The organism is Acetomicrobium sp., assembly GCF_059026225.1.
In genome coordinates this window covers 456,392-514,062 of sequence record NZ_JBWQOQ010000007.1, presented here as the reverse complement: position 1 = coordinate 514,062, position 57,671 = coordinate 456,392, and the positions used below count along the sequence as shown (strand labels likewise).

At 44.4% G+C, this 57,671-nt stretch carries 63 protein-coding genes, 1 tRNA gene and 1 pseudogene (2 of these 65 running past the window's edge); 3 read left to right on the top strand and 62 right to left on the bottom strand.

Annotated elements, in window-relative coordinates; genetic code table 11:
- The 15 genes in view from ispF to AC5SXE_RS06935 are tightly spaced (at most 44 nt apart) and all read right to left on the bottom strand, a layout consistent with a single transcriptional unit that may run on beyond the window.
- Positions 1-65 carry the 5' portion of a 2-C-methyl-D-erythritol 2,4-cyclodiphosphate synthase gene (ispF, locus tag AC5SXE_RS07005; RefSeq protein WP_323721514.1) on the bottom strand. 1,126 nt of this gene lie to the left of the window's left edge, so the window shows 65 of its 1,191 coding nt (coding positions 1-65); the start codon lies at positions 63-65; its stop codon lies off the left edge, out of view.
- The gene (locus AC5SXE_RS07000) at positions 65-1,189 is read right to left on the bottom strand and encodes a PIN/TRAM domain-containing protein (protein ID WP_493917019.1); all 1,125 of its coding nucleotides are present in this window, start codon (positions 1,187-1,189) and stop codon (positions 65-67) included. The genes ispF and AC5SXE_RS07000 overlap by 1 nt, the downstream gene beginning before the upstream one ends.
- 17 nt (positions 1,190-1,206) lie before the next feature.
- The gene (gene recR / locus AC5SXE_RS06995; RefSeq protein ID WP_303884362.1) at positions 1,207-1,824 is read right to left on the bottom strand and encodes a recombination mediator RecR; all 618 of its coding nucleotides are present in this window, start codon (positions 1,822-1,824) and stop codon (positions 1,207-1,209) included.
- A 44-nt stretch (positions 1,825-1,868) separates the two neighbouring features.
- Positions 1,869-2,177 (bottom strand): YbaB/EbfC family nucleoid-associated protein, encoded by a 309-nt coding sequence (locus AC5SXE_RS06990; protein WP_303884361.1) that lies wholly within the window; start codon positions 2,175-2,177, stop codon positions 1,869-1,871.
- A 5-nt stretch (positions 2,178-2,182) separates the two neighbouring features.
- Positions 2,183-2,809 carry a V-type ATP synthase subunit D gene (locus tag AC5SXE_RS06985; RefSeq protein WP_493917018.1) on the bottom strand — a complete coding sequence of 209 codons (627 nt, stop codon included), beginning with the start codon at positions 2,807-2,809 and terminating at the stop codon, positions 2,183-2,185.
- Positions 2,787-4,205, bottom strand: a complete 1,419-nt coding sequence (locus tag AC5SXE_RS06980; protein ID WP_493917017.1) for a V-type ATP synthase subunit B — start codon at positions 4,203-4,205, stop codon at positions 2,787-2,789. Before AC5SXE_RS06980 ends, AC5SXE_RS06985 begins: the two co-directional genes overlap by 23 nt.
- Positions 4,206-4,211: 6 nt before the next feature.
- On the bottom strand, positions 4,212-5,972 hold the full coding sequence (locus tag AC5SXE_RS06975) for a V-type ATP synthase subunit A (RefSeq protein ID WP_493917016.1): 1,761 nt from the start codon (positions 5,970-5,972) through the stop codon (positions 4,212-4,214).
- A complete protein-coding gene (locus AC5SXE_RS06970; RefSeq protein ID WP_493917015.1) occupies positions 5,962-6,249 on the bottom strand; it encodes a V-type ATP synthase subunit F in 288 nt (95 codons plus the stop codon). The genes AC5SXE_RS06975 and AC5SXE_RS06970 overlap by 11 nt, the downstream gene beginning before the upstream one ends.
- Positions 6,250-6,268: 19 nt before the next feature.
- Entirely contained in the window at positions 6,269-7,306 is a 1,038-nt protein-coding gene (locus tag AC5SXE_RS06965) for a V-type ATPase subunit (protein ID WP_493917014.1), read from the bottom strand.
- Positions 7,293-7,904, bottom strand: coding sequence for a hypothetical protein (locus AC5SXE_RS06960; RefSeq protein WP_493917013.1), 612 nt, complete (start codon positions 7,902-7,904; stop codon positions 7,293-7,295). Before AC5SXE_RS06960 ends, AC5SXE_RS06965 begins: the two co-directional genes overlap by 14 nt.
- A 20-nt stretch (positions 7,905-7,924) precedes the next feature.
- Entirely contained in the window at positions 7,925-8,143 is a 219-nt protein-coding gene (locus AC5SXE_RS06955; protein ID WP_303884352.1) for an ATPase, read from the bottom strand.
- Positions 8,128-10,047: a V-type ATP synthase subunit I gene (locus AC5SXE_RS06950; RefSeq protein ID WP_493917012.1), complete on the bottom strand. Its 1,920-nt coding sequence runs from the start codon at positions 10,045-10,047 to the stop codon at positions 8,128-8,130. Before AC5SXE_RS06950 ends, AC5SXE_RS06955 begins: the two co-directional genes overlap by 16 nt.
- 28 nt (positions 10,048-10,075) lie before the next feature.
- Positions 10,076-10,429 (bottom strand): hypothetical protein, encoded by a 354-nt coding sequence (locus AC5SXE_RS06945; RefSeq protein ID WP_493917011.1) that lies wholly within the window; start codon positions 10,427-10,429, stop codon positions 10,076-10,078.
- Complete coding sequence (locus tag AC5SXE_RS06940; protein ID WP_493917010.1) at positions 10,422-10,886, bottom strand: CBS domain-containing protein; 465 nt, start codon at positions 10,884-10,886, stop codon at positions 10,422-10,424. The genes AC5SXE_RS06945 and AC5SXE_RS06940 overlap by 8 nt, the downstream gene beginning before the upstream one ends.
- Entirely contained in the window at positions 10,886-12,598 is a 1,713-nt protein-coding gene (locus AC5SXE_RS06935; RefSeq protein ID WP_493917009.1) for a WecB/TagA/CpsF family glycosyltransferase, read from the bottom strand. The genes AC5SXE_RS06940 and AC5SXE_RS06935 overlap by 1 nt, the downstream gene beginning before the upstream one ends.
- Before the next feature lie 163 nt (positions 12,599-12,761).
- Between AC5SXE_RS06935 and AC5SXE_RS06930 the strand changes: the two genes are divergently transcribed.
- Positions 12,762-13,493, top strand: a complete 732-nt coding sequence (locus AC5SXE_RS06930; RefSeq protein WP_493917008.1) for an LmeA family phospholipid-binding protein — start codon at positions 12,762-12,764, stop codon at positions 13,491-13,493.
- Here AC5SXE_RS06930 and serS read toward each other — a convergent pair.
- From serS to AC5SXE_RS06900, 6 genes are read right to left on the bottom strand one after another with little or no spacing between them, the layout of a single operon-like run.
- Positions 13,429-14,709 (bottom strand): serine--tRNA ligase, encoded by a 1,281-nt coding sequence (gene serS, locus AC5SXE_RS06925; protein ID WP_323721500.1) that lies wholly within the window; start codon positions 14,707-14,709, stop codon positions 13,429-13,431. The genes AC5SXE_RS06930 and serS overlap by 65 nt on opposite strands.
- The gene (ribH, locus tag AC5SXE_RS06920; protein WP_323721499.1) at positions 14,702-15,193 is read right to left on the bottom strand and encodes a 6,7-dimethyl-8-ribityllumazine synthase; all 492 of its coding nucleotides are present in this window, start codon (positions 15,191-15,193) and stop codon (positions 14,702-14,704) included. Before ribH ends, serS begins: the two co-directional genes overlap by 8 nt.
- A 50-nt stretch (positions 15,194-15,243) precedes the next feature.
- A complete protein-coding gene (locus AC5SXE_RS06915; protein WP_493917007.1) occupies positions 15,244-16,461 on the bottom strand; it encodes a bifunctional 3,4-dihydroxy-2-butanone-4-phosphate synthase/GTP cyclohydrolase II in 1,218 nt (405 codons plus the stop codon).
- 26 nt (positions 16,462-16,487) lie between these two features.
- Positions 16,488-17,144: a riboflavin synthase gene (locus AC5SXE_RS06910; RefSeq protein ID WP_493917006.1), complete on the bottom strand. Its 657-nt coding sequence runs from the start codon at positions 17,142-17,144 to the stop codon at positions 16,488-16,490.
- Positions 17,144-18,235 carry a bifunctional diaminohydroxyphosphoribosylaminopyrimidine deaminase/5-amino-6-(5-phosphoribosylamino)uracil reductase RibD gene (gene ribD / locus AC5SXE_RS06905; RefSeq protein ID WP_493917005.1) on the bottom strand — a complete coding sequence of 364 codons (1,092 nt, stop codon included), beginning with the start codon at positions 18,233-18,235 and terminating at the stop codon, positions 17,144-17,146. The genes AC5SXE_RS06910 and ribD overlap by 1 nt, the downstream gene beginning before the upstream one ends.
- Positions 18,207-19,691, bottom strand: coding sequence for an excinuclease ABC subunit UvrC (locus AC5SXE_RS06900; RefSeq protein WP_323721496.1), 1,485 nt, complete (start codon positions 19,689-19,691; stop codon positions 18,207-18,209). Before AC5SXE_RS06900 ends, ribD begins: the two co-directional genes overlap by 29 nt.
- 127 nt (positions 19,692-19,818) lie before the next feature.
- Here AC5SXE_RS06900 and cysS point away from each other — a divergent pair, with 127 nt between their 5' ends.
- On the top strand, positions 19,819-21,240 hold the full coding sequence (cysS, locus tag AC5SXE_RS06895) for a cysteine--tRNA ligase (RefSeq protein ID WP_493917004.1): 1,422 nt from the start codon (positions 19,819-19,821) through the stop codon (positions 21,238-21,240).
- A gap of 23 nt (positions 21,241-21,263) precedes the next feature.
- On the opposite strand, the gene AC5SXE_RS06890 is transcribed toward cysS, so the two are convergent.
- From AC5SXE_RS06890 to AC5SXE_RS06880, 3 genes are all read right to left on the bottom strand, one after another.
- Positions 21,264-21,953 (bottom strand): response regulator transcription factor, encoded by a 690-nt coding sequence (locus AC5SXE_RS06890; RefSeq protein WP_323721494.1) that lies wholly within the window; start codon positions 21,951-21,953, stop codon positions 21,264-21,266.
- Between the two features lie 13 nt (positions 21,954-21,966).
- A tRNA-Sec gene (locus tag AC5SXE_RS06885) sits at positions 21,967-22,064 on the bottom strand.
- Between the two features lie 21 nt (positions 22,065-22,085).
- Entirely contained in the window at positions 22,086-22,571 is a 486-nt protein-coding gene (locus AC5SXE_RS06880; RefSeq protein WP_323721493.1) for a sigma-70 family RNA polymerase sigma factor, read from the bottom strand.
- Positions 22,572-22,614: 43 nt separating this feature from the next.
- On the opposite strand from AC5SXE_RS06880, the gene AC5SXE_RS06875 reads away from it, so the two are divergent.
- Positions 22,615-23,451, top strand: a complete 837-nt coding sequence (locus AC5SXE_RS06875; protein ID WP_493917003.1) for a HesA/MoeB/ThiF family protein — start codon at positions 22,615-22,617, stop codon at positions 23,449-23,451.
- Between the two features lie 25 nt (positions 23,452-23,476).
- Here AC5SXE_RS06875 and AC5SXE_RS06870 read toward each other — a convergent pair whose 3' ends face one another.
- From AC5SXE_RS06870 to upp, 38 genes and pseudogenes are all read right to left on the bottom strand, one after another.
- Positions 23,477-24,304, bottom strand: coding sequence for a purine-nucleoside phosphorylase (locus AC5SXE_RS06870; RefSeq protein WP_493917002.1), 828 nt, complete (start codon positions 24,302-24,304; stop codon positions 23,477-23,479).
- A gap of 36 nt (positions 24,305-24,340) precedes the next feature.
- Positions 24,341-25,507: a phosphopentomutase gene (locus AC5SXE_RS06865; RefSeq protein WP_493917001.1), complete on the bottom strand. Its 1,167-nt coding sequence runs from the start codon at positions 25,505-25,507 to the stop codon at positions 24,341-24,343.
- A 22-nt stretch (positions 25,508-25,529) separates the two neighbouring features.
- Complete coding sequence (locus tag AC5SXE_RS06860; protein WP_493917000.1) at positions 25,530-26,420, bottom strand: tyrosine-type recombinase/integrase; 891 nt, start codon at positions 26,418-26,420, stop codon at positions 25,530-25,532.
- Positions 26,421-26,614: 194 nt separating this feature from the next.
- Positions 26,615-27,157, bottom strand: coding sequence for an NUDIX hydrolase (locus tag AC5SXE_RS06855; RefSeq protein WP_493916999.1), 543 nt, complete (start codon positions 27,155-27,157; stop codon positions 26,615-26,617).
- Positions 27,158-27,172: 15 nt separating this feature from the next.
- On the bottom strand, positions 27,173-27,733 hold the full coding sequence (locus AC5SXE_RS06850; RefSeq protein WP_303884328.1) for a 2-oxoacid:ferredoxin oxidoreductase subunit gamma family protein: 561 nt from the start codon (positions 27,731-27,733) through the stop codon (positions 27,173-27,175).
- A gap of 14 nt (positions 27,734-27,747) precedes the next feature.
- Positions 27,748-28,491 (bottom strand): thiamine pyrophosphate-dependent enzyme, encoded by a 744-nt coding sequence (locus AC5SXE_RS06845; RefSeq protein ID WP_323721487.1) that lies wholly within the window; start codon positions 28,489-28,491, stop codon positions 27,748-27,750.
- A gap of 11 nt (positions 28,492-28,502) precedes the next feature.
- On the bottom strand, positions 28,503-29,570 hold the full coding sequence (gene vorB / locus AC5SXE_RS06840) for a 3-methyl-2-oxobutanoate dehydrogenase subunit VorB (RefSeq protein ID WP_493916998.1): 1,068 nt from the start codon (positions 29,568-29,570) through the stop codon (positions 28,503-28,505).
- Positions 29,571-29,589: 19 nt separating this feature from the next.
- Complete coding sequence (locus AC5SXE_RS06835; protein ID WP_303884325.1) at positions 29,590-29,805, bottom strand: 4Fe-4S dicluster domain-containing protein; 216 nt, start codon at positions 29,803-29,805, stop codon at positions 29,590-29,592.
- Positions 29,806-30,528: a hypothetical protein gene (locus AC5SXE_RS06830; RefSeq protein WP_493916997.1), complete on the bottom strand. Its 723-nt coding sequence runs from the start codon at positions 30,526-30,528 to the stop codon at positions 29,806-29,808.
- Complete coding sequence (gene fmt / locus AC5SXE_RS06825; RefSeq protein ID WP_493916996.1) at positions 30,525-31,460, bottom strand: methionyl-tRNA formyltransferase; 936 nt, start codon at positions 31,458-31,460, stop codon at positions 30,525-30,527. Before fmt ends, AC5SXE_RS06830 begins: the two co-directional genes overlap by 4 nt.
- Positions 31,457-31,954: a peptide deformylase gene (gene def, locus AC5SXE_RS06820; RefSeq protein WP_493916995.1), complete on the bottom strand. Its 498-nt coding sequence runs from the start codon at positions 31,952-31,954 to the stop codon at positions 31,457-31,459. The genes fmt and def overlap by 4 nt, the downstream gene beginning before the upstream one ends.
- Positions 31,955-32,070: 116 nt before the next feature.
- Positions 32,071-33,642, bottom strand: a complete 1,572-nt coding sequence (gene rpsA / locus AC5SXE_RS06815; protein WP_493916994.1) for a 30S ribosomal protein S1 — start codon at positions 33,640-33,642, stop codon at positions 32,071-32,073.
- 20 nt (positions 33,643-33,662) lie between these two features.
- Complete coding sequence (ispH, locus tag AC5SXE_RS06810; protein ID WP_493916993.1) at positions 33,663-34,496, bottom strand: 4-hydroxy-3-methylbut-2-enyl diphosphate reductase; 834 nt, start codon at positions 34,494-34,496, stop codon at positions 33,663-33,665.
- 6 nt (positions 34,497-34,502) lie between these two features.
- Positions 34,503-35,459, bottom strand: coding sequence for a tRNA (adenosine(37)-N6)-dimethylallyltransferase MiaA (gene miaA / locus AC5SXE_RS06805; RefSeq protein WP_493916992.1), 957 nt, complete (start codon positions 35,457-35,459; stop codon positions 34,503-34,505).
- Positions 35,460-35,525: 66 nt separating this feature from the next.
- Positions 35,526-35,966 (bottom strand): Holliday junction resolvase RuvX, encoded by a 441-nt coding sequence (gene ruvX, locus AC5SXE_RS06800; RefSeq protein ID WP_493916991.1) that lies wholly within the window; start codon positions 35,964-35,966, stop codon positions 35,526-35,528.
- Positions 35,967-35,969: 3 nt separating this feature from the next.
- Positions 35,970-38,612: an alanine--tRNA ligase gene (gene alaS, locus AC5SXE_RS06795; RefSeq protein ID WP_493916990.1), complete on the bottom strand. Its 2,643-nt coding sequence runs from the start codon at positions 38,610-38,612 to the stop codon at positions 35,970-35,972.
- Between the two features lie 63 nt (positions 38,613-38,675).
- Positions 38,676-40,010, bottom strand: coding sequence for an amidohydrolase (locus tag AC5SXE_RS06790; protein ID WP_493916989.1), 1,335 nt, complete (start codon positions 40,008-40,010; stop codon positions 38,676-38,678).
- Entirely contained in the window at positions 40,007-41,251 is a 1,245-nt protein-coding gene (locus tag AC5SXE_RS06785; RefSeq protein ID WP_493916988.1) for an adenosylhomocysteinase, read from the bottom strand. The genes AC5SXE_RS06790 and AC5SXE_RS06785 overlap by 4 nt, the downstream gene beginning before the upstream one ends.
- A gap of 40 nt (positions 41,252-41,291) precedes the next feature.
- Entirely contained in the window at positions 41,292-42,374 is a 1,083-nt protein-coding gene (gene mtnA, locus AC5SXE_RS06780) for an S-methyl-5-thioribose-1-phosphate isomerase (RefSeq protein WP_493917291.1), read from the bottom strand.
- 31 nt (positions 42,375-42,405) lie between these two features.
- Positions 42,406-43,650 carry an exodeoxyribonuclease VII large subunit gene (xseA, locus tag AC5SXE_RS06775; RefSeq protein WP_323721475.1) on the bottom strand — a complete coding sequence of 415 codons (1,245 nt, stop codon included), beginning with the start codon at positions 43,648-43,650 and terminating at the stop codon, positions 42,406-42,408.
- Complete coding sequence (gene nusB, locus AC5SXE_RS06770) at positions 43,625-44,080, bottom strand: transcription antitermination factor NusB (RefSeq protein ID WP_303884312.1); 456 nt, start codon at positions 44,078-44,080, stop codon at positions 43,625-43,627. Before nusB ends, xseA begins: the two co-directional genes overlap by 26 nt.
- A 17-nt stretch (positions 44,081-44,097) precedes the next feature.
- Positions 44,098-44,574, bottom strand: a complete 477-nt coding sequence (locus AC5SXE_RS06765) for a hypothetical protein (protein ID WP_493916987.1) — start codon at positions 44,572-44,574, stop codon at positions 44,098-44,100.
- Between the two features lie 54 nt (positions 44,575-44,628).
- On the bottom strand, positions 44,629-45,111 hold the full coding sequence (locus AC5SXE_RS06760; RefSeq protein ID WP_303884309.1) for an Asp23/Gls24 family envelope stress response protein: 483 nt from the start codon (positions 45,109-45,111) through the stop codon (positions 44,629-44,631).
- Between the two features lie 2 nt (positions 45,112-45,113).
- Positions 45,114-45,536: a hypothetical protein gene (locus AC5SXE_RS06755; RefSeq protein ID WP_493916986.1), complete on the bottom strand. Its 423-nt coding sequence runs from the start codon at positions 45,534-45,536 to the stop codon at positions 45,114-45,116.
- Between the two features lie 3 nt (positions 45,537-45,539).
- Positions 45,540-46,121 carry an elongation factor P gene (gene efp, locus AC5SXE_RS06750; protein ID WP_303884306.1) on the bottom strand — a complete coding sequence of 194 codons (582 nt, stop codon included), beginning with the start codon at positions 46,119-46,121 and terminating at the stop codon, positions 45,540-45,542.
- 74 nt (positions 46,122-46,195) lie between these two features.
- Positions 46,196-47,242 carry a flavodoxin-dependent (E)-4-hydroxy-3-methylbut-2-enyl-diphosphate synthase gene (gene ispG, locus AC5SXE_RS06745; protein WP_493916985.1) on the bottom strand — a complete coding sequence of 349 codons (1,047 nt, stop codon included), beginning with the start codon at positions 47,240-47,242 and terminating at the stop codon, positions 46,196-46,198.
- Positions 47,243-47,247: 5 nt separating this feature from the next.
- A complete protein-coding gene (rseP, locus tag AC5SXE_RS06740; RefSeq protein WP_493916984.1) occupies positions 47,248-48,285 on the bottom strand; it encodes an RIP metalloprotease RseP in 1,038 nt (345 codons plus the stop codon).
- A gap of 6 nt (positions 48,286-48,291) precedes the next feature.
- Positions 48,292-49,458 carry a 1-deoxy-D-xylulose-5-phosphate reductoisomerase gene (dxr, locus tag AC5SXE_RS06735; protein WP_493916983.1) on the bottom strand — a complete coding sequence of 389 codons (1,167 nt, stop codon included), beginning with the start codon at positions 49,456-49,458 and terminating at the stop codon, positions 48,292-48,294.
- Complete coding sequence (locus tag AC5SXE_RS06730; RefSeq protein ID WP_323721469.1) at positions 49,455-50,258, bottom strand: phosphatidate cytidylyltransferase; 804 nt, start codon at positions 50,256-50,258, stop codon at positions 49,455-49,457. The genes dxr and AC5SXE_RS06730 overlap by 4 nt, the downstream gene beginning before the upstream one ends.
- 5 nt (positions 50,259-50,263) lie before the next feature.
- Positions 50,264-50,989 (bottom strand): undecaprenyl pyrophosphate synthase, encoded by a 726-nt coding sequence (uppS, locus tag AC5SXE_RS06725; RefSeq protein WP_323721468.1) that lies wholly within the window; start codon positions 50,987-50,989, stop codon positions 50,264-50,266.
- Positions 50,956-51,594, bottom strand: coding sequence for a uracil-DNA glycosylase (locus tag AC5SXE_RS06720; RefSeq protein ID WP_493916982.1), 639 nt, complete (start codon positions 51,592-51,594; stop codon positions 50,956-50,958). The genes uppS and AC5SXE_RS06720 overlap by 34 nt, the downstream gene beginning before the upstream one ends.
- Positions 51,587-52,426 carry an Asp23/Gls24 family envelope stress response protein gene (locus AC5SXE_RS06715; RefSeq protein ID WP_493916981.1) on the bottom strand — a complete coding sequence of 280 codons (840 nt, stop codon included), beginning with the start codon at positions 52,424-52,426 and terminating at the stop codon, positions 51,587-51,589. The genes AC5SXE_RS06720 and AC5SXE_RS06715 overlap by 8 nt, the downstream gene beginning before the upstream one ends.
- Complete coding sequence (hisC, locus tag AC5SXE_RS06710; protein WP_493916980.1) at positions 52,410-53,525, bottom strand: histidinol-phosphate transaminase; 1,116 nt, start codon at positions 53,523-53,525, stop codon at positions 52,410-52,412. Before hisC ends, AC5SXE_RS06715 begins: the two co-directional genes overlap by 17 nt.
- A 28-nt stretch (positions 53,526-53,553) precedes the next feature.
- The gene (gene murA, locus AC5SXE_RS06705) at positions 53,554-54,849 is read right to left on the bottom strand and encodes a UDP-N-acetylglucosamine 1-carboxyvinyltransferase (protein WP_493916979.1); all 1,296 of its coding nucleotides are present in this window, start codon (positions 54,847-54,849) and stop codon (positions 53,554-53,556) included.
- Between the two features lie 6 nt (positions 54,850-54,855).
- The gene (locus AC5SXE_RS06700; RefSeq protein ID WP_493916978.1) at positions 54,856-55,275 is read right to left on the bottom strand and encodes a UDP-N-acetylglucosamine 2-epimerase; all 420 of its coding nucleotides are present in this window, start codon (positions 55,273-55,275) and stop codon (positions 54,856-54,858) included.
- Positions 55,187-55,987 (bottom strand): non-hydrolyzing UDP-N-acetylglucosamine 2-epimerase, encoded by an 801-nt coding sequence (gene wecB / locus AC5SXE_RS06695; RefSeq protein WP_493916977.1) that lies wholly within the window; start codon positions 55,985-55,987, stop codon positions 55,187-55,189. Before wecB ends, AC5SXE_RS06700 begins: the two co-directional genes overlap by 89 nt.
- Before the next feature lie 49 nt (positions 55,988-56,036).
- Positions 56,037-56,942, bottom strand: a complete 906-nt coding sequence (locus tag AC5SXE_RS06690; RefSeq protein WP_493916976.1) for a glycosyltransferase family 4 protein — start codon at positions 56,940-56,942, stop codon at positions 56,037-56,039.
- A pseudogene (upp, locus tag AC5SXE_RS06685) lies at positions 56,929-57,671 on the bottom strand (uracil phosphoribosyltransferase); it runs 356 nt beyond the window's last position. The gene AC5SXE_RS06690 and the pseudogene upp overlap by 14 nt, the downstream one beginning before the upstream one ends.

Sequence of the window (57,671 nt, the reverse complement as noted above, 5' to 3'; positions counted from 1 at the left end):
GGGCTTTCCATTCGCGCTCCCTTTCCCCCAGCCAGCAGGATAAAGGAACATTTCTTGAAGGTCATCAATTTGCCTCACGCTTCACTCTGCCAAATATCAACCTCCCCGCTGAGGTTTGCAGCAGGGAAGTTATCACCACTTCGACCCTTTTCCCAATGTACTTCTCTCCATCTTCGACGACCAACATCGTTCCGTCTGTAAGATATGCCACTCCTTGGTTTGGTTCCTTTCCCTCTTTAATTACATCAACCTCCAAGGTTTCTCCCGGTATCAATACAGGCTTTAGGGCATTGGCAAGATCGTTTACGTTCAAGACGTGTAATCCTTGAATGCTTGCTATTTTATTAAGATTATAATCAGTAGTGATTATTTTTGCCTTTAACCTCTTGGCGAGCTCTATTAAACCTTCATCGACCGTGTCTGCCTTCAACTCTTTTAAAGAGTGTTCCAATATCTCAACCTTTACGTTGGGCAGTTTTTGGAGCTCTTCCACCACTTCCATACCTCTTCGTCCTTTCGCCCTTCTGAGAGGATCGGTTGAGTCAGCAATCGCTTGTAACTCCAGCAGTACGAATCCCGGAATACAAATAAAACCTTCTATAAAGCCAACTTTAGCGATATCTAAAATTCTAGCGTCAATAAGTGCGCTTGTATCGAGCAACTTGAAACTTTCTTGCGTGTCCTCTTCGCGCACTTTTTTACCCTTCAGATGAAATTTATCCCGCAGGGTTTCAAAAGAGGACCACATACCTACTATTTCGTCCTTTCTTTTTAAAAAAAGGATTAGGCCAATATATCCCAAGACAATGTTTAACAGAATTGCTAAGTAAAAACCTAAGTTCGGTATAGCCGACAAAGGCATGGCCAATAAATTTGCCACTATTAAGCCTACAATTAAACCTAAAATAGCGACGAACAAATCTTGCCATGAAAAACTCTGTAGGGATTTTTCAAATATCTGACCGATGCGTGCAATCCCTCTGATAAACAAAGGAGCTATTAGGTAGCCAGCGAGGGCAGGAATCGCAATAATGACCCCCCACATCGCAAGATCCCACATTAAGGCATCCTTTGGCCACCAGGAAGTTCCCGATAAATATTGTGCTAATTGATATCCGGCTATTGCGCCTAATATGCTTAAAAGGGTTCTTATTATTATGTTGACAAGTCGTCCCATGCCATCTTGCATATATGTATACCTCCTGTTTATTGTCTGCTTTTACCTCTTTTTAAGCATGTCCTAGCTTCAAATGCGGCGTGTAAGGTCGTTCTGTCAGCGAAGCTCACACTGCCACCAACGGGAAGGCCGTAAGACAATCTGCTTATTGTTACAGGCAAAGATTCCAGTGCCGAAGAGATCAAATTCATCGTCAACTCTCCTTCTACCTTTGGACTAAACGCCAATATTACCTCCTTTATATCGCTTTGCGACACCCTCTCAATCAGGTGCTCAATAACTTGGGTAGGCACTTCTTTCTCATCTAAGGGAGAATACAATACACCGAGTACGAAATAAAGCCCGTTGTATATACCTGCCTGCTCCAGTGTGATGAGGTCTTCTACGGATTCTACGACACATATGGTAGACCTGTCCCTAAAGGGATCATTGCAAATAGAGCAAGGATCTTCGTCGGTAATGTTGCCGCAAAGACTGCATGGAAAAAGGGAAAAACTACACTTATGTATAGCTTCGACTAAGGCCTCAGAAAAACTTTTTGGTTGTTGCAACAAAAACAAAACCATTCTACGGGCGCTCTTCTCCCCTATGCCAGGAAATTTCTCAAGCAAACGTATTAAATCATCTAAAGACTTCGCTAAAGCCAACTATTCCACCTGCTTTATTGATTTTTTACAATTGCACCTTGTTGCTATATGAGCCCGGGCAAACCAAAGCCAGCTCCTAATTTGCTCAATCTTTCGTTCGCCAAATCCTTGCTTTTTCTTTGGGCTTCATTTATGGCTGCCAATATTAAGTCTTCTAGCATTTCGACGTCATCTGAGTTTACCACCTCCGGATCTATCGAGATAGAGATAAAATCCCCCTGTCCGTTGCATTTTACTTTGACTACTCCTCCTCCACTTTCGCCTTCTACAGTTTCATTGGCGAGCTCCTCTTGAATTTTTAGCATTTGTTCCTGCATCTTCTGAGCCTGTCTCATTAGCTTGTCCATTTTCATCTTCACTACCTCCCAGTAGGTCTTTTTTTCTTTAACCAACTCTTTGTGATAAATTGCTCTTGTCTTTCCCTTTCACTTAGATGGAAAGCAATTTGGCGTCTTTCTTCTTCTAGCTTAGGCAAGATAGATTGTTCCATTGTATTAATCCGAAGAAGCGTTTTTCTTAGCTCTCCTTCCAATGCCTTTGATTTTACATGTAAATTTATATACTCCCAAAGTGATTTCCTTGCCTCCGCCAGATCATGTATTAACATGTCTACATGAAGTGAAAAAAGCATGGGATCGTAGAGTTCTGTTGATGAGGGAAAATCCTCGATGGGAAAGAAAGAAGGATATTTACACCCCATCGCTTGATTAAGCCTTCTCGAAACCCTACTTGGAGGTATACTAACCCCCAAAAGCGATATCGACGCTTCTCCATCGTGTAGTCGTGTCAGTGTATATGATGAATATATCTTTGTACAACTTTGTAAGAATGCATTTTTTACATCTTTAAAACGTTTCCTGTCGTTTTCTATTAGTTGCAAGAGGACGTCTCTCTTTTTTTCCAGGATCTCCTTGCCTTGTTCAACAGAATATATGTTTCGTTTAAGTTCTAGAAGTTGATTTCTAGTCGGTGGTCTGCGAATCATGGTTTAGCTCCTTCTTGGCAATCAATTCATCGATGAGTTGCGATGGCAGACGATGCAATTCTTCCACTGGGAGCGTTGCCAGACAGTCCCAGGCATATTTAAGCGATTCATCGAAGGGACGACGTCTATCTCCCTGGTTTACGAAATGAGTCTCAAATTTTTCGCCAAAGTCTAAAAAGGATAACTCCGTGGTTGTCAATCCCTCTTCGCCAACTATGGCCTTAAGCCTAGTTATATCTTTAAAACGCCCATAAGCGGCGTATAGTTGATCAGATAGGAGGCGATGTTCTGGTACTGTAGATCCCTCGCCGATTCCTTTATTCATTAGCCTGCTTAAACTTGAGAGGATGTCGATAGGAGGATATATTCTCCTACCGTGAAGTTTTCTATCCATCACTATCTGACCCTCGGTTATGTATCCTGTTAGGTCGGGGACGGGATGGGTCAAATCATCGTCCGGCATCGTTACGATCGGAATTTGGGTAACGCTTCCTTCAATTCCGGAAATGCAACCAGCTCGCTCATAAATGCTGGCTAGATCCGAGTACATGTAAGAAGGAAAACCCCTTCGCCCTGGGATTTCTTCTCGGGCCGAGCTTATTTCTCTCAGCGCTTCGCAGTAATGTAACATGTCAGTGAGTATTACAAGGACATCGTATCCCTTCTCGAAGGCAAAATATTCGGCCACGGTCAAGGCCATCCTGGGAGTCAGGATCCTTTCTATGGTCGGATCTTTGGCCAAATTGAAGAAAAATACCCCTCGATAAATAGATCCGTCCTGCTCGAAGACTCGTTTAAAGAAAGACGCTTCCCTTTGGGTTATGCCGATAGCGGCGAACACAACCAGGAAAGGTGGCGCATTGTCCGAAGATGTAAAAGTCCTTGCATATTTTGCTATTTGCGCTGCCAACTTGTTGGCTGGGAGTCCACTTCCGGTGAAGATGGGAAGTTTTTGTCCTTTTACCAGAGTATTCATAAAATCAATTGTTGATATGCCTGTTTCAATAAATTCATGGGGGCTTCTGCGCCTCCAGGGGTTTATTATATGACCTTGAATTGGTGCCCATTTTTCTACACAGGATATGGGCCCTCCTCCGTCCATTGGAACGGCTCGACCGTTTAGTATACGCCCTTGAAGTGATATGCCCAAGGGGACTTTTATCACGTCTCTTTCTAGCCATACGACAGTGTTGTTCGGTGCAAGTCCCATTGTTTCTCCGAAGACCTGTATTAGACAAAGATCGTCAGTAATCTGAAGTATTTGACCGTAATCTTCCCCAAAATTCGATGTTATCCTAACGATTTCGCCGATGCCCGCGCTTGCTACTTTGTTGACGAAAATCAACGGGCCCGTTATTTTTTCGATCGTCATGTAGCCTTCTTTTAGTAATCTCATCTTTATCTACACCGCCAAAAAATTAGACAGATTATTCTTTAGCTCTGTTATATAGGAATTTAAAGATTCCTCATAAGCTTCATTTTCCTTTATTCGTAGATCCATGAGATCTCGAGCAAAGGACAACTTGGAGTCTATTTGTTCAAACAATACGCCACTATACAGTGCCCTTTTGACCTCTTCATCCAATATCTTTAAAGTTTTTAGCATCATGAATTGCCTGGTAGGATTGCAATAAGCATCTATGATGTCGAAAGCGTTTTGTTGGAGATAAAATATATCAAACAACTCTGCCAGCTTAAGGGTCCATTTTTCTTCTTCCGTTATACCGTCTCTCCCAACAATTTGGACTGTCTCTTGCAATGTTTTGCCTTCATGCAATACCCCAAGGGCGAATTCTCTCAAGGGTATCCATTCTTTAGAAACGTGTTGCCCAAAGTAATCGTCCAGAGATTCGATGTATAGCGAATAGCTTTGTGCCCAATTAACGGATGGAAAATGTCTTTTTCTGGCAAGAGCTTTATCCAGCGCCCAAAAACACCCAGAAAGGCGCAAACCCGCTTGGGTGACAGGTTCTGAAAAGTCACCACCTGGCGGTGATATAGCATTAATTACCGATATGGATCCGGTACGCTCAGGGCTTCCAAGTGGGACAACGTTTCCCGAACGTTCATAGTAACCTGCGAGCCTAGATGCTAAATAAGCTGGATAACCTTCCTCACCAGGCATTTCCTCGAGTCGTCCAGAGATTTCCCTTAACGCTTCCGCCCATCTGCTGATGGAGTCAGCGATTATCGCAACATTATATCCCATATCGCGATAATACTCAGCTATGGTCATGCCTAGGTATATGCTCGCTTCTCTTGCTGCTACGGGCATATTAGATGTATTAGCGATGAGTATCATTCTGTCTATGAGGAGAATTCCCTTACGAATGTCCTTTAGTGTGGGGAATTCCTCCAAAACCTCGGTCATTTCATTTCCACGTTCTCCGCAACCAATGTAAATGACAATGTCGACATCGGCCCATCTCGCTATGGATTGTTGTGTTACGGTTTTGCCCGTGCCGAATCCACCAGGAATTACGGCAGTGCCCCCTAAAGCAAGCGGAAAAAAGACATCCAATACTCGGGTTCCGGTTATCAGGGGCCTGTTTAAATCTAACTTTTTGCCAGCCTTCCTTGGAATCCGTACGTTCCACTTCTGATGCATCTTTACAGCTCGCCCGTTTATTTCGCATATTATATCGCCATTTGAATACTCGCCGGAAGGTGCTATCCATGTGATTTCCAGTTGGCTTTCGGCATTGATATTTAGAGGGACCATGATCATGTGTGTTAGGCCTTTTTCTTTTACTTCTCCTAATATGTCACCGGGCCCAACATGATCTCCTTTATGGCGGCGGGGCTTAAAAGACCATATTTCGTCACCAATTGTATCGATATGAATGCCCTTTGATACATAAGGAGAAATCTTTCCGAGCTTCCCAAGAGGCCTTCCAATGCCGTCTAAAACCTGTCCTAACAAGCCTGGTCCAAGCTTAACGGACAAGAGCTCACCCGTAAATGTCACCGGGTCGCCGACCCGAAGGCCAGTCGTGTCTTCGTAAACCTGAATATCTGCCATGTCCTTCCTGAGGCGCACCACTTCTCCAAGCAATTTTTCGCTGCCTACGTAAGCGACTTCGTAAATTGACGTGTTAGAAAAACACCTCGACGTTACAACTGATCCCGATATACCCTTGATTTGTCCTTCATTATTTTGCAACTATGTCCTCTCCTTCTAATGATAGTGTGGGAAATTGCACCCATGTGGGGGTAACGGATCGCTCTGCCAGTAGGCGCAGTCTCAGGGGCATCTCGGAAAACCAGTCATCTTCAACTATTATCACTGCAACGTTTTCTGATATGAGCTCCTTCCAAATTGCATACACATTATTGGGATCTTCACATATCACTGCTTTAAAACCAAATAATCTCCAGAGGTCTGTAAATATCTCTCTCCCTAAGACGATTACTTCCAGCTCGACAGCCAAGTTTTTCATGAAGTAGTCCTCCTGATGATCATTTGATTGGGATTAACCTGTCTGTGATTTTTTTAGGATGTGACCCAAAGGCGATTCCTACGGCTATGATATTCAAGTTGCTCCACTCCACCAACACCTTTGCTATGTATCCGAAGGGCACCTCAAAACCCAATGGGTCTTTGCGAAAAAGAGATACCTGCCACGTCCAAAACTCGCTTTGAAGGTGCCATTGAAATTCTTGAAATGACTTAAATCCACCTTTTCTAACGGCCTTACGCCAAGGGGTGCCATGGACGGCCTCGGTTATGACTTTGGCTTTGGCCAAAACTTCGGGATCAATCCACGCTCCTCCTGGAAGATATCTTAATCCCTCTTCTTTGCTTACTATATTGGCCCTCTCTCTAAGCCATAGATTTATGTTCCATAGATCGACAAGCCTGCCGAGGAATTCTCGGACTAACGCCCCATTCTTATTTTGGTATTTTGAAACGATGCCTTCATGATAATTTATGTAGCTTAAGATTAAATCCCGCTCAGCTTTGATCAAGTTTCCTGTGTTTTGCAAGACCATCAAGGCCTTATCCAATATCATCCCGTGAGGGTCGTCAAAAAGATAAATCTGCTCCCTTGCCGCAGGTATGTTATTGGAATCCCATATGTTCTTGTAGAACTTCCTGGGAAGATTTCCGTACAAATGCCACAAGTATTCCTCAGTTTGAATGCGATGATTGCTGGCGAACCTTCGAAGAATTACGCGAAAGTTGTGAAGATCTCCCCTGCTTAAAACTGCTGACATTAAGTCATAAGGCTCCCCTTCGGCTTTTGAATGAGCAGTTCTTAAGCGTTTTGTGACCTCAAACATGATCGACAGTTCAATTTTGCGCAAGGGTGAAGACAGAGTTGACAATATCTGCGAACGATAGCTTTCGCGGTATCGTCCCTCAAGAAATTCGGATTCCAACGCCTTAAAATCACCACGAGCCAAAGCGCATAATTCTTCCCACTTATAAAATCTGGCCGCCCTTCCTTTTAGGGCGGCACATAAGTAGCTGTAGTTTTCTTTATGCCCTATCAATCTCCTCCAAAAGCGGAGATAGGACTTTCCCAATCCTTTCCTGGATGAGGGGAGCGAGTTTTTCAAATCGCCCTTTAATTGTGTTTTCGACAATCCTTTCCCCTTCTTCGTCTGTGACTATGGGTCCTCCCCATGATTCAAGGTTTTCGATGATCGAAAGGCTGAATCCCTTTGGTATGGAAGCAAGCAAGTCCTTATCATCGGGAGGGAGCCAAATGATGCCACTTTCGCTAGATAATGCCTTAACAGCTTCTTTAATAAGCTCGTTTAGCATTCTGCTATAATTTGCTGAATTTACCTTAGCATTGCATGTTATTTGTTTGGCTGTATTTTCGATATCGAGAAAAAGTGTGTTTGCTTCATTGATTATTATGTCTTTACCTGATTTTACTGCCTTCAACTTCAAAAAGTCCAGGCGTTCTTGTAAGGTTTTAGAACGACGCTTTCTGATCTCTTCCATTTCCCTTTCAAGTTCCAGCATCTTAGAGGCTGCGATTTCCGCCAATTCTTCCTCTATTTTTTGCTCATATTCCCTAATGCGCTTTTCGTATTCGCCTTTTAAAATAGCTTTGAACTTTTCTAGCTCTTGCGAATCCATCGATGACCACTCGGTTAATTTTAAGCAAACTGTAAAATTAGCATTATAGCCACAACGAAGCCCAATATTACCATAGTTTCCGGTAGGGCCTCAAGTATTATCATCATTGCGGCCGTTTCCGGTTTTTCCGCAATCGTGGCAGCACCAGCACTTCCTATTTTCGCTTGGGCATAAGCGGTAGCTAAAGCTGGAATGCCCACGGCTAAAGCAGCACCTAATCCTATTAAGGCTTTTTCCAAGCGGTTCCCCTCCTTCTTTTAAGTGGTTTGTATTTGTTTCCCACCCCTTCATAGAATTTACCAAAAAACTCCACATAATGTAAACGAGCAGAGTGTAATACAGAACCTGCGATAGCTATAATCAAATTGAGCAAATGGATCGAGAAGGCAAGTAATATCCCGAAAAAAGAAACCCCTAAAACGTCGACGAATTTTGTTGCGACCATAGCCAGGATGGCCGATGATAAACCTATCGCTGCAATACGGATGTAGCTAAGTATGTTTCCGATAGATCCTATTGTTTCAATTAGGCCCGCAAGATTTCTCCCCTTTATCAAAAATGCTAATCCAAAGACAAGAAAAGCCAAAGCTAGCCACATGAAATTGATGTTGACCAAGTCCATGTGATTTACGATGAAAAGCAAGATGCCAAGCAATGTGAAAAGAGTTCCTAATCGTTCATAAACATGCCGTTTTTTATTATGCCTGACACCTTCGTATGCTCCTAACGCTAGCCCCAATAATATGTGAGCCATTCCTAAGGCGATGGTGAAAGCCATCACCGGAATGATTCCTTCTGTTCTTTCAACCCACAGTGGTTTTAGGTGAATTAGTCTATGGCCTAAATCACCGAAGAACTCGCCATACAAGAAACCCCATAAAATACTCAAAATGGCTATGTTCATGAGTATTTGAGAGACATTCATCATAATGGCGCTTCTATCGCGATATTTTTTAAACATCCATAAACCAATAAGCCCAAACACAATACCATATCCTATGTCTCCTATCATGCAGCCAGCGAAAAATGGGAAAAATATGGCTATTAAGGCTGTAGGATCTGTGCTTTTGTAGCCTGGCATAGGAAGTAGTTTTAAAAATAGCTCGAAGGGCTTCGCCCATTTGGGGTTTTTAAGCAAAATTGGAACTTTGGGCCATTCTTGCGGTTCGGGATCTCGCCACGTCACAAGTATTCTCTCGCCAAATCGGTGCTTTAGAGCCGAAACTGTGTCTTCGAGTGCTGAGAGCGGGACCCAGCCGTTTAAAGTAAAGAGCTCCCCGCCTCCTGAGAACCTTTTTTCTAAGACAAGCAATTCTAGCCCTTCATCTAATAAAATGTAAAGGGCAACCAATCGTGGCCCCCACTCCCTTTTGGCTGCATCCAGCGTTATTTTTGCCTGCGCTAACTTCTTTGGTAGCCATTTAAGCTCCATTTGAGACATATTCGGTGACTCCAGAGCCAACTCGCCCATGGCGGTTTTGGGGACCAGATAGGATATACAACCGAATTCTTCCATGATTTTTGAAACTGCCAAGGAGCTTTCAGGATTGACGCTCAATGCTAAAACGAGGAAATTTTCTCCCTGAGAAATTGCTTTGTGGTTAAGGTAAGGTCTTTCCACCACTGGAGTAAGGGAGCGAATCGTTCTTTCCAACCCCTTTAGCAAGTTATCCAGTTTGCTCGAGTCAACTAACCATAATGAAACGACTTTTTCCTTCTTTTTTTCTTCCGAGAAAAAAGAATGAAAGTGAGTAGCGATGTAATGAACTTGCTTAAGGGCAACCGTGGACTCTTCGAGAGCTCGTACTTCATCTGTCATTTCACACAGACGTTCTTTAAATTCCATCAAGCTTTTTTCGATTTCTTCCAAGACTGCCATATCATTAAGTGGTACAATTTCGCGTAGCGATTCGACTAGACCCCAATCCGGATTATCTAAGTCCTTCCAACCCAGATCTTCCAGTAAGCCTAAAACGCCAGCTCGTAAAAACCGCATTTTTTCGATCAACGGTTCCTCGGTAGCCTGGTAATACTCCTTTTCTTCTTCAATGTGAAGGACACCAAGATCGCGTATGTGTTCTATCAAATCCTTGCTATCGCCTTTTAGTCCTATTATTTTGAGATTAACCATATCTGCGATCAAAACTTATCCAAGCCTCCTTCCGTATTTTTTAGGCTTTTTGTTTAGTTGTGCCGCTGAGGTTTGGCCATAAATCTCCTGAAATGTCGTGGAGTATCGATTCGATCAGCTTGGATTTATTGATTTTTGCGATAAGATCTTCTGCCATGACTTTATATCTTTTTTCCAGCTTTTCAGCTTGAAGCAAAGTTATTTTTTCTTCTTCTTTGAGCTTCTCTTGGAAGGATTCCATTTTCTTAGCGCACATCTCTTGGATTTGCCTCAAAATTTCCTCTCGCTTTTTATTAACCTCGGCAATCCTGCGTTCATACTCTTGATCCAGCGAATCTTTAAAGGACTCTATTTCTTCCATGAAATCTCCATTTTCGCTAACTTGCTTATTCACTCAAACCCCCCCTTTCCATGAGAAACTCACAGAAAGCGTTTCTGTCTATCATTCCCACGAACCTTCCATTTTCAACCACAGGAAGCCTTTTGACCCGTTTTCGCATCATTAGGTCCGCAACGCTTATCAGACTTGTCGTTGGATCAACGTAAATGACTTCTTTCGTCATGAACTCTTCTACCCTTTTAAGCCCGATGTCATGGATTTTATCGAAAAAAATTAATTCTCCTTCTTTGCTCAAAAAAGCGGATGAGGTTATGGCCTCAAGATAGGTAGGAAGTGTGGCTTTTAAAATATCGCTTTCTGAAATAAAGCCAACCAGGTGCCAATCCCCCTCTATTACAGGCACGCCGGTGACTTTGTGAATGTAAAACATTTTTACTGCATCAATTACCAAATCATCCTTCAATAAAACAGTGAGGTCTTTTTGCATTAGATCTTGTGCAACTATGTCCATTAACTTATCCTCCTGCTATAAAGTCCTAACCTGGTAAGAAGGATCAGTATCACAAACAAAGGCAATCTGATTGTACGTTTTAATCTCCATGGTTCCTGAATGGTTCGATATAACCACTCCAATCCCATGTTTTGCCACACCTTGGGCGCCCTTTTTAGGCGGCCAGAGATGACATCGAAGCTGCCGCCGACTCCTATAGCAACAACGCCTTTAAGCCTTTCCAAATTGCGTTTTATCCATATTTCCTGCTTGGGCACGCCTAGTCCAACGAAAAGGATTTTGGCACCACTTTCGTTGATCTTTTCGCATATCTCTTTGTCATTTTCTTCTGTGAAATAACCGTGATGAAAGCCGGCTACCTTTAAGCCAGGATATTCGTCCATTAGGCGCTCGGAAGCATTTTTGACTACCTCAGCAGTGCCGCCCAACAAGAATATCGGTAATTCCCTATATCTGGCAATTTCACATAAATTTTTCATAAAGTCTATGCCGGTAATTCGCTCCTGGATTTTAATTCCCAACAACCTAAATCCCCATATAAGTCCGGTCCCATCGGGCAACGAGAGATCGGCAGATTTTACAGCTTCTCTTAGCTCTCTGTCGTATCTTGATCTTTCCGCCACCAGGGCATTGGGTGTCACTATCATGTAGTTTTGGTCGTTTTCCTGATTCGTCCAAAAGATCACCTTGTTTAGCACGTAGTCCAAGGATACGTTATCCACGAAAATGCCCCATAAAGCTGGTCTGCGTTGATCCTCGTGAGCCGTATTCCTTGAGATGTAGGCTAAAAAGGCTACTATGCCTCCGCCCAGAACGATAAGGGAGATCCTTAATCCCCAAGGAGAAGGGATAAGTTGAAAGAGAGCTACAGAGGTTCCCAAGGTCATGCAAAAGGCGGCAACCAATCTTACAGATTGAGGATGATCTATGCCCATTGACACCAGTTTTTCGTAGAGGGAAATGTTCCATTGCGCATTATCGGTGAAGGCTTTACTTGCGAATCCGAGCGAGGCTTCCATGATCGGAAGGGCAAATAAGGATAAAGGCAATAATATTGTTGCGAAGGTGACGCCCTTGCTGACTCCTATGAGTGATGTGCCAGCAATGAGGGTAGACCAAAAATAGACAAGAGGATTGCCCAACCTTCGATAAGTATGACCTATCCTACTCCAAAAGATTAGGCAAAGAAGTATACCGGTAAAGGAAATCCACATTGCATCCTTCAGGTCTTGCCCTAAAAAGAAGCTGACCCCCCATAAAAGAACCCACGTTATGGCCATTAAATGGCCGGACAGACCTGAAATTTCATCCACTTCCCTTAAGAAAGCCTGGCACAGCAACAACCAAGTAGCCGTAGCTATAACGGCTACTTTCGAGGATAGGTAATAAAAGCTATCCCTTCCCAAGCTTAAGAAATTTATTTGCGGTCCTTTAAAAGCAAAGGCGAATGCCAGCGCTATTTTTAAAAAAGGCCAGAATGTTGAAGGATACAGCCTTTCTCCCATGGCAGCGACAGCAAAAACGATTCCATAAGCAACTATAATAGAAGAAACACGACTACCAATGCTTATGGAAAGCAAGGATACACTGGCCACCATGAGCACATCTCTTGTATAATCCCATTGGGCTGTGGAGAGTCGTTTTTTTGTTGCTTTTTCAAAGATCAAACAACCCAATGCCGTTAGAACGATCAAAAGATAAGCCTCTCCCATTTTGGGATCTCTCCCCTCAAGATGGTCTGTTCATAATTTTATCATGAAAGGGCTGATGTATTACATGAAGTTTAAAAGAAACATTTTCACCTCACTACTTATTAAACATTGGCTAGTTTTTTTACTGATCATATTTATGTCCCTCCCTGCCGGAGCCAGCGCTGTGCCAATAGAGGTGCTGGGCGGTCGTTTCGTAGAGGAACTTTCCCCGGAACAAGCCTTAGTCATCGTAGACAACCTTCCAACCTGTGACGGATATGTATCTCATTTATACATTAACCTGCAAGGAGCGGTTGTGGAGGGCTTGCGCATTGACGAGATAGCCATCGAAGCGAGAGACGTTCATTTTAATCCGCCTGCCGAGTGGGAAGAAAAGTTACGCCCAAAAGAAGTCTCAACCGTCCTTTTTGAAGCAAGATTGCTTGAACAAGATATAAACAATGCATTAAAAGAATATGAGCTAAAGGATAAAAGATGGAGCAATTTTAAGTTCGATTTAAGGAATGGTAAAGTTGTCGCTATCGCTGTTTATGAACAACCACTATTGCTATTTAAGCTTAACATATTGGCCAAACTTGTTGGCGAACTTGAAGTCGTAGACGGAAATAAAATATATTTAAAAAACTGCAAATTATACGCCGATGGATTCCGCCTTCCAGAACAGGCAACTCATGAATTGATCGAGAAAGTTCAACCACTCCTCGATTTTGACAAGTTTATATTTCCCGTGCAGCTAGATTCCGTCAGCAACGATGATAAGTCTATATTCATCTGCACTAAGGATAGGCCAGAGCCCTTTGAAAGCCCCTTTACATGGGCTTATCCCCCTTTTAGCGAAAATGCCGTATCTCAGTCAGCCCATTCATGTAGGGAACCAATACATCCGGAATCTTGATTGATCCGTCTTCCTGCTGGTAGTTTTCCATGATCGCTATGAGACATCTGCCTACGGCTATTCCCGAGCCGTTCAGTGTATGGACGAAGCGTGTTCCCTTTACTCCGCGGGGCCTATATCTTGTGTTCATGCGTCGGGCTTGGAAGTCTTCGCAATTACTACAGGAGCTGATTTCTCTGTAAGTGTTTTGAGATGGTAGCCATACTTCCAAATCGTAAGTTTTGCAGGCGGCAAAGCCCAGATCTCCAGTGCAAAGAGATACGACGCGGTAAGGAAGTCCCAGTCTTTTTAAGACCTCCTCAGCATTTTGCGTGAGCTTTTCTAATTCTTCGTAGCTAGTTTCGGGAGTGCATATCTTGACAAGCTCTACCTTGTCAAATTGGTGTTGCCTCATCATGCCTCTCACGTCTCGACCGTGACTTCCAGCTTCTCTCCTAAAGCATGGCGTATAGGCAGTATAGTAAAGAGGTAATACATCTTCTTCCAATATTTCCTCCGCATGCATGTTGGTGAGTGGAACCTCTGCGGTTGGGATCAGCCATAGATCATCGCTTTCGCAGTGATATAGGTCATTTGCAAACTTGGGCAACTGTCCAGTGCCTTCCATGGTCTTGGAGTTCACGAGGAAGGGCGGCTCGAACTCAAGATAACCGTGTTCTCGAGTGTGTAGGTCCAGCATAAAGTTGATGAGAGACCTTGCTAAACGTGCCCCATGTCCCCTCAAGACAGTAAACCTGCTGCCCGCCAACTTTATACCTGCTTCAAAGTCCAATATCCCCAAATTTTCCCCTAATTCCCAGTGCGGCTTGGGCTCAAAGTCGAACTTAGGGATTTCCCCGACGTGGCGAACCACTAAGTTGTCTTCATCGGATTTGCCAACTGGTACTGTCTCGTGAGGTTTATTGGGGATCAGAAGTAGCAGGTCCCTTAGCCGTGTTTCAATTTCCTGGACTTCTTGATCGAGGGTTTTGATCGTTTCGTTTATCCCTCGAATTTCCTCCATTAAATCCGAGGGATCTTTTCCCTCCGATTTTAGTCTAGCCACTTCCTTAGAGCCTTCGTTTCTTTTGGCCTTAAGGCTTTCTACTTCGATCAGCTTTTCTCTGCGCAAGGTATCTAGTTTCAATAATTCATCTAGAGGGTAGTCATAGCCTCTATTCTCGAGCATTTTCTTTACTTCATCTGTATTTTCCCTAATCCACTTGATGTCAAGCAATTTGAGTACCACCTTTCTGATTTCGTATTTGAGCAAGTAAATTAATCATTTCAATGGCGGCCATGGCTGCCTCTGCGCCCTTGTTGCCCGATTTGCTTCCGGCACGCAGCAACGCTTGTTCAAGATTATCGCAGGTGAGTACGCCAAAGACTACAGGAACTCGATGATCCAAGGCGATTTTGGCCAATCCCTTTGCAACCTCGGAAGCGACGTAATCGAAATGAGGCGTATCGCCTCGAATGATGGCCCCCAAAGGAATAACAGCATCGTATTTACCGGACAATGTTAGCTCTTGAGCTACCAAGGGAAGTTCCCAAGCACCGGGCACCCAATACAAATCTATGTCTTGTTGTCTAACCCCATGTCTGAATAATACGTCCTTGGCTCCTTCTATCAACTTACTAGTAATAAGCTCGTTAAAACGGGAGGCCACCAAAGCAATTTTTTGTCCTTCTCCTATGAGGTTGCCCTGAAGAATGCGCATTATATTTGCCCTCCTTTTGGAATTTTTTAATCGTGCTAGGGATGCCCCTTTTAATGAAACAGATGCCCCATCTTTTCTTTTTTGGTTCTCAAGTAATTAAAATTATATGGATTGGGTTTTATTTCTATGGGGACCCTCTCGATGACCTCCAAGCCATATCCCTCAAGGCCAATGACCTTTTTTGGATTGTTGGTCATTAAACGCAGCTTTCTCACCCCAAGGTCAAAGAGTATTTGAGCTCCTATCCCGTAATCCCTCAAATCGGGACTGACCCCAAGCTTGAGGTTGGCTTCCACAGTGTCCATTCCCCTTTCCTGAAGCTCATAAGCCTTAAGTTTTTTGTACAGCCCTATGCCTCTGCCCTCTTGGCGCATGTAAAGTACGATGCCCCTCCCCTCGCATTCTATCATTTGCAGGGCTTTGCGAAGTTGAGCGCCACAATCGCATCTGAGAGATCCAAAGACGTCACCCGTAAGACACTCGGAATGTACTCGTACGAGCACTTCATCTTCTTCGTTAATTTCCCCTTTGACTAAAGCAATGTGCAAATGATCGAGATCGTCGTCCAACGTCCAATGATAAGCGTGGGCAACGAAATTGCCGTACTCGGTTGGAAGGGCAACCATTGAAACCCTTTCTACGAGCTTTTCTCTCCTGTGCCTATAGCGTATTAGATCCTTTATAGTCATTATCTTGAGGTCAAACTTTTTTGCGAACTCGATTAGTTGAGGGAGCCTGGCCATGGTGCCGTCATCGTTCATTATCTCACATATCACACCCACCGGCTCCAGTCCCGCAAGTCTTGCCAAATCGACGGCAGCTTCTGTGTGACCAGCTCGTTTTAATACGCCCCCCTTTCTTGCTATCAGCGGAAAGATATGACCTGGGCGTCTAAAATCCGAAGCCTTGGCATTGGGATCCGCAAGCAAGCAAGCCGTAATGGCTCTATCTTCAGCCGATATTCCTGTAGTAGTGCCTTCCTTAGCGTCAACTGAAACGGTAAAGGCGGTGCTGTGAGGGTCTGTGCTGTGAAGCACCATTGGTTTCAATTCTAATTGTCTCGCCCTTTCCTCCGTCAGTGGAACGCATACCAACCCTCTGCCATACTTAGTCATGAAATTTATCGCCTCGGGCGTCACCTTCGACGCGGCCATAAGTAAATCTCCCTCGTTTTCTCTGTCTTCGTCATCGACGACGATGATCATCTTGCCCTCTTTTATTAGGTTTATGGCTTCCTCGGGCGATGCGAAAGCCTCATCTAAGGCCATTTTCGCTCATTCCTCCTTCTTGCCCATCACTGCCATCCATATTTGGCTAACTTCTCCCAAGTTAGCTTGCTTGGTCTATCTTTCTCATTACTGGATGAGCATTTTAAAAATCGCTCTACATACTTACCTATTATATCCGTTTCTAGATTTACCAGTTCTCCAGCCTTTAAGCTGCCAAGGGTAGTTAGTTTTAAGGTGCTAGGGATTATGCCGACGGTAAAATCGGTTTCTGTGACGTCGATGACCGTTAAACTCACTCCATCCACTGCTATAGAGCCCTTTGGCACGATATAGTGCATGATAGAAGTATCCGCATTTATCCTTACGATACTCGTTTGTGTCTTTTTTGATATTTCGCTTACGACACCTATGCCTTCAACATGGCCCAAGACTATATGGCCGCCCAGTCGGTCGCCAACCTTTAAAGCGCGCTCCAAATTTACCCTATCGAAAGGTTTCAGTATTCCAAGTTTCGTTACGGCGACAGTCACTCCCATCATCTCGGCTATGAAGCTGGTGTGCCCCGCTTTTACAACGCTCAAGCAAGCTCCCGATACGGAGATAGATTCGTTTTCGGAAAGTTCGGGAGATATTTCAGGGGCTTCTATTATTAAGTTCGTAACGTCGCCACGCCTGTCTATGGATAACACAGTTCCTATGGTTTCCACCAAACCGGTAAACATCACAGATCGACCTCCATAAAGAGATCGTCGCCCAGCCTTTTTACACCTCTGATTTTTCCCTCAGGAATTTCCATCATATCCTTGAACAAAATTTGCGGAAATATTCTTTTTCCTTGACCTATAATTTTGGGCGCATAAAATAATGCCATTTCGTCACAAAGGTCTGCTTCAAAAAAGGACGACAGAACCCTGGGTCCACCTTCTACCAACAGGTAGTGAATGCCCATCGATGGCAGCTTAAAGACCATTTCTTTGATGTTTAATTTTCCGCTGAAATCAGTCGGAACTTGAAGCACATCTATTCCTCTGGAGATCAACTCTTCCATCTTTTGCGGGGACGAATTCTTCGACGTCACTATTAGCGTCTTTCCCTCATTGAACAACTTGGCATCGAGCGAGATCCTTAAATATGTGTCTAAAACTATTTTAAGGGGATTTCTGCCGTCGATCAATCTAACCGTTAGCTCAGGATCGTCCTTTAAGACAGTACCTATCCCTACAAGTATGGCGTCTGTTTCTGCTCGAAGCAAGTGCGATCGCTTAAGGGAGCTTTGTCCAGTAATCCATCGGCTGCTTCCATCTATAAGAGCTACATTGCCATCCAAGCTTGCGGCCGCCTTCAGCGTAATCCATGGCCTTCCCTCTTTGAAGGCCATGGAAAAACCACGATTTAACCATCTTGCCTCCTCTTCCAATATACCGACGATTACTTCTATTCCACTTGAGCGAAGATATTCTATCCCCTTGCCTTGAACTTTGGCGAAAGGGTCCTCGACAGCTATGCAAACAGTTTTTACTCCACTTTGAGCAATTAAAGGACAACACGGCGGTGTGCGTCCATAGTGAGTACATGGTTCCAAGTTGACATAAAGAGTAGAGCCTTTCGCCAGTTCTTTTGCCATCGAAAGCGCGCCTACTTCGGCATGAGGGGCCCCGGGGTACCGATGGAAGTCCATGCCTACTATGACGCCATCTTTGACTATCACACATCCGACCTTAGGATTTGGACTTGTAGTGCCCGTTCCCCTTCTGGCTAGACTTATGGCTATTCGCATGTAATGTTCATGAGCTCTTCTTTCTGAAATCTTCATCTTCAGATTCACCTTTTAAGAATTTAAGAATTTGCCTTGCCATTTTAGGTCCTATGTTATTGACCTTTTCTAACTCCTCCGGAGTTTTTGTCGCAATGTGAGCTACGCTACCGAAATGGGCCAAAAGGGCTGCCGCCCTTCTTTTTCCTACTCCGGGGATGTCCTCTAGAGCGGAACGTTTGTACCGTTTGTTAAACTTGCTACTATGGGACGAGAGGGCAAACCTGTGAGCCTCGTCCCTTACCCTCCTCAGCAAATTGAGCCCGGGATCATCCAAAGGAAGTTTAATCGGTAGGCTAGAGTTTGGAATGTAGAGATCTTCTTCTTTTTCAGCAAGTGCTACAACGGCAATGTCATTGATGTTGAGCTCCGCCAAGGCGTGCATAGCAAAGGAAAGTTGTTGAGCGCCACCATCTATGAGGAGAAGTTGAGGAAGGGGTTGATTTCTTTTCAACGAGGAAGAATAATGTCTTTTAACGATCTCCTCGATGGAGCGAAAATCGTCTATCCCTTTTACCGTTTTAATATTATATCTTCTGTATAACGAGGGATTCGGCAAGCCTTGCTCGAAAACCACGATCACTCCATATGCCTCTTTTCCACTTAAATGGGAGATATCGCAGCCTTCAATGCGCCAAAGAGGCGAGGACAGGCCTAAGAGGTCCTGCAAACTCTCTATTGCCTCCCAAATTTCTTTATCAATTGGATCTTTGAGAGTAAACGAGACTTGCTGTCTGCTTAAACGCCATATTGCCTTTATGGCATCCCTGTAAAGGGCTGCTTTCTCAAAGGCCAGTGACGATGCTGCTTCGTCCATTTTTTTTCTGAGACTTTCGACCAATGCGCTGGCTTGTCCTCTCAAAAGCAAGATGACGTCGTCCACCAGTTCTTGGTATTCTTTGGGTGTGCAAAAGCCTGCGCAGGGAGCTAGGCATTTTCCTAGATTGTAACGAAGACAAGGACGACTTTGCACGGCCTTTTCCTTCAAGTTTAAACTACAGTCCCTTAAAGGAAAATAACGTTCCATTAACCTTAAAATTTGTCTCAGTTCTTTGACCCGCGTATAAGGGCCCATGTAAATCGAACCATCGTTTTCCTTATGTCTCGTTATGACTACCTTTGGAAATAACTCGTTTGTGATTTTGATGTAAGGATAGCGTTCGCCCATCTTCAGCTCGATATTAAAGAAGGGCTGGTAGTGTTTTATCAAGCGTGCCTCGACGATAAAGGCCTCAGCTTCCGTTTCCGTCCTTATAAAAGAGATATCTTTTGTTAGCTGGACAAGTTTTCGCAGCCTAGGAGAGGCAAATCCTTTATGGCGAAAGTAGGAAGAAACTCGTTTTTTGAGAGATTTTGCTTTTCCTACATATAAAACTTTATCGTCCTCGTCGTGAAAGACATATACACCTGGCTTATCAGGTAGGCATCTTACCTTTTCCTCAAGGTTTGTTGGCATTTTTCGGCCATCCTTATTTTTATCTTGCATTTTTGCTTTTAAAATTTCCTCCCGCACTTTCTAATTTCACGTTCTTATTATAGGATTATAAATGTAATTTTGACACACTGGGAGGGAGAGAGCAAGGATGGGTTTAACTTTATATAATGATTTGACGCGTTGCAAGGAAGAGTTTATGCCTTTGATTCAAGGTAAAGTTGGTTTTTACGTATGCGGACCTACAGTGTATGACTTCATTCATATCGGCAATGCAAGGCCCTTTGTCGTCTTTGATGTCTTGAGACGATATATGGAGCATAAAGGCTTGGAAGTCATCTATGTCCAGAACTTCACTGATATAGATGACAAGATGATCAATAAAGCTAACGAGCTTGGCATATCGGTCGAAGAATTAGCTGAGCGCTTTATAAATGCCTACTTCGAGGACATCGCGCCTTTGGGCGTCAAGCGGGCGACAATCCATCCCCTTGCCACGGAGCATATCGATGAGATCATTGATCTCATATCGCGGATAATGGAGAATGGCCACGCTTATGTAACCGAAGGTAACGTTTATTTTGACGTCAAAAGTTTTCCTGAATACGGAAAACTTTCCGGTCAGAGCATCGAAGAACTCCAGGCTGGGGCCAGGATTGAGGTGGATGTTAGAAAAAGACACCCCCTTGACTTCGTATTGTGGAAAGCCAAGAAGGCTGGCGAACCTTGGTGGGATAGTCCGTGGGGACCAGGAAGGCCTGGATGGCATATAGAATGCAGTGCAATGGCGATGAAGTATCTGGGCGAAACAGTGGACATACATGGCGGTGGAAGCGACCTGATATTTCCTCATCACGAAAACGAAATAGCCCAAGCTGAAGCTGCCACCGGCAAGCAGTTTGTAAGATACTGGGTTCATAACGGTTACTTGCTGATAAACAAGGAAAAGATGTCCAAGTCGCTGGGTAACATCTTGACCGTTAGAGAGATAATTAAGAAATATCAACCTCTTGCCGTAAGGCTCTTTATATTGGGAGCTCATTACAGGAGCCCGCTCGATTTTTCCGATGAGTCATTGACTCAAGCGACAAGAAGCTTGCAACGACTTCGCAATTGTTACTCCGACTTGATGTTTCACCTGGAACGGAGCCAAGAAAAGGATGTGCCAGACACATGGCTTAATGACATCGTTGATGAAGGATACGGAAGGTTCTGCGAAGCCTTAGATGACGATTGCAATACGGCGGCGGCTTTAGGGGTAGTTTTTGAAGTGGTAAGGGAGTTAAATAATTACTTGAAGGAAAATGTAACCCCAGATAAAAAGGCTTTAATTAATGCAAGAAAATTCTTTGCAACGGTCGAAGACATCATGGGCATCATAGGGATAGAAACGATATTAGCAAAGACCGAGGAAATGCCGTCCAGTGAGATAGAAAGGCTCATAAAAGAAAGGGACGAAGCAAGAAAAATGCGCGATTTTGCCAGGGCCGATTCAATACGAAACGAGCTTGCTGACAGGGGTATTATATTGGAGGATACTCCTTTTGGAACGCGTTGGAAAAGGAAGGAGTAAGGAGACATAGAAGTTATTTTGCATCAGGTTGTTTTTCCTTTTTCCAGGTCGTCGTAAAATTGTTCGGGCGTACTTTGCGCAAATCCTACCTTCCAGGCAAAGACCGCTGCTTGTGTTCTGTCAGAGAATTCGAGCTTTTTTAGGATGCGGCTGACGTGGTTTTTAACCGTTTTCTCGGATAGATACATTACTTTAGCTATATTTTGATTGGAAAAACCTTGAGATAGCCAATAAAGGACTTCTTTCTCACGGGGGGTTAGATGATTTAACTGACCTACATTGTCCCCTATTGAAGCGATATGATCCCTGTATGCTTCTAATCGCGGATCTATGTAAGTCTCAGCTTTTGCTGCATGCCTAATGGCTAAGAAGAGATCCTTGAGCTTTGACGATTTCAAAACACATCCATATATGCCAAACTTCTTTAGATTATGTGCCGGAGGCAAGTTATTCTCTGTCGTTACCAAAACACATCGGAGAGAGTTAAACCTCTTGGATAATTCTTGAATAAGATCTACTGTATCATCTCTCGATAGATCTTCATCGTATACAACAACATCAGGATGAGTCGTGCCTACGACCTCGTATATATCATCGGCATGGCTCGTCTCCCCCACTACGGAGATATCCATCTCCATCTCTAGTATATGTTTAAAGCATTCTCGATATAATCGATGTTCATTAATCACGACGACCTTTATCGTTTGCGACACCCAAAATCCTCCTTGGCGGAGGCGCATGGGAATCGAACCCACCCGGGCCAGCCCTCACTAACCCACACCAGATTTGAAGTCTGGGGGCCGCACCAGCGACCAAGCGCCTCCTCAGTCTACTAAATCTTATAGTTATTTCCCTCCTTTGTCCAGTTGTACAAGAATGCCCGCCTTTTTTCTCGCCCGTGCAATGGCGTTTTCCATTCTTTTATATGGCCACGATAAAAACCGCGCTGCTTCAGCTATACTTCCTGTGTAAAGGAAAGCTTTAAGCGCCGTCGATTCCATTGGAGTCAATATAGCATATAAATTCTTAGCGAACTCCCTTTGTTTTAACGTTTCATCAATATCTATCTCACTTGGTTGATCTGGTATCGTTTCCAAGGAGATGAGGTCTTTCGTCTTGTTTTTTCTAAGATAAGATATCATTGCGTTGCGAATGCATGTCTTCGCAAAGGCAGGAAAACTTCCCCTTTCTTTGCGATAATGTTGTATAGCTTGATATAATCCTATATACCCCTCCTGTATGAGGTCTTCCCTTAGATTTGGATCTTTATTTGACAAGAGCGAAGCCACCTTTAAAATTAGAGGGGTGAAGCTGACTAAGATTTCGTCCAATCTAATATTGCTCCTTTCATATCTTATAGGAGGTCTAAATACCTTGAACACGCATATCTTAAAAAGATTACAATCAGAAGGCAGTGTTAAAAATGGTAGCACAATTGTGCCTTTTAAATCCATAAAAACCGCATCTGTGGAATACAATATCCCTGAAAAAAGTTTGGAAATAATGTTGCTCGAAGAAGGGTTGGTCCCTGAAAGGTACGCAAGAAACATTGGCACCTACGAAGTTTCTGGACAGCTTTTACTGTTAAAAAGCAAAGTTATTGTGGTCGGATGCGGTGGTCTTGGGGGTTGGAATGTCGAAATATTGGCAAGAGCCGGCGTAGGATATCTTCGCTTGGTGGATAATGATCATTTTGTGGCACATAACTTGAATAGGCAGCTCTTGGCGACGGAAAGTTCGTTGCAGGAGCAAAAAGCACTAGCTGCGGCAAAAAGAATAAAGGAAGTCAATTCGAGCGTTGAAGTAGATGTTTGTCCCTGCCTGTTTGATGAAAAGACGGCTGAAAGGCTAGTCGAGGGGATGAATGTCGCAATTGATGCTTTGGATAACAATCGTTCCAGATGCCTCCTTTTTGAGGTTTGCAGGGATAAAAAAATTCCCGTCGTCCATGGAGCCATTGGAGGATTTGCTGGACAAGTAAAGGTCATAATGCCCGGAGACCCGCACCCCTTTGAGATCTTAGGGGAAGACGTTCCGGATAAAGGCATAGAGGTAAAGTTAGGAAATCCCCCTCAAACTCCAGCCCTAATCGCTACTATTCAAGCCAATGAAGCTATTAAGTTACTTTTGAAGAAAGGAGAAATACTAAAAGACCACCTGCTTTGGATAGACTTAGAGCATAATGAATGGATGCGCTTAAAGTTCAGCTAAAAGCTTAAATTATACTTTTAAAGGTCTAGCTTTCCTTTATAGTATCGCACAAGCTTTGCAATATGATTGCTAGCTTACTTGAAGCCTTCTTAGTTTCTTCCAGAACTTCTTCATGGGTCAGCGGCTTGCCTTCCATGCCCGCTGCGTAGTTTGCTACGCAGGAAATGGCACAAACGCGGACGCCCATTTGTTTTGCTGCCATGGCTTCCGGAACTGTGGACATTCCCACTATGTCCGCTCCTACAGCTCTTGCCATGCGAATTTCAGCCGGAGTTTCAAAAGAAGGTCCGCTAAAGGCTATGTAAACCCCGCGTTTAAGCATGATACCATTTTCTTTCGCTATCTGCTCGCATAATATCATCAACTCGTTATCGTAGACAAAGGTCATATCCGGGAAGCGCGGTTCAAAGAGATTGCCCTCCTCACTTCTTAAGGGGTTAACCCCCATGAAATTTATATGATCATATATTAGCACGAGATCTCCAGGGGTAAGTCCGTAATTAATGCCTCCCGAAGCGTTGGTCAATATCAGCGTCTTGACGCCAAGCAAACCGCAGACGCGAATGGGGAAGGCTACTTCGTCCATGGAGTAGCCTTCGTAGTAATGTACCCTGCCATTCAGGGTCATTACGTAATTATTTCCCATTTGTCCGCATACCAACCGCCCAGCGTGTCCGGGGACGGTTGATTTTGGCCAAAATGGTATCTCCTCATAAGGAATATCAATCGCGCTAGGAATTTCTTTTGCGAAGCCGCCTAACCCAGAGCCTAAGACCATTGCAATCTGAGGTCTTTTCGGTAATTTAGTCTTTAAAAACTCAACAGCCTCGAATATTTTGTCCTTGTACATCATTTTGTATCAACTCCCATTAAGTCAAGCACTCTTTTGCTATTTTAAAATTAAGGTAACAAAGGAGGAGCCTTCCATTTCCTCATCGTCTACCCCGTAAAGATCTGCCAAAGTTTTGCCTAAGCAGCAAAACCCATTAAAGGTTCCGATATTTCCGGGACGTATCATGTCTCCATAGATGATCAAGGGCACGTATTCTCTGCTATGATCGGTACTTGGGGTAAGCGGATCGTTGCCATGGTCTGCGGTTATTATTAAAAGGTCGTCAGATCGCATGCCATCGATGAAAGGGCCAAGCCAACGATCAAATTCCAGCAACGCCTTAGCAAAGCCGGGCGGGTCGTTTCGGTGGCCGTATTTCATGTCGAAGTCTATGAGATTACTAAATAACAGTCCATTAAAGTCCTCGTCCTTAAATTTTTGAAGAAGCTTCATGCATTCATCGTTATCCGAACAGTGCAAAGACTTAGTCATGCCGCGATTTGCAAATATATCTTCTAGTTTGCCCAAAGTTATGACGTCATAGCCCTTTCCGGATAGCTTATCCAAGAGCGTATCCCTAGGTGGAGGAAGTGAAAAATCCTTGCGCCTGGGGGTTCTGAAGAAATTGCCAGGTCTTCCGGCAAATGGCCTTGCTATGACTCTTGCTACACCTACTTGGCCTTGGAGCAGCTTGCGCGCTATTTTGCACCACTCATATAAGGTTTCCACCGGTACAATGTCTTCATGTGCCGCTATTTGAAAGACGCTATCTGCCGATGTATAGACTATCGGATAGCCTGTTTTTAAGTGTTTTGGCCCAAGTTCTTCTATTATTACTGTCCCGGAGGCAGGATAATTCCCCAATATTTTTCTGCCGATTGCCCTTTCAAAATTTTCAATGATTTCTGCGGGGAAACCATTTGGGAAGGTGGGAAAGGGGTCACGCAAAATTATCCCCGCGAGCTCCCAATGTCCTGTGGTCGTATCCTTGCCTGCCGAAAGCTCGCGCAGCCTCCCAACAGCTCCCAACGGGGGCCACTGGATGGGAGTTCCTGGCAGGTCGACTATTAAGGGTAAACCAAGTTTTCCTAAGTTGGGCAAGTTTATGCCTCCAACTGCCAAGGCAACATGATAGGCTGTATTGCTCCCCTCATCGCCGTAAAGGCTCGCGTCTGGTGCCTCACCTACACCATAACCGTCCAAAATTATGAGAAATGTCCTCAAATGAGCGCACCTCCGTTCAAGCCTAAGCCCTTGGATGACATCTATCATATATATCGCGGAGCTCTAAATCCAAATGTGTATATCGTTCCGTAGTAGATATAGAGGCATGACCGAGCAACTCTTGCAACGTCCTTAAATCCAACCCGCGTCTTAACATATGCGTGGCCAAAGAGTGTCGCAATACGTGCGGATGAAGCCTCGAAGTTGGAATGCCCGCTGCCCTTCCTCTACGACGCATGATTCTCCATAGATCTTCTCGATGAAGTCTCCGTCCCGTTCGCGTTAAAAATAACCAATGTTCCCCTCTTCGGTCAAGTTGCGGTCGTACGATTTCGACGTATCTTTTTAATTTTTCTTTGATGGATCCCAATAATGGAACAACTCTTTCCCTATCGCCCTTACCCACTACCCTCATGGCATTGCCATGCCAGTCAATGTCGCCAAGAGTCAGAGAGCAAACTTCGGAGGCCCTAAGCCCACAACCATATGTAACCTCAAAGATGGCCTCGTCTCTTTGTCCCAAAATTGATCCATCTCTACAGGAAGAGATAAGGCGTTCCACCTCGCCCTCGCTCAAAATTTGAGGCAATTTTTGCTCTTTAGAAGGCAGTGAGGGTAGCCATTGCTCTTCTTCTATCCATCCCTCAATTGACAGGTAGCGGTTCCACGATCGTATTGCTGCAGCATAACGTTGTAACGACGCTTTGGATTTACCTTGTTCCGACATTTCTTTTAAGAAACGTGACATGAATTCATGCCTTGGGGGGAAAGGATTAATATGGTGGCGTTCGCAAAAATCGAACCACTTCACCAGATCTGTCATATAAGCCTGAATGGTGTTTTCGCTGTACCCTCTTTCAAGGCGGAGGTAGCCCACAAATCCATCGATTAAAGCGTGTTCCAGATCAGCCACCTGCTTCACCTCTCTTTACATTGCGTTATAAGATATTTGCAAATTGCCTTCGAAAGCGTTATTCGGTTTTGGCAGGCATTTGCTTATTTTTAAGGCGATATACAGCTACTCTTATTTTGGATATAGGCGTAGCTGCATATCGCCCCTCGGTTTAACCAAAAGCACGATCAAATGGCTTTTTGTTCGCACCTAATCTAGCGATTGATTATTGGCCGACTTAAATACCACATTAATGCAACAAGGGTTTTGGCGTCTGCAATTTCTTTTTCCTCGATGAGTCGCTTGCATTCATCTGGGGTCAATGTGACTCCTTCGATTATTTCGTCTTCGTCACTATCCAGTCGCGACAGAAACAATTCAGTGGCGTAGAAAAGATGTATTATCTCGTCGCTGAAGCCAGGTGATGAGTAGAAGCTAGCTACGTGTTCCAAGCGTCTCGCGTCATAGCCGATTTCTTCCCTTAGTTCGCGCTTCGCTGTTTCCTCAGGCGTCTCACCTTTTTCCATTATGCCTGCAGGGATCTCAAGCAGTTCTTTCCCCACGGCATATCTGAATTGACGAACGACAAAAATGTTTCCCTCATCATCAACGGCTATTACGGCTACAGCTGGGGCGTGCTCAACGACTTCCCTTTTTGTCACATGGCCATTGGCAAGCTCAACCTCATCAATTCGTAATTTTACTATCTTTCCACTATAAATCTCTCTCGAACTTTTGGTACATTCGCTTCTATCCATGATCAATTATTTTTGTTATGCTTGGGCAACGTATTGTTTTCCTACCTCTTGTCCCTTTTCGAATGCCTTCATGTTAATCTCCAAGAGGTGAGCTTTTTTTGCGCCCAATATTTCTTGCACTGTTTCTTTGAGGGCATCGGCGGAAGCCATATCGGTAACCTCAGCTAACACCCCTAAAACTGCTATATTGGCTACTCTTTCATTGCCCAATTCTAAGGCAATGCTGTTGGCGTTTACTTTGACTATGTTTATGTCGTCGCGTGGGTTATCGTAAGTTACGAGATCTGCGTTGTATATCAAAGTTCCACCCTCTTTTAACCTGTTTACAAACTTCGTGAGCGATGGCTGGTTCATGATGACTAGCACGTCAGGAAAAGAAACAAGAGGAGAGGCGATTTCGCCATCGCTTACTATAACGCTGCAATTTGCTGTGCCACCGCGCATCTCAGGACCATAGGAAGGTATCCACATGACATTTTTGCCTTCGTTCATTGCGGCATGGGCTACTATCTGCCCAAGCAGCATTATGCCTTGCCCACCGAAACCAGCGGCTATCATTTCTCTGTAAAAGCTCATTTATGTCACCTACCTTAATCAGGGAGTTTGAACTCGCCCAAAGGATAGTAAGGAATCATGTTTTCCTCCAACCATTTCAAGGCCTCTGCGGGACGCATGCCCCAGTTCGTCGGACAGGTGGAAAGTACCTCTACGAGAGAAAAACCTTTTTCCTCTATTTGTGTCTGGAAGGCCTTTTTTATAGCTTCTTTAGCCTTGATGACATATTTTGGCCTTGCCACGGTAACGCGTGCAATATAACCCGGGGCCTCCAGGGTTGCCAACATTTCTGCTATTCTTATAGGATAGCCATTGACCTTAGGATCCCTACCATAGGGGCATGTGGTGGTTTTCTGTTTTAAAAGGGTCGTTGGAGCCATCTGTCCGCCCGTCATACCGTAAATGGCATTGTTGATAAATATTACGGTGATGTTTTCTCCTCTGTTAGCGGCATGGACTATTTCTGCGACACCTATTGAAGCCAAATCCCCGTCACCTTGGTAAGTGAAGACAGTAAGGTCTGGTCTCACTCGCTTACAGCCCGTTGCGACTGCCGGGGCGCGTCCGTGAGCTGCCTCGTACATATCGGTATTGATGTAGTTGTACATTAACACGGCACACCCGACGGGTGCTACGCCAACGGTTTTCTCTTGAATTCCAAATTCGTCTATTACTTCAGCTACCAGGCGATGCACGATGCCATGTGTGCACCCTGGGCAATAGTGCGTGGAAACGTCTGTCATGCATTTAGGGCGCTCAAAAATTTTTACCTCAGGCATTATTATCCCCCCTATAGTCGACCTAAAGCTTTCTTTGCGGCTTGCTCTATCTCTTCAACCGAAGGTGCCATTCCGCCGCATCTACCATAAAAGCTCACGGGAACTTTCTTACTGACACCTAGTTTCACGTCCTCTATCATCTGGCCACAGCTCATCTCGACGACCAACACGTGTTTCACGTTATCCGGAAGTTCGCTAAAAGGTTTATAAGGGAAGGGATACAGGCTTTGAGGTCTTATTATTCCCGCCTTAATTCCTTGATCCCTCAATTTCTTGACGGCAGATTTGGCGATTCTTGCAGTTGTGCCGTAAGCTGCTATTACTATTTCGGCATCATCGACGCTGGCGGATTCAAACCTTACTTCCTTTTCCTCCATGAGACGATATTTCTTTTGAAGCTTTTGGTTATGTTGCTCGAGTACCTCAGGATCCAAGGACAAGCTCTTTAACAAAGTTCGTTTGCCCCTTTGGGCCATGTATCCCACGGCCCACTCTTTAACGTCTGGAATATCGTAGCCTAATTTTACCTTCTTGAACTCAACTGCTTCCATCATTTGGCCCATGAATCCATCAGTCAAAATCATGACGGGATTTCTGTAAAATTCTGCAAGGTCGAAGGCCATCATGATAAACTCCGTGGCTTCCTGCAAAGAACCAGGAGCAAGTATCAAAAGACGATAGTCGCCATGTCCACCGCCTTTTGTGGCTTGAAGGTAATCTGACTGAGCGGGCAAGATTCCTCCTAAGCCGGGGCCTCCTCTCATTACGTTGATTATTACGCATGGCAATTCCGCCGCTGCAATATAGCTAATTCCTTCACTCATGAGGGAAATGCCCGGGCTTGACGAGGAGATCAACGTCCTAAAACCTGTTCCAGCCGCTCCAAAGATCATGTTAATTCCGGCCACTTCGCTCTCGGCTTGAAGGTATACCCCACCCACTTCGGGCAATCGCCTCGACATATATTCAGGTATCTCGTTTTGTGGTGTTATTGGATATCCGAAGAAATATTTACAGCCCGCTTGCACCGCGGCTTCGGCAAAAGCTTCATTGCCTTTCATTAAAACTCGATTCGACACTTATCACACCTCCACCTGGTTAAGATTCTATGCGGTATACCTCAATTGCTACGTCAGGGCACATCATAGCGCACATCTTGCAAGCTACACACCCTTCTTTGTACTGTTCCGCAGGCCTGTAGCCTTTGCTATTAATGCGATCGGAAATCTTAAGTACCTTGTTGGGACAGGCCTCAACGCATAGTCCACAGCTTTTACACATTTCCTCCAAAACCTCAATTCGCCCTTTGGGCATTCAAACCTCACTCCTTTCCCAAGGCATCAAAATTTTTCGGGTTAGAGGCCAAACCGTGACGTCTTTAACCCTATTTACAACATCATGATAGTTCGAGGTTAAGGTACTCAGATAGTATAGAGGGACATTATTTTGTATAGAGTAACTTTTTACTACCTCATACCCCGAAACTATATCTTCGCTGCTGGTTTCGCTCCCCAGATGGGGATTGCATATTATGCCATCGATAGATAACCCTGAAGTCCTTTCTATGCCGTTTTTCAACCTGGTGATATCTTCTTCTGTAGAACTCATCGGCCTAAAGGGGTTAACTACGTACAAGATAGAGTGATCCTGTTGTTCAATTTCGGGAAGAAGTTGTGTCAGCGCCAAGGCCCCCTTTTCGTCACCACCGATGTCTAGCAATACCCTGTTATCTTGCATGATTGCGTAGTGCACTTCAGAACTAACTAGAGGCAGATCGCTCCATTTGGTCTCTCCAGGAGGGGTGACAACCCTGTATCCTTCTTTTTGCAGCTTTGCCGCAATTTCTCTAACGCAGAAATATGGGTTCGTAATGTCAACGTCTACTACAGTTACATCTTCATCGATTGTCTTAAATGCACTTGCGAGGTTGAGCAAAAATTCAGTTTTCCCTGAACCCAATCTTCCTGTAACCGCTATCACTTTCCCCCATTGATATTTCATCAAAGCTTTCTGTCTTATATCATCCCAAATTGTCAAGGCAACACATCTCCCTCATGTAAGCGCAACCCGTTTATGAATGATCGTCCGTCAATAATAGCCTTTCCTTCCCATTGGACTTCCCGTAGCGATACCGCCCCCTTTCCGCAGGCGATTACCGGAAACCCCTCGTCAATACTTAGGATTGTCCTTGGCGTGCTTAAGGTTTCTTCTTTATTGATCAATTTCGTTCTCCAAACCTTCAATCTCTTGTTGTTTACGATAGTATATGCACCTGGCTTGGGATTTAACGCCCTCACTTTGTTGTGAATCTCAGTTGCCTTTTTGTCGAAGTCAAAAAAAGCTTCTTCATTTGTAATTTTGGGTGCATATGTAGCCGTTGACTCATCTTGTTCTTTGAATTTGGCCGTTCCGGCAACGAGTAAATTCAAAGCAGTGACAAGCAAATCCACACCCGCAGAAAGGAGTTTCTCGCTTAACATACCAGCCGTATCGTCAATGTCAATAGGAACTTCTTCTTGTGCCAAGATAGGCCCTGCGTCCATCAGCTCTGTTAGTTTGAACACCGTTACACCCGTCACTTTTTGACCATCCATCAATGCCCTTTGTATGGGGGCGGCTCCCCTATATTTGGGCAGAAGGGAGGGATGTAAATTAATGCAGCCAAACTTGGGGATGGATAGAAAAGGTTCTTTCACCTTTTGTCCAAAGTCTATCACTATTATTACATCGAGCTTTTGGGCTCCTAATTCTCCCTTGAGAGCTTCATCTAAATTGATATTTTCGCTCCTCCATAGATTTAACTTTAGCGAATTTGCTACTTCTTCGACCTTGTTAAGCCTTAACTTTAAGCCTCTTCCAGAAGGCTTTGGATTCGATGTGACCACCAAATCAGGAAAAACACCCTTTTTGGTCAATTCAAGCAAGCACTGTGCACCCCAGGAACCTGACGCCATATACCAAAACTTCAATGAGCTTCATCCTTTTTAATTCGTTTTAACCTTTTTTTGATTAAATTCCTCTTAAAGGGCGATACTAAATCAATGATGAGCTTGCCCCGCAGATGATCTATTTCATGACAAAAGGCCCTTGCCAGCATGCCTGATGCTTCCACTGTGTACTTTTCTCCCTCTTCATTATAAGCCTCTATTATCACCGTCTCAGGCCTTTTGATTTCCTCGAACACGCCGGGAAAACTCAGACATCCTTCCTCTCCCGCTTGTTCTCCCTTTTTTTCTATAATGACGGGGTTAATTAGCGTGAATTTTTTTCCTTCGTGGTCTACAACGGCTATCATAAGGTTAATTCCAACTTGTGGGGCAGCCAACCCCAATCCATCGTTTGCATACATTGTTTCAAACATATCATCTATTATTTTCTTTAGACTGTCATCAAAGACGATTACCTTTTTGTTCTTGGCACGAAGGATTGGATCGGGATATTCCCTGATCTCCAAAATTGCCACCTTGATACCCCTTTCCCGAACAAAGAGGCGCATTTCTTAAAGCGCCTCTTTGTTACCTTTTAGACTAACTTTCTTGTTTTGATTATAGCATACACATTTTGGCGTAGAAAGGGGGCTTAGGCTTTGAGCTGATCCCTTAAGACATCACCTATTGTTACCATGGCTTCCTCGGTTTCTTTGGCCAGAGGATTATCTTTATTCTCCTTATTGGCTTGGTTTTGCCTTTCTTCTCTTTCTTGTTGGCGCTGTTTTTCTTCTTCCTCTTCTTCCAGTGCTCTGATGCTTAATCTTATGCGTTTTTCCTCAGGATCAACTTCCAATATTCTAGCCCTTATTTCGTTGCCCTTCTTTAAAACCTTTGATACATCATTAATATGTCGTCTGGAAATTTGGGATATATGAACAAGCCCTTCCACACCTTTTTCAATTTCTACAAAAGCGCCGAAATCGACCACCTTTACGACTTTGACGTCAACATCCTGGCCAGGCTGGTAACGCTCCGCCACAGTGTTCCAAGGATCGTGTAATTGCTTATATCCCAAGCTCATTCTTTTTTGATCTGTATCGATATCTAAAACTTGAACCTCGATTTCCTGGCCTTTCTTTAAGATCTCGCGCGGGTGATCTATATGTCCCCAGGAAATGTCGCTTATATGAATCAAACCCTCTACACCTGGTCTGACCTCGACAAAGGCGCCGAAGTCCACGGTATTAGTGATGCGACCCACGATTTTGTCTCCCGGTTTGACTTCTTCTCCTATTACTTCCCACGGGTCTGGTTCGGTTTGTTTCATGCTTAAGGAAATCCTTTCCTGCTCAGGATCGATGCTTAAAACCTTGACTTTTATCTTACTGCCTCTTTTAACTACATCACGTGGCTTTATGTTTTTTCTCCAGGAAAGCTCACTAATGTGAACCAACCCCTCTACGGGACCTAAATCTACGAACGCTCCGAAGGAAGTTATGCTGGTTACTACCCCATCGAGCACATCGCCAACTTTTATGTTTTCGAAGAATTCCTTCTTCTTGCGAGCGATTTCCTCTTCCAATAGCAATCTCCTCGAAAAGATTAGTCTCCTTTTTCTGCGGTCCTTTTCCAGCAACTTTACTTCTATTTCTTGATTGATGAACTTAGAGGGGTTCACCATCCTGCCTTCTTCCGCTAAATGGGAAATTGGAATGAAACCTTCTAGTCCATGAACGTTGACGATCAAACCGCCCTTTACCTTCCGCAGGCCCAGGACCTTTATTGTCTCTTCCTGTTTCAAGGTCTTTTCCAATTCATCCCATCTTTCGTCGAAGAGCAAGCGCCATCGGCTTAGGAATACCTGGGATTCCTCGCCATAGACTACCCGGGTTACTTCGGCGCGAACTTTATCGCCAACGTTTGGTTCCCTGCCATCGTCAACTAATATTCTATGTGTCCACTCGCGCTTTGGCAGAAATCCTTCGCATTTAAATCCAATGTCAACTAACCATCCATCGTCATTGCTGTCGATTATTAGGCCCTCCACTACCTTGCCTCTGTGTATGCTCTCTGGCCCGTGCTTCGTTATAAGTTCCTCCATTGTTTCTTGTGTTTCTGTTTCTTGTGTTTCCTGTGTTTCTTGATTTTCCTGCGCGGGAGGGATCTCCTTCGTCTCAGCTTCAACTTGCTGTTGTCCCTCTCGCTTTTCTCCCTCAACCATTACCAACCATCCTCCCTTAACTACCTACTTGATAATGAATTAATTACATCATTTATTAGCCAATCCGGAGTCGATGCTCCGGCAGCTATGCCTATTATATGTTTATTTTCCAACCAAGATTTGTCTATTTCGTCAGGTTTTGCGATGCAAAGGACATCGCTTCCCTCCCTTTTGCCTACCTCGACGAGCTTAGCTGTGTTGGTGCTGTTGCGTCCACCGATCACAATTATTCCTTCCGTTTCAGCTGCTAATTTTCTCACTGTTTCCTGTCTGTGTAAAGTTGCCTTGCAAATTGTATTATAGGCTCTTAATTCCCGGGCCTTTCGCAAAAGAACGCTAACGATGGAGAGCAAGGTCCCTTCTTCTTGAGTTGTTTGAGAGACCACGCCGATTTTATCTTTGCTGGGAAAATCTGTGACATCCTTTGAGGAGCTGACCACACTAGCCCGACCCGCTGTGCACCCCTTAATACTTTGAACCTCAGGGTGTTTGGGATCTCCCACTACGATCACTTCGTACCCTTCTCGGGATAAAAGGCGGGCTTTTTCTTGAGCGTTCTTCACGGAGGGGCATGTTCCGTCGATTATAGTGCATCCCTTTTCCCGGGCTTTTTCGAGAATCTCGGGGGTGGTACCATGAGCTCTTATGAAAACGACGGATGACTGTGGTAATTCTTCTACCTCTTCAACTAACTCCAATCCCAAGGAGATTAATCTCTTTACTTCTTCCTCATTGTGGATTGGGCTACCTAGGGCGTAGACCTTGCCGTAATCTTTCAAAGCCGCTTCAAGTTTGTCTATGGCTCGCTTTACTCCAAAACAGAAACCCAATGGTTTGCCAATGACCAATCTCATATTTCCTTACTCGGCTCCCGTGTGCTTTAAAATTTTCTCAACGATATCATTAATTACTGTTTCTTTATTTGTTTCATCTAAATCATACCACATGACGGGCTTAAATTTTTTAAACCACGTCATTTGTCTTCTATAAAAGGATTTTGTAGCCCTAATATAGTATGCCAAAGCTTCCTCCATGCTGTAAAGCCCTCGTAGATACTTAATGACTTCTCTATATCCGAATCCCTGCATAGGGGCAAATCTTTCGTCAAAACCATTTTTTAGGAGCCAGTTTACTTCATCGATTAAACCCCTTTGAAATTGACCTTTTGCCCTAAGTTCTATATTTTTATAAGCAATTTCTCTTGACCTGATTATACCAATATAAAGGACATCGTAAGGGTTTTTGATTTTTTTGCCATGCTTATACCACCAAGAAGCAGGTTTGCCGGTCGTGTAAAGTATTTCCAGGCCTCGGACTATCCTGACCAGGTCGTTAGGATGAATCCGCGATGCTAATTTAGGATCGGACTCCTCTAATTTATGGTATAGGTGCTTTTTCCCCTTGGTTTCTGCCTCTTGGAGCAAACTCTTTCTTATCTCGGGATCACTTTCGAGTGAAGCCGTAAGCAACTCAGCAAACAAAGAATTGTAGTAAAAAGGTGTTCCACCGACCAGTAACGGTCTTTTTTTTCGAACGGTGATCCTCTTTATGGCGCTGTTGGCTTCTTCTACAAATCTGGCTGCCGTAAAGGTGTCGTCGGGATCCGCTACATCTATGAGATGATGAATTGTGTGCAACCTTTCTTTTCTTGACACCTTATCGGTACCTATGTCCATGTATCTGTAGACCTGTCTTGAGTCGACAGAGATTACCTCTCCCTTAATCAAAGGTGCTATCTCAAGAGAGATCGCTGTCTTGCCTACAGCAGTGGGGCCTATGATGGCAGCTACGGGGATTTTGCCCTCGCTTTTGGTCACGTCATTTCCCCCTAAACTAAAGAGTTTTATATAAGTTTTGAAACCTCACGGCAAGTGATACCTTCTTTAGCCCTTGGTGGTTCTTGGGTCATCCGATAAATTTTTAAAATCAAGGTAGCTTTGAAGCAAGAGCGAAGCAGCAACCATATCGACCTTACTCCTTCTTTTTTTCCCTGACATGTTAGACTCACGCAGAAACTTTTGAGCCATTGCTGTAGTGTATCGTTCGTCCCAAAGTATGAAGGTGATGTCTGGAAATATCTTTTTTAATTTTTCCACTAAAGACACAATTTCATTTGCTTCCTTGTCTTGTTTTCCCGACGTGCGGACTGGAAGGCCCACTACTATGGTTGAAACGTCATGCTCGTTTATAAGTCGAGCCAGATCTTCAAGCCAATTTCCCTTAGCATCTAAAAAACCAACCCCTTGGGCAAATATGCCTAAGGGGTCGCTTATCGCCACGCCGATACGAACGCTTCCTATGTCTAAGGCTAAAATATTTCCCAACCTTTATGCCTCCATCATCTCTTGCAGGATCCGGGGAACGGAGTTTAAAGCCTCTTCGAGCTTGCTTGCGTCTTTTCCCCCAGCCTGGGCAATGTTTGGCCTTCCTCCTCCGCCTCCGTCAACTATGGCTGCAACTTTATTTATTAATTTCCCGGCATGAATGCCTTCTTTAACAGCTTCATCGTCCGCCATGGCTACAAGCAGCACTTTTTCGTCAGAAACGCTACCTAGTACTATTAGAACTTTTTTAAAACCCTTCTTTAAATGATCTCCGACTTCCCGTAAGGTTTCGGCTTCCAAATCATCAAATTTTCCCACGAGAATGGTTACGTCCCCCACTATCTGACGCTGGGATGTAATTTTTTCGCATTGAGATAAAGCCAACTTTAATTTTGTCTTGTTTAATTCCGTCTTGATATCCTTTAGTTCTTTCAGTGTCGAGGTAAACTTTTCTTTCAAGTACTTTGTCTCGATACCAGCCGTCGCGGCTAAGTCTTCTGTCAAAAAGTGCAATTCTTGATAATGAAGGACTGCCGGCATGCCTGCAAGGGCTGTGATACGTCTAAGACCGGATCCGATGTTTTCGTCTCTCACGATTTTTATCACGCCTATATCGCCCGTGGCGTTTACGTGCAAACCCCCGCACAGCTCTGCACAATACCCGGGTATTTGCACCACTCGAACTATTTCCCCGTATTTTTCCTCAAAAAAAGCCTTTGCACCGATCTTTTTGGCTTTATCCATCGTGGTCTCGAATACGTTTACCTTTATATTCATCTGGATAATCTCATTGGCAATGCGCTCGATTTCGACCAATTCCTCCCGAGATATGAAATCAAAGTGAGTAAAGTCGAAACGCAAGTAATCGGGAGAAACATACGAACCGGCCTGACGCACGTGCGAACCAAGCACCCTTACAAGAGCTTCGTGTATTATGTGCGTAGAGGTATGATGACGTCTGATTGCATTTCTCCTTGAGGTGTCCACCTTTGCTTCCACTTCATCGTTGACAGCTATATACCCAGATTTGACTATCGCCTTATGTGCTATGAGAGTATCAAGGACATAATAAGCATCAAGTACCTCCAGCTTGGCAGTAGCTGACTCTATCCATCCTTTGTCTCCTACCTGTCCGCCCTTCTCGGCGTAAAAGGGAGTTTTATCCAAGAAAAGTTCTATCTCTTCTCCTTCATGGGCTTCTGGTGTTTCTTGGGATTCCTTGAGTATTGCTACCACTTTGGCGCTTGCTTCGCTTGTCTGGTAGCCCACAAATTCTGTATAACCTAACTTAGCTGCGATCGAAGAATAGGTCTCCGTTTCTGTCGCGGAGCTAAGCTGCTTGCTTGCCGCCCTAGCTGTTTTCCTTTGGTGTTCCATGCATTTGATAAACCCTTCCCTATCAACCTTAAGTCCATGTTCCTGGCATATTTCCTCGGTAAGTTCTAAGGGAAAACCGTAAGTATCGTATAATACGAAAGCTGTTTCTCCGGGTAAAATGACACCGTCTTCCTTTGTAATCTTAGATATCTCCTCTTCAAGCAGGGTGCTGCCTTGATCTAATGTCCGGCTAAATCTTTTCTCCTCCACGCTGATGACTGACTCTATGGTCGACCTGTATTCCACCAACTCTTTATATGGATCTGCCATAGTTTCTATCAGTTCAGGCAGCAAATCTATCAAAAAGGGCCTATCTAAGCCGAGCAATCGCCCATAGCGCGATGCTCTTCGAAGCAGTCGTCTCAATACGTAGCCCCTTCCTTCGTTAGAGGGAAGGACGCCGTCGGCAATCATAAAAGCCAGTGCCCTGATGTGGTCTGCAATAACTCTCATGGCCGTATCATATTGCTTGTTTACGAGGTATCTCGCGCCGGACAAGCTCGATATCTTGTTTATGAGGGGCATGAATAAATCCGTCTCGAAATCAGACCTCACACCCTGAACGATAGAGGCAAGTCGTTCCAAGCCTAACCCGGTATCAATGTTTTTCTTCGGCAACGGCGTGAGGTTGCCCTCCTCATCCCTGTTGTACTGCATAAACACCAAGTTCCATACCTCCAGATATCTATCGCAGTCACAACCCACAAAACAATCGGGCTTTCCGCAGGAAAACGCGGGTCCTTGATCGTAAATGAGCTCGGAACAGGGACCACATGGGCCTACCGGTCCGGCAGCCCAAAAGTTGTCCTCTTCCCCCATCCGCACTATCCTATCTTTAGGAAGCCCTACAGCAGTGCGCCATATTTCGAAGGCCTCGTCGTCATCCAGATATATGGTAGCGTATAACCTTTCCGGAGAAAGACCAATTACCTCTGTCAAAAACTCCCATGCCCAGGGAATGGCCTTTTCCTTAAAGTAATCGCCAAAGCTGAAGTTCCCCAACATTTCAAAGAAGGTATGATGCCTTGAGGTTCTCCCTACGTTTTCTATGTCACTGGTGCGCAGGCACTTTTGAGAGGTCGTGGCCCTTAAAACCTCGGGTTTTTTGAGCCCCAGGAAATAGGGTTTAAAGGGAACCATGCCTGCTATGGTAAAAAGCAAGGATGGGTCGTCGGGGATTAAGCTGAAACTGGGATACCTTTTATGTCCCTTTTGTTCGAAATAAGATAGAAAAAGTTCTCTTAATTCTTTTCCGCTTCTTTTTTTCACGGGAAATTGAATCCTCCTTTCGAGGTGTGCAAGGCTTAAAATATAATTATAATTCATTGCAAACTAAAGGGCCATTAATTCGTCTCTCGCGTTTCTTGCCTCGTGTTGAATCTTTTCATAGTCCATAGTAGTAAATTCGCCATCTTTATATATCCATTTTCCCTTTATCATGGTCCCGCAAATGTCTCTTGAACTTCCAGAAAAAACTATGAAGCTTGCCAAGTTATCGCAGTTCCATCCAACATAACGCGGGTTGTCCAAATCTACCACGACAAAGTCCGCATTCCAGCCTTTTTTTATGAGGCCAACTTCGGAAAAACCCAGCGCCTTATGTCCGGCGTAAGTTGCCATTTTAATCGCATCTTTCGATTTAATCAAGGTGGGATCCCTGTGGTAACCCTTTTGAATCAAGGAAGCCGTTCGCATTTCAAGCCAAAGGTCTAATCTGTTGTTGCTCGCTGCTCCATCGCTGCCCAAGGCTACGTTGACTCCTCTTTCAATCATCTGCGATACAGGAGCAAAACCGCTTCCAAGCTTTAAATTACTGCTTGGATTGTGAACGACCGTGACGTTGTCCCTTGCAATTTCCTGCAGTCTATTCTGGGGAAACCAAACCCCGTGAGCCAAGATGAGGTGAGAGGCATCCGTAAGGCCCGTTTCATAAAGCAGGTCAATCGGATCTTTTTTTAATTCTTCCTTTATATATCCCACCTCCCACTCCGTCTCGAGCCAATGAGTGTGTATTCCTATGCCGAGCCCTCTGGCAGCCTCAGCAACGCGGGAAAGCGATTTCACAGAAACGGTATAAGGGGCGTGAGGTCCAAGCTGAACCGTTATTAAGTCATCTTTACCATGCCAGCGATCGTAAAGTTTTATTCCCTCCTTTAATTTTAACGAGAAAATAGGAGGCTTGCCGATCAAGCCTTGACAAAGACCGCATCTCATCCCAGCTTCCATGGCAACATTTGCAACTTCATCCATGTGAAAATACATATCTCCAAAACATGTAATGCCTGACCTCGCCATTTCAATTACTCCAAGTTGAGTCCCAATCCTTATGTGGCGAGGTTTAAGACGCTCTTCTACTGGCCAGATGTGTTTTTCAAGCCAATCCTTCAAGGGTGTTTCTTCTCCCAACCCTCGAAGCAACGTCATAGCCGCATGTGTATGAGCGTTTGCAAAACCCGGCAGCAGAGCTTTCTTGCCTTGACATAGGTATTCTTCTTTGGCTTTTATACTTGATCTTTGTTCTCCCGAGAGTATATGAGATATGTGGCCTTGCGTTACCGCGATATCACATACTTCTGCCTTCTCACGCGATCCGTCCAACACGACGGCATCTCTGAAGATCAGATCTGTTTCTCTATCGGACTCAGGTTCAAAGTGACAACTGGTCATTCTTCCCACCTTCCCATGTACTCTTCTTGTTCCGGTGTCAACTTTTCAAGTTTAATTCCCAAGGCCTCAAGCTTCAAATGTGCAACCTTCTTGTCGATGTCCACTGGAACAGGATAAAGACCTGGTTCCAGGTCGTTTTCGTTGATGTAAAGCACCGATAACAACTGAAGCGCAAAGGACAGGTCCATTATTTCGATCGGATGTCCATCTCCGCCGGCCAGGTTTACGAGTCTACCCTCGACTAAAAGGTGAAAAGACCTTCCGTCATCTGTTATGTAAGTGGTTACGCCTTGACGGGTTGGCATTTTTTTGGCAGATATTTCGCTCAAGTCTATACAGGATATTTCAACGTCGAAGTGGCCTGCGTTTGCCAAAATCACTCCATCTTTCATGACGGCGAAGTGCTCTTTTCTTATCACATTAATGTTTCCGGTGGTGGTTATAAATATGTCTCCGGTACATGCTGCCGTTGCCATGTCCGTGACGTAAAAGCCGTCCATATAGGCTTCCAAAGCTCTATGAGGATCGGATTCAACTATTGTTACGCGTGCTCCTAACCCAGAAGCTCTCGAGGCAACTCCCCTGCCACACCATCCATATCCGCACACGACGACTTCTTTTCCTGCCACGAGCATGTTTGTCAGCCTGCATACGGCGTCCCACACGGATTGGCCGGTGCCGTATCTATTGTCAAAGAGATGTTTGCTTAATGCATCGTTGACGGCGAGCATGGGAAAGGCGAGAATTCCTTCCCTTGACATGGCTTTTAATCTCTTTACGCCTGTTGTGGTTTCCTCACATCCGCCTTTAATGTATGGCAGGAGATCGGGTCTTTGTTTATGTATGAGCGTTACGAGATCGCCACCATCATCTATCAGTATTTGTGGCGACCACGCAAGCAACGCATGCAGGTTTCCGTAATATTCCTCCATCGTCATGCCGTGCCAGCTGTATACTTTTATGCCGTTTGCCACTAAGGCGGCGCAAACGTCATCTTGAGTGGATAAGGGGTTGCTTCCTGCAGCCACTACATCTGCGCCTAAAGCCCTCAGGGCCCTTAACAGACATGCGGTCTTAGCCTCGAGATGTAGACAGGCAGCAACTCTTATGCCGTTTAACGGGCGTTCTTTTTTATATTTTTCCTGAAGGAGTTTTAATACAGGCATGAAATTCCACGCCCAGGCAATTTTTATTTTGCCCTGATCCGCCAAAGCAGGATTAGCTATACGATATTCTTCCATGTCTTAACCCTCCCTGTTTTAGTTCATTATAACTTGGCTTTTATTCAAAGCCAGCTCGTTGGATATCTTTAAAATTTACTGACGCTACCATTGCTTTGGCAATTGACTCCTCATAAGGTTTTTTTAAAATGCCTACTTCGGTGATTATTCCGGAAATCAAGCCATTAGGTGTTACATCGAAAGCAGGATTCCAAACCGAAATGTCATCGGGAAAAATCTTGATGCCACCAAAGGTGCGTACCTCATCAGGATTTCTTTCTTCTATGGGGATGGCCTCTCCATCTGTTAAATCAATATCGATTGTACTTCTTGGAGCTGCCACGTAAAAGGGAATGTCGTGATATTTGCATAGCACGGCTAAATTATAAGTCCCAATTTTGTTTGCCGTATCGCCGTTTAAGGCTATTCTATCCGCTCCTACGATCACCAAGTCAACTGCACCTTTTTTCATCAAAAAGGCGGCCATATCATCACATATGACGATAACTTCCAGTCCTTCTATCCACAGCTCCCAGGAAGATAACCTGGCTCCCTGAAGAAGGGGCCGAGTTTCATCGCAGTAAACTTGAATCTCCTTTCCCATTTTTTGGGCTATTTTTAATATTCCCAAGGCGGTGCCTATGCCACCGGTTGCCAATCCCCCTGCGTTGCAGTGAGTCAATACGCGACATTTTTGAGGCAACATCGATTGACCGTAAATGGCAATTAATTTTTCTATTTGTCTTTCTTCTTCGTGGATGCCTTGGGCTGTTTTTAAAAGTTTGTCCTTGAGCAGTTTCTTGGGAACGTGAGCATCCCAGTCATCTTCCGTCGTTTTGTCTAGAAAGCTTGACACCGCGTTTTCCATTTTTTTTAGGGCCCAAAAGAGGTTTACCGCCGTGGGGCGTGTTCTTGAAAGACGTTCGATTCCTCTTTGAATCTCTCGTGGTCCACCCTCGCTTGCTAAAACTACGCCATAAGCGGCGGCAATGCCTATTGCTGGAGCTCCCCTTACAATCATCTTTTCAATGGCCTTGGCGACGTCGGTGCAGTTTGCGCATTTTACATATGTAATTTCAAAAGGTATTTTTCTTTGGTCCAATAAATATAAAAAACCATCATCCCATTTTATTGGATCAGGCATGGGCAACTGTGGTCACTCCTTAGTTTTCTATTTATTTCCCTTTGGGATGCAAGGATTTTACCTCGGTTTTAACTCTTCCATCTATCATGCATAGGAAAACTTTATCGCCAACCTCGACTTGATATATGGAAGTTATGGGTTTTTCCTCTTCAGATAGGCAGGTTATCCATCCTCTGGATAGTGACTTAAGGGGAGACAAAGCGTCTAGGGAAGCGGCTGCGTGGGTCAGCCTTTCTTTCATGTTGGCTATTATTTTGCTTGTGCTTTGGGAAAGGGTCTGTGCTTTTTGGGCTACTTCCAAGCTTACCGGATAAAGGTAAAGGTTTTTTATCGTATTTTGCAATCTAGTTAATTGCCTTTCGCACAAATTAAATTCCCTTTGACATCGATGCGCTGCAAGAGATACCAGTCTTGCCTTCATGTGGTAAGTTTGTTTGTAAATTTCATCACGATCAGGGAAAACTATTTCTGCAGCTGCCGAGGGTGTAGAAGCACGAAGGTCAGCGGCAAGATCGGACAAAGTCCAGTCTATCTCATGTCCTACTCCAGTTACAACTGGAAAGGGACAGGCCCTGATGCTCCGCACGACCCTCTCATCGTCGAAGGGAGCCAAATCATCACGGCTTCCCCCTCCTCGCACTAAAAGTACCGCATCAAGATCTTTGGTGGCGGTCAATTGCATGGCCCTTACTATATCTTGGGGAGCTTCTATTCCCTGAACCAAAGCGGGAAAAATGTATATTACACATTGCGGAAATCGCTTTTTAGCGACTCTAATGACGTCTTTCACGGCAGCGCCAGTTTGTGATGTTACAACTCCCACTTTGTTTGGGTAGGGAGGAAGTTTTCTTTTGATCCTGGGGTCAAAGAGCCCCTCTTTCTCGAGTCTCTTTTTGAGCTCTTCCTTTGCCCTCATCTGGGCTCCCTTGCCCAGGGGCAATATATTTCGCGCATACAATTGATAGGTTCCCTGGGGTGGATAAATACCAATATATCCTTGCACTATCACGTCGTCACCGGTTTGCGGCCAAAGAGGAACGTAGTTAGCGTTGCTTTTAAACATGACACAAGACAATCGGGCCTGTTTGCTGCCAATCGAAAAATAAACGTGGCCACTGTTATGGCGCTTAATTTCTATGATCTCTCCCTTTACGGCGATGTTCCTGAGTAAGGGATTGTTTTCGATTAAATCTTTAAGGTAAAATGTAAGCTCGTCAACGGAAATAACTTGAGAGTTCTTTGCCAGATCGTTAAGCAGAGGCATTTCCCTTGGCACCTTTATCCTCTCCTTCGGCAAGAGATCTTACGATCTTCCCTAATACTCCGTTGACAAATCTACCGGAATTTTCTGTTCCGAAACGTTTGGCCAATTCTATTGCCTCGGAAATTGCTACCGGTATGGGCACTACTTTGCTGAAAAGGCCCTCATACAGGGCGAGTCTAATTGCTTCAAGGTCAACCGTTACCATGCGTTCTGGCCGCCAACCCGTGATGTGCATCCTTATGAGATTGTCGATTTCCACCCTTTTCCCCCAAATTCCTTTGACGAGCCAAGTTGCATATCTTAAGACTTCGTCTGATTCCCCCTCGCACGGGAAAAGGGCGATCGCCTCATCGGGGGTTTGATCGCTTCTCATATCAAGGGCATATAATAACTGTAAGGCTATTTCTCTTGCCCTCCGTCGCTGTTGTTGAAGCAAAGACAAATCACCCTGCCTCCTGTCTAATGCCTTTTATCCATAAAGTGTGATATAAGATTGCTTAACTTACCACTTATGATTGCCTCGGCAACTACCCATCCTATCAGGCCAAATAATACGCAAAGGCCCAAGCCCTTTATGCCAAGTTGCGATATTCCTACTACTATTGAGACGGTTATTGCCCAAAATATAGGACGTTTTCTAAGTTTATCAATCAAACTCAAAAGGTCAATGTCCTCTCCCTTGGCAGCCCAAGATACTTGTACTTTTAGGCCCAAAGGAGCGAAAAGGTGATCCAGCTTTGCTTTTAATTGCTCTTCAGCTTTCAAATCTTTATCGGGCGGAGCAGCGATGACAAGACTTGCCACGCCCTCTTCTCCGAGCAATGTAGCATCTATCGCCCGATATCCGTCGGGCATGTTCATGTTTGCCAAGGATGTGATGGCATCTTTGCAAAGCCAAAGATCGCCCAGATTGCTCTTGTGCCAGTAATATTCCATAATTTATGTAACTCCTTTAAAGTGCCTTCGTGTGTGCATAATTTTTTATGATTATTAAGGCATAACCGTATCTTGATCTTGGGGTTTGTTTTCAGTGAAATGGATGCCTTGAACATGGACGTTCACGGCTTTGACAATGTAACCGGTATAATTTTCGATTTGATTTTTGATGGCTTCTTGCACATCCCAAGCAACATCCGGAATTCTGAGACCGTACTTCACGGAAATATAGGTATCTACGATTACCTCGTTGGGGAATCCTTCTTCTATTGTGATTTTAACGCCGCTGACTGGCCTCCGCCCCAAGCGCAAATTGGCGACCAGGCCTGAGCTTGCTGGCAACACGCCCGGCACGCTTTTTAAGGCTTCGATGGCCATTTGCGATATGACTTCCTCGGCTATTTTTACTTCGCCCTCAGGTTGGCCTTCTTTTAAATCAATCTTTTCTTCGCTCGCCTTTGCTTCAACTTCTTGTTGGCTGCTTTGTTCGTCAGCTGTTTGCGAATCATTCAAATATTTTTCTCTTTCTTCGTCCATATCTATCCCTCCATATTTGACTTCTTTTGGTCCACTAGTCGGCCACAATTGGGACATATCAAAAACTCTTCTTTTCCAAGGAGGTCCGGATTAAACATAAATTCATGTTCACATTCGGGGCAAATTGCCGACTCGTAATGGTCGATCAATGCCTCTTTGATATTAAAATCGTCTTCATAATATTCGCATAGATCCTCGAAGGCCTCTTTAAGGTTGTCAAAATCTGAACAAATTTTAGCACAAAGGGAAGTAAGTTTCTCAAGCTTCTTACTTTCCCCTTCAATTTTAGCACGTAAGGTTTTGATTTCACACAACAGTGCATCTAGCACCTTTATCCAGGTCTCTCTTGCTTTAGGGCAAGCATCGGAGGAAGATGTCTCAAGCAATAGTTCTCGAAGTTCTTCCACGCTTTCTTCCAAGCTCAAGGTTTATTCCTCCTTAGATTTATCCCTTTCAAGATATTCTCCCGTCCGAGTATCGACTAGCACAGAGTCTCCTACTTCTATGAACATGGGAACGGTTATGGTCAATCCTGTCTCGAGTGTAGCTGGTTTGTCACCTCCAGATACTGTGTCCCCTTTATAGCCTGGAGGAGTATCAACTACCTTTAGCGAAACCGTATTGGGTAAATCTACTCCTACGACCCTTCCTTCGTATAGCTTCAAGACCACTTCTAAGTTATCGCTCAAGTATGCAGCTTTTTCACCAAGAACTGAATCATGAATATATATCTGGTCGTAATTTTCCAGGTCCATAAAGACGTAATTGTCCCCTTCTCTGTAGATATACTGTGCCTTCCTCTCGTCAAAGATCACCCTCTCAAATCTTTCCCCTGACCTAAAAGACGTCTCAATGATAGCCCCTGAGGAAATATTGCGGAGCTTTGTCCTCACGATCGCTCCGCCACGACCCATTTTATGATGTTGGCAATCGATGATCTCCCATATACCGTCCTCCCACTTTATCATCATGCCTTGTCTGAAACTGCTCGTGTCCACTATTTGAGCCATATAATATCCTCCTAATTCATGATTTTATTAAATTTATCTTATACATGCTTGGCCATCTGTCAAGTTATAATGGTTTACAACAATTCTTTAAAAAACAGATCAATCTTTCTTAGGTCATCCCTGGCCAAATGCTTTATTACCTCACCCTTTTTGAAGACGATGATCCCATCGGGCGTCCCGGCGATCCCTATATCCGCTTCCATGGCTTCCCTAGGACCGTTTACCTCACATCCCATCACTGCTACCACCGTACCATCGGGCAAGTCTTTTATCAAAGGCCTTATTTCATCTACTACCTTTGGTACGTCCAAGCGTCGCCTTCCGCAAGTAGGGCAAGATATTATCTCCACTCCTTTTTTTCTGAGTCCCAAGGACCGAAGCAGGGCATATCCTGCTTTAACTTCTTCTGAAGCCGGCGCGGACAAACTGATCCTAAGCGTATCGCCAATGCCTTGAGCCAAAAGCAAGGCCAGGCCGGCGGCTGATTTTATGAGCCCTTCGGGCAGAGCTCCTGCCTCTGTTATTCCGATGTGGACAGGATATTGGGGAAAATGTTTGGCAAGCATCACATTTGCATCGATCGTTTCGCCTATCGATGTCGATTTGCTCGAAATTATAATATCTTCGAATCCCATATTTTCAAGAATTTTTAGCTGTTCTTCTACTGCCAAAAAAAGTGCCTTTGCCCTATTTCCTTTAGCTCGCGCCAATTGAAAGTTGTTTATCGAACCGCTGTTAGATCCAATTCTTATTACTGCTTTTCTTTCCCTTGCCAGGCTTATTAAGTTGGCAAGTCCATCTTTTGGCATATTGCCAGGGTTTATTCGGATGGCTTTACACCCGGCCCCCAAAGCTGCCTTGGCTAAATTGACATTGAAATGAATGTCCGCCATTATTGGTATCGTTGAAATATTTAAAATCTCCTTTAAAGGCTCAAGGCAGGTCATATCGGGAAAAGCTACACGGACTAGTTCGCATCCCTCTTCTTTTAGTGTATCTATTTCTTGCCCGCAAGCCTCGATGTTTCCAAGGGGCGTTTTTAACATGCTTTCCACCCTTACAGGAGAGTTTCCACCTATTGTAAGAGTTTCAATAGTTACAGTTTTCCTTTGCGTCAACACTTAGATCACCTACTGAAGATCCTGGTTATGTCCTGCCACGTAATAAGAGCAATGAGAGCAAGCAATACAACCATCCCGATAAAATGGACCTTTTGTTCGATGTATTCGGGCACCTTTCTGCGGAATATCATTTCTATAGTCACAAAAAGCAGCCTTCCGCCATCCAGTGCAGGGAACGGTATTAGGTTGAATAATCCCAGATTGAGGTTTATTATTCCAAGAAAGAATAAAAAGGTCCATAAACCGCTTCTCGCAGCCTCTCCAGCCATCTCGGCGATTCCCACAGGACCGGTCACGTAGATCTTTTGACCGCCGAATATCCACATGATAAGTGAACTAAATATGTTTTTGGTCATTTCCCATAGGTATTTTAATGAATACTTGAAAGCAGAAAAACCCTCATATCTGACCTGTGCGGGTCTAATGCCCAAAATATAGGCACCTGTCGTGGGGTCTAGTTTAAGCGTTACGTCTTCAAATACCAGCTGCCCTGCATCTGGGCGTTCTACCACAATCGTCAGGGGCTTGTCAGCATAAGTTTTTAAAGTAGAAGCCATCTCAAGCCATGTCGTTACCTTTTTATCGTTTATTGATAGAATTACGTCACCAGTACGAAGACCCAGAGATTCGGCGGGAAAGCCGGGCATAAGTTCGCCAATCCTTGCATGTTCCATATCGAGCACGCCATGTCCCCATAAAAAGAAGGTGGCAATTATTACGGCCAGCACAACGTTGGTTATGGAACCGGCAGCCAGTATAAACCACCTGCGCCATGCGCTTTGGGCGTTAAAGCTTCTTTCCGGATCCTCGGTTTCATCGTCCAGGGCTTCGCCCATACCCGCTAGCCTGACAAAACCTCCTATTGGAAAGATCCTGATGGACCAGAGTGTCTCTTTCCCCCTTTTTTTGAATATGGCCGGTCCCATACCAAAGGCGAACTCGAGTACTTGAACGCCTAATAACTTTGCTGAAAGAAAATGGCCAAACTCGTGGGAAACAACGCACACTCCTATTACTATTATGAAAGAAACTAAGGCAAACATAAAGCTCTATCTCCTTTCGCTAAAGAGGCGGCACAGTTTTCTTGCTTCGCAACGACCGAAATCCACGAGAGAAATAGCTTCTTCTAAACTGTTTATATCCGACGGTCCATTGTAAGATGAAAGCGTCTTTTCCAACAGGGGGGAAATATCTACTATAGATATCTTCCCTGTCAAAAAGGCTTCCACCGCAATTTCGTCTGCACCTACTACAATTGGCGGATAGGCATTGCCCATTTGTAAGGCTTTCCTTGCCAAAGTGTAGCAGGGGAATTTACTTTCGTCTATTTCCAAAAAATCCAAGTCACACTTGTTAATTCGCGGATGATAAAAGGCAGGGCTCATCTTCAGGCGCTTAGGATAGGACAAGGCAAAGCATATAGGGATTCTCATATCCGGTTTGCTCAAAAGTAATTTTGTACTGCCATCGCAAAATCGCACGCAACCATGAATCAATGAGGTAGGTTGAATTATGGCCTCTACCTTTTCAAGGGGCATAGAAAAAAGATAACAGGCCTCAATGATTTCGAATCCCTTATTAAGTAAGGTAGCGCTATCGACGGTGATTTTGGCCCCCATGCTCCAGGTGGGATGTTTTAGTGCATTTTTAGGAGATGTGTTTTTCATTTCTTCATAACTCGAATGTAAAAAGGGCCCACCCGATGCCGTTAGGATAATTTCTTCGATTTCATTTCTTTCTTCGCCCAAAAGGCACTGCCAAATCGCACTGTGTTCACTGTCAATAGGACGGATCTGATCGGGAAAGCTAGTCATTTTCATTATCCAAGGTCCGCCAACTATCAAACTTTCTTTATTGGCCAAAGAGACCTCGATTCCTTTTTTAAGCGCCGCTGCCAAGGCAAATATAGCTTCGGTTCCGGAAGATGCAAATACAATATGGTCAAGTTCTTCTTGAACCAGCTGCATTAATCCTTCTTGACCTGCCAAAACCTTTACGTCCTCGTAAACAGGGATGTAGCTTGATGCAGCGGATTTGTCGAAAACGACCAACAATTCCGGATGAAATTCCTCTTCTAGTTTTTTTAGTCCCTTTAAGTTTGATTTGACTGCCAACGCCGTGACCTTGAAAGTCTCCGGAAACATCCTGCATATGTCAAGGGTAGCTCTGCCAATAGATCCAGTGGCTCCAATGATGGCTAATCTCTTTTTGTTCAACTCAATATCACCTCAAAAACCAAAAATATCAGCGTAGAGTTAATGAGTATGCTGTCGAACCTATCCAAGAATCCTCCGTGTCCAGGGATTAGAGTGCCACTGTTTTTTACGCCCACTTCCCTTTTAAATAAAGACTCGTATAAATCACCTATTTGGCCGCCAACTCCGACCAAAGCACCCATCAATATCCATGGAAGTGGCGGTATTTTTAGGCAAAACGAAAGAATCACGGCACAAAAGAGACTTCCCACAAGGCCGCCTGCAAAACCCTCCAAAGTCTTTTTGGGGCTGATATTGTGCGCGAAGGGGGTTTTGCCGAACTTCCTTCCGATCAAATAGGCAAGCACGTCACAACTCCAAGTGCAAAGGAATAGGGAAAGTAACAACTTTCCGCCGAAGGGTCTTTGTCTCAGCATTACCAAAAACGACCATGGGAATACGATAAATATGAGCCCACTTGATATGCCGCTCATGTTTAACAAAGCGGAACTCTTACCTTGTGATGTTCTCCTGAATATTTCAATAGCTAAAGTAACATAAGATTGTAAAACTAACAAGACGATTATGGTCAAAAAGGATTGTCCCCTGAAAGCCAGGTAGATTATCACTGCGCCCACTATCAGACCGACACCCTTTGATACGTGGCTAAAACGGGAAAAGAGGTTGTAGTATTCCCACAGGGATGCCAGAGCTATGATTGAAGATAAAACAAACCACAGACGATCACCCACGTAAACTCCGCCAAGTATACAAATTACTATGATGGCGCCACTAATTGTGCGAATTTGCAGTTCGCTCATGAAGGTCAAATCCCTCCGTATCGTCTTTCTCTACTCTTATATTCCTCGATGGCTTTGCGTAACTCGTCTTCATTAAAATCAGGCCAAAGGACATCGGTGAAGTATAGCTCGCTGTAAGAGGATTGCCAAAGCCAAAAATTGCTTAGCCTCTTTTCTCCACTGGTCCTGATGATTAAGTCTGGATCAGGTAAATCTGGAAGATAAAGATAGTCTCTAAAATCCTCCTCATTTATCCCCTTTGCTTTGTCGTTATCCTTTGGACTTGCCTCCAAAATTCTGTTAACGGCATCTATTATTTCTTGCCTACCTCCATAATTTAGACATACTACAAGATCCAGTCTATCTCCTTCCTTTGTTTCGCCTTCTGCCCATTTAACTAGATCTTTTAAGTTGTCCGGCAAAAAGTCTATGCGTCCTGAAAAGCGCAGACGTATATTTTCCTCTTTAAGTTTTTTAATTTTACACCTTATGAAATATCGAAATAGACCAAATAGCCCATAAATCTCGCCTTTCGGACGTTTCCAGTTTTCGGTAGAAAAGGCAAAAAGCGAGATGTGTTTTACGCCCAACTCGAGCGCCGCAATTACGGTCTTTTCCACAGCTTTAACGCCAGCGTAATGGCCCATTATCCTGGGCAGTCGTTTTTGTCTCGCCCATCTTCCGTTGCCATCCATGATGATGGCAATGTGAGCGGGCACTACTTCTCCCTTGTTCTCCTTACTTTGTCCCACTGAGCCTTTACCTCCTGTATGTCCTGCCAGGTCAAATGTCTGGGGCTTCCGACCTTTCGCGATTGGTTTCTGAGCAAGTAACTTGGGTGAAACATGGGCATAAGTTTAATTCCATACCAATCAAACCACTTACCCCTTAGCTGTGTGATCCCTTCGTGGGTAGTTTTGAGCAACCACTTGGTTGGCGTATTTCCCAAGGTGACCAAAATTTTGGGTTGGACAAGTGAAATTTGAGCAAACAAATAATCGTTGCAGGCAGAGCATTCCTCCACCGAAGGAACTCTATTCTGGGGTGGCCTACACTTTATTACGTTTGTTATGTATACCTCTTCTCTTTCAATGCCCGCAGCGGTTAGGATTTGGCTTAACAATTGACCTGCGCGTCCTACAAAAGGCAGCCCTTGCATGTCTTCATCGGCACCAGGACCCTCTCCAACGAACATAAGTTCGGTCTTTTTTGCACCTTCTCCGAAGACACTTTGTGTCCTGCTTTTGCAAAGGGGACATTTCTCGCACCCTTTAACCTTTTCTTCTAGCGTCTCCCACGTCTCATCTATTTTTTGAGCTATCTCATTTTCAGTTAAAAAATGAAGTATTTTAGCCATCATTTTCCCTCCATCCCTCGATCAGCACGTTTATTTCGCCTATGTCCAAGCCGGTCAAAAGAGGCAAGACGATAAAAATCCTTCGTTGAACCTTAGCGCCTACTTCTAGAAAGGTGTATCTACCTGTTCTCACGGTCAGCGAGACGCTAATCGAGACCATCCCCTCATCTTCGGTCTTTACCTTGATGCTTTTGACTTCAACCACCTGAGAGTCCAGAGAAGCTACGTGCCTGGCGATTTGCTCGATGGCATAAGGGCCTATCTCAACTTCGCCGTAATAGCTAAAGGGTGGTCTTACAATCGTCTTTTCTGCTTCATCTGCTCCACCCCGCACATAAGCAGACCAAAACGTTTTAAGGCGACCTACAACTTTGCCGGCGAAATTGCGCCTAACTTGCACGTAAGCGACTGGTATGACGTGTTGTTTTTTAACGTGACGTTCCCTCAGAGCTTGTTCTATTTCTTCTCGCGTGGCAACTTCTTCTATGTAAATATATCGTTCAGGCTCTGGAAGCGATAGTCGCTTACATATTTTAAGGGCCATATCTGTAGAGGTTGCAACCACCAAGATCGTGCAAGGTGCCGCTTTTTCAAGAACTTTTTTAACTTGGATTCTGTGATCTGGAAACTCAAAAAGGGCCCTTCTGATGGCCCTTACCTGATTTTGTTCGGTCTTAGCGCTTTTTCCGCAAACGATCTTCCCATCTTTGATTAAAAGACCATCGTCTATGATGTAATTTGCCCCAAATTGCCTTGCTATAAAGTGTGTCCTCTGGCTTTTGCCAGTGCCTGCGGGACCTACGAAGGCAATGACTTTAAAGTCTGTTGTCAAGTCGCATCATCAACTTTCTAAAAATACCTACGAACTGCTCGTTTTCTTCAGGCAACCCGATGGATACTCTCAAGTAACCCTCCAAGCCTAAGTCGCTTGCGGGGCGTACTATTATTCCTTCTCTCAGTAACGCCTCATACATCTTACGTTCATCATCCACCTTTATTAAAATAAAGTTGGTAACAGTTTCCCTTACCTTTGCCCCCATATTAATAAGAGCTCTAGTAACCTTTTCCTTCTCGAGTAATGTTTTGTCTCTGATTTCCTCGATATAGTCATCTTCTTTTAAAGCGGCAATAGCCGCTGCTTGTGCTATTGAGTTAACATCGAATACTCTTCTCACCTTGGCGTATGCCTCTGTAATGGGCTTTGGAACGATACCATACCCCACTCTTAAACCAGCTAATCCATATATCTTAGAGAATGTCCGCAATATCAAAACATTGCCAATCTGATGAAACAGTTCTATTCCACAAAGATATTCAGGATCAGTCACAAATTCTGCATAGGCTTCATCGACGACTAATAAAATGTTATGTTTATTTAAGAAAGCCGAAAGTGTCATGAGATCGTAGCGTGGTAGGAAAAGTCCCGTTGGATTGTTTGGGTCGCATAAAATTAGCAGTTTAGTTTTGCTGGTACAGGCATCCATTAGGTCAGTTACGCTTATCCTCAAGTCTTGATCCACGGGAACTTCTATGCAAGTACTTCCACGAGCTAATGCGGCTAGTTTATAAAGCGTGTAACTTGGCTTTGCGATCACGACCTCGTCGTCTTCTTCGAGCAACGCCTGAAAAAGCGCAAAAGTTACTCCTTCGGTGCCAGTTCCAACAATCACCTCTTGTATGGAAACTCCTAACTTCTTCGCGATAGCCTTTCTTAGCGAGTAAGCTTCGGCATCGGGATAGCGGTTAACCTCACAGGATGCTTCTTCTATGGCTTCAATGACGCTACTGGGAAGAGGCCAAGGGTTTTCATTGGAACAGAGTCTAACTACATGAGTCAAACCCAATTCTCTCTTTAGCTCACCTATTGATTTTCCCGGTTTATAAGGCTCAACGTTCATTATTGACTTACGAATGAAAGTATCTATCCTCATGTTTACATCTCCCGCCGTTGGTCTTTAATTATATATCTTCCTTCGTGACTTCTGCTGCTCTTTCGTCAATCTGTGCGCCTATAAGGGTTAATTTCTCGACCATATTTTCGTAACCTCTTTTGAGATGTTCGACATTGTAAATAGTAGTTTCGCCCTCCGCCGCTAAGCCTGCCAAAACAAGGGCAGCGCCTCCTCGTAAGTCTGTAGCGTAGACCTCGGCCCCGATCAAATTTTCTTGACCATGGACTATCGCGGTATTGCCCTGAAGTTCAATTTGAGCGCCCATCTTTTGAAGCTCGCTTGCGTGCAGGAAGCGAGCTTCAAATATGGTTTCATGTATTATGCTTGTCCCATCTGCAAGGGAAAGAAGCGCCATCATCTGCGGCTGTAAATCCGTGGAAAAACCGGGATAAGGCATGGTCTTAAGCGTTATGCCATTAGGTCGTCCAGGGTTAAGCACGCGCAGGACATTTCCGTTATTTATTACTTCAATGCCAGCCTCGTCTAATTTAGCTAGCAGTGCGTTTAGGTGTTCAGGTATTACTCCCCTGATTGCAACATCACCATGCGTTATCACGCCAGCCAAAAGATATGTTGCAGCCTCGATGCGATCTGGTATTATGGTTATAGAGGCAGGATTCAATTCTTTTTTGCCTTTGATGCGCAATATACCTGTTCCTTCTCCTTCTATAACAGCTCCCATTTTTCTAAGAGCTCTGACTAAGTTGTCTATTTCTGGTTCCCTGGCAGCATTTTCAATCAGAGTTTCACCATCGGCTAATGCGGCCGCCATGAGTAGGTTTTCGGTCGCTCCTACAGATGGGAAGTCCAGATAAATTCTAGTTCCCACAAGTTTGTTTGCCTTCGCTATTACAGCACCTTTGTCCAGTGTTATTTGAGCTCCCATCTTGGAAAGACCCTTAAAGTGAAGATCCATGGGTCTACTGCCAATGGCACAGCCCCCGGGAAGTGGCAATATTACTTTGCCGCAACGGGCAAGAAGCGGGCCCAATACCAAGGAGGAAGCTCTCATCTTTCTTACGAGCGAAGGAGGCATCTCCCAGGCGAGTTCATCTTGTATCTCAATGGTCATGGTGTGATCATCACGATCGACTTTGGCACCTAAACTTATGAGAAGCTCACTCATGGTATGTACATCTAACAGTTTTGGTACGTTGCGGAGGCTAATCTTTCCGTTGTACAAAAGAAGAGAAGCAGCCATAATGGGCAGTGTAGCATTTTTTGACCCCTGAGCTATTACCTCTCCCCTTAAAGGACTTCCCCCTTTTATCGCTATAAGACCAGATTCCAAGCTTGCTTTCATCTTCTCTCACTCCCTAGAACAAGGCTTGTTTGCCTTTATATGTTCACTTAATATATCGACGATGATATCAGCAGCCTTCCCCTCGCCGAAGGGAAAACTTGCCTTGGACAAAAGCTTTGTTTTGAATTCGTCATCCTGCAGGATTTTAAGTGCAAGCTCGACGATGTTTGACGGTTGCCTTCCAGCGAGCAAAGCGGTTCCTGCACTTAAGGCCTCTGGCCTTTCGGTGACATCCCTTAAAATTAAAACCGGTTTTTTTAAAGTGGTAGCCTCTTCTTGAATGCCACCGCTATCGGTCAATATCAGGGTGCTTTTATCCATAACCCAGACGAAATCATCATACTCTAAGGCATCGCACAAAATGACCCTGGGATGGTAGCTCAAATGTTCTTGCCAAGTTTCTCTGACGAGTGGATTTTTGTGCATGGGTATTATAACCCAAAGGTCGGGGATAAGCCTTCACTATTTCCATTATAGCCTTGCAGACGGCTTCAAGAGGCTTGCCCCAAGATTCCCTTCTGTGAACCGTTACTAGCAAGAGCGGAACGTCAAGGGGCAATTTCTCCTTTAAAAATTTGGGATCCTTGTTCAGTTTTTTGACCATCATTAAGGCGTCTACCACGGTGTTACCGGTTACCCAAATCCTTGTTGGATCGCAGCCTTCTTGTACGAGGTTGCTTTTTGCCATTTCAGTAGGAGCGAACCAAAAGGTAGCAAGTTTATCGACCATAACCCTGTTGGCCTCCTCGGGGAAGGGAAGGTACAGATTACCACTTCTAAGCCCCGCTTCTACATGACCCACTTTAATTTTCCTGTAAAAAGAAGCTAAGGCCGATGCGAATGTAGTAGTAGTATCTCCATGCACCAGTACGATTTCGGGGTTTATTTCATCCAGCACACATCCCACCTTTGTCAATACAGCAGACGTGATATAGTCCAGGCTTTGTTTTTTCTTCATGATAGAAAGGTTGCAATCGGGGGTTATGTTAAAAGTTTTTAATGCCTGGGTTAAAAGGTCGGTATGCTGGCCAGTGGCCAACACGAAACAGGGCAGTCCTCGCTCCTTTAACTTTAATATCACCGGAGCCATTTTTATAGCTTCGGGACGAGTGCCTATTATACAACAAATCGTTGACATAAAATGACCTCCAGCTGTCATAATAATCTTGCAGGATAGGACGGGCAGCTTAAAAAATCTTCAAACTCAGAGTAATCAATATCGCATGAAAAGACACCATAAAAATCAACACCATAAAAGGATATAAACCTCTTCGAACAAGGCGATGATGTATGTGTTCTTTGTCTGGAGAAAATGGGGAAATACCCTTTGCGATCCTACGGAGTACAGCAAAGGACATATCTAAAAATGGGATCCCACCTGCTAAAGCTAAAAATACACAAAAGGAAATGAAAGATTTTGTCAAAGCATTGGATTCAAAAAGACAATACAAGAGCAAACAAGAGTGAGTAAATCCGAGTAACGTGCTTCCACCATCTCCCAAAAATGTCTTCGCCTTCGGGTAATTCCACGGTAATATGCCAAGTGTAATTCCAATCCCAAAAGCCCAAAAGATGCTTTTAAAAGTATAAAGAAAGATACATGAACTTATGGCGAAAATGCAAAGTGCCAAGCCATTCATGCCATCGATCATATTATAAGCGCTTATCATGGCGGCTATCCATATCGATGCAACAAGCCAACCCCAAAGGGGCAGGTTGCCGTTTTTATACAAGGGGATCAAAACTATGGTTGAGGCAAGCAAATGCAATGTGAGCCTCAAGATTGGTGACAAACTTTTCATGTCGTCCAAATATCCAACCATAAATACTGCACTTGCGCACCACGCAAAGAGCGTAAGATTGACGTCGATACGACCGTGACATAAAAGGATAAATAAAAGCAATCCGCTCCAAAGCACTATACCCCCTCCTCTAGGGGTAGCCTCGCTATGGAGCTTTCTTTTTTCGGGCATATCGATAATGTTATATCGTATAGAAATTGGTACGGCGATCTTTGTCACCGCCCATCCCCATATGAAAGCAAAAAGCATTGAGATTCCCATCTCGATCATGATCTTGTCATTTCGTTCCAAACAATCGGTCGCCAGCATCTCCCAATCCGGGCACTATGTAGCCATGTTCGTCCAGATGGTCATCTAGTGCAGCCATATAAATGTCGACGTCAGGGTGTGATTCCTGCACTCTTTTTAACCCTTCAGGAGCCGCTAGCAAGCATACCAAAGTTACCTTCTTTCCACCCCGTCTTTTTATCAAATCTATAGCCAAAGTAGAGGAACCCCCAGTGGCAAGCATTGGATCGACAATGAAAATATCTCTTTCTTCTATATCTCCAGGCAACTTGCAGTAATATTCAACAGGCTGTAGCGTTACTGCGTCTCTGTAAACTCCTATGTGTCCGACCTTAGCATTGGGGATGAGTTTTAGTATGCCTTGAATCATTCCAAGTCCTGCTCGTAAGAGGGGGATAACTGCCAACTTCTTGCCAGCGATCGTCTTGGCTTGCGCTTTTGCCAATGGTGTTTCCACCTCGATTTCCTCTACGGGTAGATGTCTGGTTATCTCATACACCATTAATCCGGCAATTTCTTCTACTAGCTCTCTGAATTCCTTGACGCTGGTTTGAACGTTTCGTATAATCCCCAGTTTGTGTTGTACCAAGGGATGATCTACGATTACCACCCGTCCATTTGAATTATTTATATTGCTTAAGAAAACCTTATCTTCATGTGCTTGTATCTTTTCAATGCGCCTAGAATGCCTGCCTCCTTTAAAGGGCGTTTCAAGCCAAACATCTATAATCT

What these genes read in the sequence shown, in the direction of transcription:
- AC5SXE_RS06765 (WP_493916987.1), bottom strand. Translation starts at nt 44,574, where the DNA reads ATGGAATATTACTGGCACAAGAGCAATCTGGGCGATCTTTGGCTTTGC.
- AC5SXE_RS07000 (WP_493917019.1), bottom strand. Translation starts at nt 1,189, where the DNA reads ATGCAAGATGGCATGGGACGACTTGTCAACATAATAATAAGAACCCTT.
- AC5SXE_RS06700 (WP_493916978.1), bottom strand. Translation starts at nt 55,275, where the DNA reads ATGCACAAAAATCCACTCGTCAGAGAAACTTGGCAAGAACATTTGAGC.
- AC5SXE_RS06845 (WP_323721487.1), bottom strand. Translation starts at nt 28,491, where the DNA reads ATGCCTGAGGTAAAAATTTTTGAGCGCCCTAAATGCATGACAGACGTT.
- ribH (WP_323721499.1), bottom strand. Translation starts at nt 15,193, where the DNA reads ATGCGCATTCTTCAGGGCAACCTCATAGGAGAAGGACAAAAAATTGCT.
- rseP (WP_493916984.1), bottom strand. Translation starts at nt 48,285, where the DNA reads ATGTTTGCCTTAGTTTCTTTCATAATAGTAATAGGAGTGTGCGTTGTT.
- AC5SXE_RS06850 (WP_303884328.1), bottom strand. Translation starts at nt 27,733, where the DNA reads ATGAGCTTTTACAGAGAAATGATAGCCGCTGGTTTCGGTGGGCAAGGC.
- AC5SXE_RS06730 (WP_323721469.1), bottom strand. Translation starts at nt 50,258, where the DNA reads ATGAGCGAACTGCAAATTCGCACAATTAGTGGCGCCATCATAGTAATT.
- rpsA (WP_493916994.1), bottom strand. Translation starts at nt 33,642, where the DNA reads ATGGTTGAGGGAGAAAAGCGAGAGGGACAACAGCAAGTTGAAGCTGAG.
- AC5SXE_RS06980 (WP_493917017.1), bottom strand. Translation starts at nt 4,205, where the DNA reads ATGAGATTACTAAAAGAAGGCTACATGACGATCGAAAAAATAACGGGC.
- AC5SXE_RS06870 (WP_493917002.1), bottom strand. Translation starts at nt 24,304, where the DNA reads ATGATGTACAAGGACAAAATATTCGAGGCTGTTGAGTTTTTAAAGACT.
- murA (WP_493916979.1), bottom strand. Translation starts at nt 54,849, where the DNA reads ATGAAAGCAAGCTTGGAATCTGGTCTTATAGCGATAAAAGGGGGAAGT.
- ispH (WP_493916993.1), bottom strand. Translation starts at nt 34,496, where the DNA reads ATGAGATTGGTCATTGGCAAACCATTGGGTTTCTGTTTTGGAGTAAAG.
- efp (WP_303884306.1), bottom strand. Translation starts at nt 46,121, where the DNA reads ATGGCTCAAATAGTGGACACGAGCAGTTTCAGACAAGGCATGATGATA.
- AC5SXE_RS06785 (WP_493916988.1), bottom strand. Translation starts at nt 41,251, where the DNA reads ATGGAAGAATATCGTATAGCTAATCCTGCTTTGGCGGATCAGGGCAAA.
- AC5SXE_RS06760 (WP_303884309.1), bottom strand. Translation starts at nt 45,111, where the DNA reads ATGGACGAAGAAAGAGAAAAATATTTGAATGATTCGCAAACAGCTGAC.
- AC5SXE_RS06935 (WP_493917009.1), bottom strand. Translation starts at nt 12,598, where the DNA reads ATGGGAGAGGCTTATCTTTTGATCGTTCTAACGGCATTGGGTTGTTTG.
- cysS (WP_493917004.1), top strand. Translation starts at nt 19,819, where the DNA reads ATGGGTTTAACTTTATATAATGATTTGACGCGTTGCAAGGAAGAGTTT.
- mtnA (WP_493917291.1), bottom strand. Translation starts at nt 42,374, where the DNA reads ATGCCTGATCCAATAAAATGGGATGATGGTTTTTTATATTTATTGGAC.
- AC5SXE_RS06855 (WP_493916999.1), bottom strand. Translation starts at nt 27,157, where the DNA reads ATGGATAGAAGCGAATGTACCAAAAGTTCGAGAGAGATTTATAGTGGA.
- AC5SXE_RS06900 (WP_323721496.1), bottom strand. Translation starts at nt 19,691, where the DNA reads ATGCCAACAAACCTTGAGGAAAAGGTAAGATGCCTACCTGATAAGCCA.
- AC5SXE_RS06790 (WP_493916989.1), bottom strand. Translation starts at nt 40,010, where the DNA reads ATGACCAGTTGTCACTTTGAACCTGAGTCCGATAGAGAAACAGATCTG.
- AC5SXE_RS06970 (WP_493917015.1), bottom strand. Translation starts at nt 6,249, where the DNA reads ATGAAAAACTTGGCTGTCGAGCTGGAAGTAATCGTCTTAGGGAGAGAG.
- ribD (WP_493917005.1), bottom strand. Translation starts at nt 18,235, where the DNA reads ATGAAGATTTCAGAAAGAAGAGCTCATGAACATTACATGCGAATAGCC.
- AC5SXE_RS06915 (WP_493917007.1), bottom strand. Translation starts at nt 16,461, where the DNA reads ATGGCCTTAGATGAGGCTTTCGCATCGCCCGAGGAAGCCATAAACCTA.
- AC5SXE_RS06985 (WP_493917018.1), bottom strand. Translation starts at nt 2,809, where the DNA reads ATGATTCGCAGACCACCGACTAGAAATCAACTTCTAGAACTTAAACGA.
- AC5SXE_RS06720 (WP_493916982.1), bottom strand. Translation starts at nt 51,594, where the DNA reads ATGGCTAAAATACTTCATTTTTTAACTGAAAATGAGATAGCTCAAAAA.
- AC5SXE_RS06910 (WP_493917006.1), bottom strand. Translation starts at nt 17,144, where the DNA reads ATGTTTACCGGTTTGGTGGAAACCATAGGAACTGTGTTATCCATAGAC.
- hisC (WP_493916980.1), bottom strand. Translation starts at nt 53,525, where the DNA reads ATGAGGATAGATACTTTCATTCGTAAGTCAATAATGAACGTTGAGCCT.
- AC5SXE_RS06940 (WP_493917010.1), bottom strand. Translation starts at nt 10,886, where the DNA reads ATGGACATAGTTGCACAAGATCTAATGCAAAAAGACCTCACTGTTTTA.
- wecB (WP_493916977.1), bottom strand. Translation starts at nt 55,987, where the DNA reads ATGTCAACGATTTGTTGTATAATAGGCACTCGTCCCGAAGCTATAAAA.
- AC5SXE_RS06835 (WP_303884325.1), bottom strand. Translation starts at nt 29,805, where the DNA reads ATGCCCAAAGGGCGAATTGAGGTTTTGGAGGAAATGTGTAAAAGCTGT.
- AC5SXE_RS06990 (WP_303884361.1), bottom strand. Translation starts at nt 2,177, where the DNA reads ATGAAAATGGACAAGCTAATGAGACAGGCTCAGAAGATGCAGGAACAA.
- AC5SXE_RS06960 (WP_493917013.1), bottom strand. Translation starts at nt 7,904, where the DNA reads ATGGATTCGCAAGAGCTAGAAAAGTTCAAAGCTATTTTAAAAGGCGAA.